We start from the raw sequence: 57671 nt of genomic DNA on the forward strand, positions 1-57671 counted from the left end.
CGCCTGGACCTGACCGACGCGCCGGCCATGGCCTTCGTCGACGGCCAGATCATCCAGGGCATCGCCGAGCTGCTGTTCGCCGTGGTGCGCGACCTGGCCTGGACTGCGATCGAGCGCGGCGACGACGACTGCGCGCAGCCGCCCACCACTTCGCCCGGCATCACCGACGAGGTCTTCGGCCTGCTGCGCAACGCCCGCGTGCTGCAGCCCGGCGACCCCAACCTCATCGTCTGCTGGGGCGGCCACTCCATCAGCCGCAACGAGTACGACTACTCCAAGCTGGTGGGCTACGAGCTGGGCCTGCGCGGCTTCGACATCTGCACCGGCTGCGGCCCCGGCGCCATGAAGGGTCCGATGAAGGGTGCCAACGTGGCCCATGCCAAACAGCGGCGCTACAAATCGCGATACATCGGGATCACGGAGCCTGGAATCATCGCCGCCGAATCGCCCAATCCGATCGTCAACCACCTGGTGATCATGCCGGACATCGAGAAGCGCCTGGAGGCCTTCCTGCGCACCGGCCACGGCATCATCGTGTTCCCGGGTGGCGTCGGTACCGCCGAGGAGATCCTGTACCTGCTGGGCCTGCTGCTGCAGGAGAGCAACAAGGGTCTTGCGATGCCGGTCATCTTCACCGGACCGACTTCCGCGGCGCCGTACTTCCAGCAGATCGACCAGTTCATCCGCCTGACCCTGGGCGACGAGGCCGCCGGGCTGTACGAGATCATCATCGATGACCCGGAGCAGGTCGCCCGCAGCATGTACCAGGGCGTGCGCCAGGTGCGCCAGCGCCGCATCGAGCGCAAGGACTCGTTCTTCTTCAACTGGTCGCTGGACATCCCGCTGGAGTTCCAGCAGCCCTTCATTCCCACCCACGAAGCCATGGCCGGCCTGGATCTGCACCACGGCCGCAAGCCCTACGCTCTGGCCGCGGACCTGCGCCGGGCGTTCTCCGGCATCGTGGCGGGCAACGTCAAGGAAGACGGCATGCGGCGGGTGGAGGAGCATGGCCCCTTCAAGATCCATGGCGACAAGGACATGATGGAGGCTCTGGACGCACTGCTGCGGGCGTTTGTCGCCCAGCGGCGGATGAAGATCTCGGGGCAGTACCAGCCTTGCTATGAGGTTGTGACCTGACCTGGCCGGCCAGCAAGCGCCGCCCGGCTCAACCGGGCGGCGTGATCGGAAGGCTGATGGCCGCTACATAGCGGCCATTTTCCATTGTCGTCGTCAGGGAGCCATGGCCGCCGGTCATCGCCTCGATCCGGCTCGCGACAGAGGGCAGCCCCACCCCATGGCCGTTTGCCGGTTTCTGCGCGGGATCGCGGGGAAGGTCATTGTGCACTGAAATCCTGACCTCCTCCGCAGACTGCTCGATGTGGATGACGATCAGGCCGCCTTCCACGCGCGCCTCGACGCCATGGCGCACCGCGTTCTCCACCAGGGGCTGGATGGACAGGGCAGGTACGTCAATTACGGGGAGCTGCCGCGGAAGCTCCCGCTGCACCTGCAATCGCTCACCCAGTCGCAGGCGCTCGATTTCGAGATAGCGCTCAACAAGATCCAGTTCCTCCTGCAGGGGGATGAACCTGGGGCCGGCGAGTGCACTCCGGAACAGGTCGGAAAGATCGAGGAGGACCCGTTCCGCATCATCCGGACGCTGATGCACCAACGCGATTGCGGTGTTGAGGCTGTTGAACAGAAAGTGGGGATGCGTCCGGGCTTGCAATGCTTCGAGCTCCGCCTGCTTTGCCCTGACTGCAGCCTGGCGGGCCCGCCAATGGTTGTGGAACGCGGCGAGGCCAAGTACGCCGACCGCAATGACAATGCCGGTCACACGCAGCAGTGGATCAGGCCCGCCTGCTCCATCACCCAGTAGGGCGGGAGCGATGAAGCCCTGTGCGGTGCCGATGACCGCCCAGGTCCATATGAGCATGAGCAGCAGGGAAATCGAGGCCACGCCGTGGGGAGGCAGGCGGGCGATGGATCCGCGCAGCACGAACAGGGTGCCCAAGGTGAGCAGGATGACCCACTGGATGACGAAGATGGCGAGCCCAAAGAGCACCAGACGGTTGCCTTCCACCCCCGGAGACAGGGCCAGTACCAGCGCCAGGCAGGCGCCAGCCAGCAGCGACCACACGATGGCCGGGGCCTGCCACAGAACATCCAGGGGGCCGGTGGTAGGGCGGTGATCCATTGGGGAATGATAGGTCTGGTTGACCGCTTAGGGGCGATTCATGGCCACCCGTCGGTACATGCTGGATTTTGCCCTCCACGATCCTTAGCTTGCAGCATGGACTTATGCCGGGGAGGGCACATGTCGATCGCAGGTTGCAGAGTGAAGGGGCCGTGCCCATCCGCCCGACGGTCGCGCGGCTTCACCCTGATCGAACTCATGGTCACTCTTGCCGTGCTGGCGATTCTTGCGGCGCTGGCCGCACCCAGTTTCAGCAATCTCATCAACTCCAATCGCCTGATCGGAGCGGCCAATGACGTTGTCGCGGGCCTCCAGCTGGCGCGGCTGGAAGCCGTGCGCCGCGGGCAGAGCGTGGTCGTCTGCCCTTCAACAGACGGCAGCAGCTGCGCTGGCAGCGACTGGTCGCGGATGATCGTGTTTTCCGATCGGAATGGAAACCGGCAGGTCGACGCTCCGGCCGATGTGGTGATCCGCGACATTGTGTTGGCTGGCTCGGGTCTTGTGATCAAGGCTAGCCCGAACGTGACCGCACAGAACTGGATCCGCTTTTCTCCGGACGGTTTCGCATGGGTGGGCAATCAGCGCCAGGGTGGCCTGGGCGTGTGCAGCAGCAAACTGCCGCCGGAACGCAACACCCGCGACGTGCATGTGGCCGTCAGCCGGGTGTCCGTCAGCGAACGAGCCGGCACCTCCGACTGTGCGGCACCTGCCAACAGCGCCTCGTGACCAATTGATATGCATAAGACCTTTTCCCCGGTTCCCGTTTCTGCGCCCCTGAGGCGCCAGCGCGGCAGCTCACTGCTGGAAGTCATGATCGCGGTCCTGGTGCTCGCGATTGGCATGCTGGGCCTTGCCGCCATGTCGGCAATGACCATCAAGAACAGCAACAGCTCGGCGGCGCGCTCCCAGGCAGTCGTCCAGATGTACTCGCTGTTCGATACCTTGCGGCTCCACCGCGATCAGGCGAATTCAGGCGTGTTCGACGTGACCGACTGGGCGTGCGAGACCCAGGATGACGATGACGGCGTCGGAGACCTGTCGGTATTCAACAACTGGCTGAGCCAGGTCCAGACCAGCCTCGGTGATGGTGAGGCGTGCGGGTTTCTGGATTGCGATGGCACCTCCTGCACGGCAGGGATCAGGTGGGATGACAGCCGCGGTACCGGCGGTGACTCCGAACTTGAGATACAGACGACGAGCAGGCTTTGAACATGCGTATCCCGTCACACAGTCAACATTCCTTCCGTGGACGCCAGCGGGGCGCCACCCTCATCGAGCTCATGATCGCCCTGCTGTTGGGATTGCTGGTCGTTGCTGCGGCCAGTGGACTGTTCCTCACCAACAAGCGGGTCTACGCGTCTACGGAAACGATCAACCGTATCCAGGAAAACAGCCGCGTTGCGTTCGAGGTCATGGCCCGGGACATTCGGGAGGCAGGACGCAACCCCTGTGGCAACAAGTCGGTGCCGGTGAGCCAGCTGAAAAGTGGCTCGTCCGGCTGGTGGGACAACTATTTCGTGGGGTTGAAGGGATACGAGCAGGACACCAACGTCCCCGGTACGACACCAGCGGCGGGCACGGACGTTCTGGACGTCTACTCGGCGGGGGGCGCTGAAATCTACGTCACGGAGCACAGCAATCCCGGGGCTGACCTTGATGTCACGAGCGTCGAGGGGATCAACCCGCCTGAAGTATTGATGGTGTGCAACCGCGAACTGTCCCTGATCTTCGAGGCAACCGGTGCCAACGCCAACTCAAAGAAAATCATCCATCCCGGAGGCAATAGCCAGAATTGCACCCAGCGGTTCAGGAGCGAATACGACTGTACGAACGGTAACAGCGTGCACGATTTCTGCATGTATGTGCCGCCAGGCGCGAACCCCGCGGCATGCAACGGCAATTTCAGCGAGAGTCCTGCGCAAGTGGCCCGGTTCCAGTCGCATCGCTGGTACGTGGCGGAAAACGGCCGGGGAGGCCGATCCCTGTACCGGGCCACGCTGTCAGGAGACCCGGCCGCACCGACGTCCAGCACCGTGGTGGAAGTGGCAGAAGGCATTGTCGGCATGCAGCTGCAGTACCGGTCGGGTGGGGCCACTGCCTGGCAATCAGCGGCGGCGGTCGCGGATTGGGCGGCTGTGAACGCGGTGCAGGTATCGCTGTCCGCAGTCGGAACGGAAGGCGCCCTGTCGGGCGGCTACCTGGAAGGTACCGACGGGAATGTGCTGACCCGTAACGTCACCCACGTGGTGGCCATCCGGAACCGGGAGGGGGTGCTGTGATCTCCAAGGCAAAACAGCGTGGCGCGTCCCTGGTGGTGGTTCTGTTGCTGCTGCTGGTGGTGACCCTGCTCGGCTTGGCGTCGATTCGCAGCACCCTGTTACAGGAAAGGATGTCTGGAAACCTGGCCGCAAGAAGCAATGCTTTCCAGGTGGCCGAAGCGGTACTGCGTGAAGCCGAGGGCAGGGCTGCGTCAAAACCCACAGCGCCCGGGGCCGGGTGTGTGAACGGGGTATGTGCCCGTTTTGCCCCCAATGTGAACCAGACCATTGCACCCTGGCAGGTAGATGGGTTCTGGGAAAACGGGAACAACGGCTTCAGCCTGTCAGCCGATACGATCAACGGCATACGGGCGCAATACGTCATTGAGGACTTCGGCCTGGGTGTTGATGCCAGTTGCACTGCCTCGATCGACATGTCCGCTCCGCCATGCAACCCGGAAACCCAGGTGTATCGCATTGTCGTCCGCAGCCAGGCGCCGGATGGTGCCGTGGTCGTGCTGCAGTCCCTGTTCGAAGTGCCATGAGGATCCATTCGATGAAACGTTCCCAGCCTTCCAGGACCCACCGCCTGTTGGCGCCCGTGCTTGGGGTGATGGCGGTCCTGCTGGGTGGTGCCGGCCATGCCGCCGCACCATTCCCCGAATATCCCTTGCAGACCGGGACGGGATCGATTCCGCCGAATATTCTGTTCGTCATGGACGACTCCGGATCAATGGGGTCCACATACATGGGCGCGGACGGGGATTACATCCGGCGGAATCTGAGCGATGACCCGTCGCAGCGAAGCTATGTCAACAACTTTCTGTATTACAACCCGGCGATCGATTACCAGCCCTGGATGAACTGGGATGGCACCCGGGTGAATGGTGGGACAACCTATAACGCCGCGTACGCGCATTTCGACCTTGCCACCGGGCCCATAGACCTTGGGGACGACGACAGTTGCCATTGGTCGCCAAGCAATCAGACTTCTTCGACCACTAAAGTTTGTGGCGGGGTGCAAACGTACTGGGTCCCAAAGGACGTGAATAACGCCTCCGGGACGGATACGAGGGATTATTTCCGATACCGGATCAAGACCAATGGTGTGATTGAACGCTGCGAGCACAATGGTTCGAACTTCCATTCATGCTCGGACGGGGTCACTCCTACGGACCGGACGCAGCAGGCCGAGCGTGACAACTTTGCCACCTGGTTCTCATATCATCGCACTCGGATGAAGGCGGCCAAGGCCGGCGCCAGTGAAGCCTTTGGTCAGCTTGGCGTCAATTTTCGGGTCGGGTATGACTCGATTTGGCGGCTGATAAAAGGGGAGCGTAGTACGGCTTTCGGCTCGGGCCCGGTATTCCCAATCCCTGTAGGCAACAACAGTGGGCTTTTTGATGGAGCCAACCGGAAGGAGTGGTACGAGTGGCTGCATGGTGCCCGGAACTACAGCACAACGCCTCTGAGGAATACCTTGGCACGCGCCGGCAGCTATTACGAGGGCGATTATTCCTCTCTTCCGAGCCCGTGGGGGCCGGGCAGCGTGGACGAACAGCTGAGCTGCCGGCAGAGTTACACAATTCTGACGACGGACGGATATTGGAACGGCGACGGTCCCAGTGTCAGAAATGCGGACAATGCAGCGGGTGAGAGCATCACACTTCCCGACGGCACCACCCGCAACACCTACCAGGCAGCTGCGCCGTTCAAGGACGACCACAGCAACACGCTCGCTGACGTCGCCATGCATTACTGGAAGCGCGACCTCCAGCCGGGGCTGGCGAACAACGTGCCGGGATCTTCCCGCAATCCGGCTGTCTGGCAGCATATGTCGACATTCGGAATCTCCATCGGTCTGGGTGGCACTTTGGACCAGACATCTGTAGGGGAGGTGATGACCTTGGGCGGGGTGACGCGCAACGGTTCCGTCGTAGGCTGGCCGGACCCCCACTCAGGAAATTCCGCCCGCCGCATCGATGACCTGCTGCACGCTGCGGTCAATGGGCGTGGCGAATTTGTGGCGGCGTCGAATCCGCAGGAATTCGCCGATGCAGTTCGGAGGAGTCTTGCCGCCATCGCTGCAGTGCAGGCTTCCGGTTCCAACGTTGCGTCCAACGGCCCGTCGTTGAACAACGGCTCGCAGCTTTTCCAGGCCACCTATACGTCGGGCGAATGGTCCGGAGATGTGAAGGCTTTCAGCATCGCTGGCGGAGCAATTGCTGCGGACCCCGTCTGGAGCATGACGGCGCAGGCGCTGGCAGATCCCGATGGGTTCGCCGACCGGCCGGTGTACACCACCAACTCCAGCAACAATGGTGCGGATTTCCCGACTTCCGCCCAGCGGGACGCCTTGGCCCGGCCCAAGGCGCCCGGATCGGCAGAGACCCTTTCCGGCACCTTGAATGCAAACTACATCAAGGGCGACCGTACGGGTGAAGGATCTGGTCCTTTGGCACTGCGCACCCGTACTTCTCCTGTCGGGGACATCGTGAACTCCTCGCCGTTCTATGTGCAGGAGAACGAGAGCCTCTTCATCGGCGCCAACGATGGCATGTTGCATGGGATCGATGCGCTAACCGGGGAAACGCTGTTTTCATACGTGCCCAGGGGCCTTGATTTCAGCAAGCTGGCGATGTTGAGCAGTCAGGATTACCAGCATCACTTTTTCGTCGATGGCGGGATTGACGTCACCAGCCGTGACCAAGGCAATGGCAAGAACATCCTGGTAGCCAGCCTCGGACGGGGTGGCAAGGGCGTGTTTGGGCTCAACGTGACCGAACCCAGTACGTCGAGTACCAGCATGGTCATGTGGGACCACACCTTCCAGACCGGCGGCAGCGCAGACATGGGCTACGTGCTGGGGGCGCCCTTGGTGCGCAAGGGAAACAACGGGACACCGGTGGCGTTCGTTGGTAACGGAATCGGCAGTGTCAATGGCAGCGCCACGCTGTTCGTCTATAACGCGGAAACGGGCGCTCTGCTCAAATCCATCAAGGCAGAGGCGGGGCCGAACAACGGCCTGGCAGAGGTGCGGGCCGCTGACGTGGACGGCGACGGCATTGCCGACTATGTGTACGCAGGAGATCTGAAGGGCAACGTCTGGAAGTTTGATGTCACCGGGAACAACGCCAACCAATGGGATGTGGCCTACAAGCAGGGCAGCAACAACAAGCCTCTGTTTGTGGCGACTGATCCTTCAGGTGCCGCCCAGCCCATCACCGGTGCGGTTGCGTTGGCGATGGAGCCCGTGACGCGCAAGATCTTTGTCCTGTTCGGGACCGGCTCCTACATCACCAATGGCGACCTGACCAATACCCAGGTGCAGTCGCTTTATGCGGTGATTGACGAGGGCACGAGCGCGAACTTCCCGGTGACCAAGAGTGAGCTCCATAAGCGGGAAATTCCGCTGACCGGGACCGACTCGCAGGGGCGGGCCGCGCGGTCGTGGGAGTCCTACTCCGAGCTTCCCGCCAATAAGAGGGGGTGGTACGTGAACCTCGGAGTGCCTTCTCCTGCAGCCGATGGTGAGCGGGTGGTGACGGCGCCGTTCGTGCGAGGGCGGGCCCTGTGGTTCTCCAGCATCATCCCGTCTCCTGGTGACGGCTGTGAGGCGGGCGGAACGGGCTACCTCAACGCGGTGGACGTCTTCACGGGAACGAACCCGGTGGCGTCCGGGGGCGGAACCTACTCGTTCATCGACGTGGATGGGGACGGCACTGGCAACGACAAACTGACGGGGCAGGATCCCGGCACTGAGAGCGGTTTCATTACCTCAGTCGACCTCGGGATCGGAATGCCGTCGCAGGGGTTGAGTGTCGGCAACCAGATCTATGCGTGCGGTTCTGATGCCGAGTGCGGATGGGTGGCGACGCCGCCCGGTGGCAGTGGGCCCGCGCGATTGCAATGGCGTGAACTGGTAGACACGGAGTGAGCCAAATGTATCCGATGTTGCAACGGACCCGCGGGTTCACGCTGATCGAGCTGATGGTGGTGGTGGCGATCATCGCCATCCTCGCGGCGATCGCCTACCCGAGCTACACCAACCATGTGGTCAAGACGAGGCGCGCGGCGGCCACCGCCTGTGTCATGGAGGCGGCGCATTTCATGGAGCGCTACTACACGACCAACCTCACGTACGAGGGGGCGGCGCTTCCGTCCACCGGATGCATGGCGGAGTTGGAAAACTTCTATACGATCCGGTTGGCGGCTGATCCCGCCCTGACGGCATCGACGTTCCAGGTGGAGGGTGTGCCGCTGGGCGCACAGGCTGCCCGCGACACGCTGTGTGGCACGCTCACGCTCAACCAGGCGGGCACCAAGGGAGAGGACGGCACCGCCACCAGCGCCGAGCAATGCTGGTAAGCGGAGCTTGTCCGCAATCAGTTTTGGCACCACAGCTCATGGGCGCCCCGTTCAACACGGGCGCGCCCGGCATTGTTGACGATTACCCTTGCGCCTGGGGTGCCCTCCCGCGCGCATAGCGTCAAGGTCAGGTTGCTGCCGGCCGACCAGCCGGTGGGCTGGTACCTGATGCGTGTCCGCCCCGTATTGCTGGTGAGCGAGAACCGATCGGGGACGCCCGTTGATACCTCCAGGATATCGGCCATGGAAGCGGGTTGCGTGGTCCGTTGGCGGTCGAGATAAACGATCCAGCCCGAGCTCCAATCGTTGCTTCCGCTGCACAGACTGCCATCTGCGCTCGGGCACATGGTGACGGGATGCCCCCGGTGGATGGCGGCCATGCGAGTGACGGCCAAGCCGCTGGCGACAGTGTGGATCGTGGACTGTAGCTGCGAGTTGCGCAGAAGCGAGGACATCATGGGGCTGGCAACAGCCAGGAGAAGGGTGAGGATCGTCGTTGTGACCAGCAGTTCCACGAGGCTGTAACCCGCGCTCCTCTGGTTGGTCTCCGGTTTCCGGCTGACAGGCTTGACCCGCACGACGCCCTCCATGGCTGTTGCGTGCGACAAGGCTATCTTGGGCAATACTGCTGCGCTCATCAGCGGCAGTGCAGAAATGAGGTAGGGGAAAGACTGGTTACCGGGTAGGGGTTCCGTGGGACCGCGCCTGGTCCAAGCCAGCGTCAAGACTGCTATGGGGTGAGCGCACAGATCAGGGGGGCTGTCCCGAGACCATAAAAAAAGGTCCGCGACTTGCGTCGCAGACCTTGGTGAATCCTGGCGCCCGAAGCTGGACTCGAACCAGCGACCCCCTGATTAACAGTCAAGTGCTCTAACCAGCTGAGCTATTCGGGCGGGGACGGCCATTTTAAGGAGTTGTGGGCCGCGGTCAAGCTGTCTGCGGGTCCCGGGCGGCCCCATCCGGTGATTCCTCCTCTTCCAGGTCGAGCCCGGACGGTTCACCCTTGCGGACAGGTCGTGGGCATGGCCGGCCGCGCACTGCGTACCCGCCCCAGGTTGTTGACCACCACTGTCCCCATCAGCCGCTCCCCGCTGCACACGCGCACGGTCTGGTTGTTGTGCGCGCTGCGGCCGTCGCGCTGGTAGCGCAGGAAGCGGCGGGTGGAGTCGATGGCGAGGCTGCGGTGGCTGGGTGGGTCGGTGACGCGGATGACATGGCGAGGGTGGCGAGCAGTTCGATCAGGGTCAGACCGGCGTCCTTGCGGGTCATGGGGTGGCCTCCGGGTGCGGAGGGATCAGTGTCGTGGAGGCGTCCGGGCGGGTGGATCGGTGGAGACGCGTGCGCGGGGTAGGGGAAGGCCGGTGGCGAAGGTCAGAACTTGTGATCGATCGGTGGCGGCGCGGGGCGTCGGGCGCGTAGGCCCGACCTACGGGGGGTGTCGATTCCGGTGGTTGGGTGGGGTCAATCTCCGCCCCGCGGGGAGGGTCTACACTGGTTGATTCCTCCGCCGAGCCCGCTTTCCGCCGATGAGTGACGCTTCCGAATCCCGCCCGTTCAAGCTGGTCTCGCCCTTCGCGCCGGCCGGCGACCAGCCGCAGGCGATCGAGAAGCTGACCGGGGGCTTCGAGGCGGGGCTGGCGAAGCAGACGCTGCTGGGGGTGACTGGGTCGGGCAAGACCTACACGATCGCCAACGTGGTCGAGCGGATCCAGAAGCCGACCCTGGTGATGGCGCCGAACAAGACCCTGGCGGCGCAGCTGTACGGCGAGTTCAAGGCGTTCTTCCCGAATAACGCGGTCGAGTATTTCGTCAGCTACTACGACTATTACCAGCCCGAGGCGTACGTGGCGGCGTCGGATACGTACATCGAGAAGGACAGCTCGATCAACGACCACATCGAGCAGATGCGGCTGGCGGCGACCAAGGCGCTGCTGTCGCGGCGGGATGCGTTGATCGTTGCGACGGTGTCGGCGATCTACGGGCTGGGCGATCCAGAGGATTACCTCAAGCTGCGGCTGATCCTGTCGGTGGGCGAGCGGATCGAGCAGCGGGCGTTGATCCGGCAGCTGACCGAGCTGCAGTACACCCGCAACGATACCGAGCTGCGCCGCGGCACCTACCGGGTGCGCGGCGAGGTGATCGACGTGCATCCGGCCGAGTCTGAGGTTGAGGCACTGCGGATCGAGCTGTTCGACGGCGAGATCGAGGCGCTGAGCCTGTTCGACCCGCTCACCGGCGCGGTACAGCGCAAGGTGCCGCGCTACACCGTGTACCCCAAGACCCATTACGCCAGCACCCGCGACAGCGTGCTGAACGCGATCGAGACGATCAAGGTGGAGCTGAAGGAGCACCTGGAGTTCCTGTACGCGCAGAACAAGCTGGTGGAGGCGCAGCGGCTGGCGCAGCGCACCCAGTTCGACCTGGAGATGCTGGCCGAGGTGGGCTACTGCAACGGCATCGAGAACTACTCGCGGCACATGACCCGCAGCCTGCCGGGCGAGCCGCCGCCGACGTTGTTCGACTACCTGCCGCCGGACGCGCTGCTCGTGGTGGACGAGTCTCACGTGACGGTTCCGCAGATCGGCGCGATGTACAAGGGCGACCGTTCGCGCAAGGAGACGCTGGTGGAGTTCGGGTTCCGGCTGCCGTCGGCGCTGGACAACCGGCCGCTGCGGTTCGAGGAGTGGGAGGAGCGCTCGCCGCGCACGATCTTCGTCTCGGCAACGCCGGGCCGCTACGAGCTGGAGCATGCCGAGAACGAGATCACCGAGCTGGTGGTGCGGCCGACCGGGCTGATCGATCCGGAGGTGGAGATCCGCCCGGTGGCGACCCAGGTGGACGACGTGCTTTCGGAGATCAACGAACGCGTGGCGCTGGGCGACCGGGTGCTGATCACCACCCTGACCAAGCGCATGGCCGAGAACCTCACCGAGTACCTGGCCGAGCACGGGGTGCGGGTGCGTTACCTGCACTCGGACATCGACACGGTGGAGCGGGTGGAGATCATCCGCGACCTGCGGCTCGGGCAGTTCGACGTGCTGGTGGGCATCAACCTGCTGCGCGAGGGCCTGGACATGCCGGAGGTGTCGCTGGTGGCCATCCTGGACGCGGACAAGGAGGGCTTCCTGCGTTCGACCGGCTCGCTGATCCAGACCATCGGTCGCGCCGCCCGCAACCTGCGCGGCAAGGCGATCCTGTATGCGGACAAGGTGACCCGCTCCATGCAGGCCGCGCTGGACGAGACCGACAGGCGCCGGCAGAAGCAGATCGAGTACAACGCCGAGCACGGGATCACGCCAAAGTCGGTGGCCCGCGCGGTGATGGACATCATGGAAGGCGCCCGGGCGGAGCCGGCGCTGGAGAAGCGCGGCCGGGGCCGGGCGAAACAGGTGGCCGAGGAGGCCGAGGACTACTCCGCGCTTCCGCCGGCCAGGCTGGCTGGCAAGCTGGCGGAGCTGGAACAGCAGATGTACCAGCACGCCCGCGACCTGGAGTTCGAGGAAGCCGCCCAGGTCCGCGACCGGATCCGCCGGCTCAAGGAATCCACCCTGAAATAGGCCGGAGCGGGCGGCTCCGGCCCCGATCGGCCGCATCAGGGCTGTTGTCCCCGGCCGCCGGCCGGGATAGAATTGCGGGCTTGATGGGCGGTTAGCTCAGCGGTAGAGCACTACCTTGACATGGTAGGGGTCACTGGTTCGATCCCAGTACCGCCCACCACGCGCGACGGCGTGGAACCCGAAACGGCGCGGCCACGGTCGCGCCGTTGCTGTTTCTGGATTCCGTACCATGGTTCACGCGGCTTCGCGCGCATGGCGCGCTCCTACAGCAGATCGAAGAATTCCATGATCACGATTACCCTCCCTGACGGCAGCAAGCGCGAGTTCGACGGCCCCGTCACCGTCATGCAGGTGGCCGAGTCGATCGGGCCGGGCCTGGCCAAGGCCACGGTGGCCGGCAAGGTCGACGGCCGCCAGGTCGATGCTTCCGACCTGATCGAGCAGGACGCCGAACTACAGATCCTCACCCCGAAGGACCCGGAGGGGGTGGAGATCATCCGCCACTCCTGCGCGCACCTGGTCGGCCACGCGGTGAAGCAGCTCTACCCGGACGCGAAGATGGTGATCGGGCCGGTGATCGAAGACGGCTTCTACTACGACATCTGGCACGAGCGCCCGTTCACGCCGGAGGACATGGCGGCGATCGAGAAGCGCATGGGCGAGCTGATCGACACCGAGTACGACGTGATCAAGCGCATGACCCCGCGCGATGAGGTCATCGAGACCTTCAGGTCGCGCGGCGAGGACTACAAGCTGCGGCTGGTCGAGGACATGGGCCCGGAGGTCACCGCCATGGGCCTGTACCACCACCAGGAATACGTGGACATGTGCCGCGGCCCGCACGTGCCCAACACCCGGTTCCTCAAGTCCTTCAAGCTGCTGCGTATCTCCGGCGCCTACTGGCGCGGCGACTCGCAGAACGAGCAGCTGCAGCGCATCTACGGCACCGCCTGGGCCGACAAGAAGCAGCTCAAGGCGTACGTGCAGCGCATCGAGGAGGCCGAGAAGCGCGACCACCGCCGCATCGGCAGGCAGCAGGAGCTGTTCCACCTGCAGGAGGAGGCCCCGGGCCTGGTGTTCTGGCACCCGAAGGGCTGGGCGGTATGGCAGGCGGTGGAGCAGTACATGCGCCGGGTCTACCGCGACAGCGGCTACGGCGAGGTGCGCTGCCCGCAGATCCTGGACGTGGAGCTGTGGAAGAAGTCCGGCCACTGGGACAACTACAAGGAGAACATGTTCTTCACCGAGTCCGAGAAGCGGACGTATGCGGTGAAGCCCATGAACTGCCCGGGCCACGTGCAGATCTTCAACCAGGGCCTGCACAGCTACCGCGACCTGCCGATCCGCTACGGCGAGTTCGGCAGCTGCCACCGCGACGAGCCTTCCGGCGCGCTGCACGGCATCCTGCGCGTGCGCGGCTTCACCCAGGACGACGGCCACGTGTTCTGCACCGAGGCCCAGATCGAGCAGGAGGTCACCGACTTCCACGCCCAGGCGATGAAGGTCTACGCCGATTTCGGCTTCGACGACGTGCTGGTGAAGCTGGCCTTGCGCCCGGAGCCGCGGATGGGCGACGACGCGGTCTGGGACAAGGCCGAGGCCGCGCTGCGCTCGGCGCTGTCGGCGGCCGGGGTGGAGTGGGAAGAGCTGCCGGGCGAGGGCGCCTTCTACGGGCCCAAGGTGGAATACCACCTGCGCGACGCGATCGGCCGCACCTGGCAGCTGGGCACGGTGCAGGTGGACTTCATGATGCCGGGCCGGCTGGGCGCCGAGTACGTGGACGAGCACAGCCAGAAGCGCACGCCGGTGATGCTGCACCGCGCCATCGTGGGTTCGATGGAGCGCTTCATCGGCATCCTGATCGAGCACCACGCCGGCGCGTTCCCGGCCTGGCTGGCGCCGGTGCAGGCGGTGGTCATGAACATCACCGACGCCCAGGCCGACTACGTGGAAGAGGTGCGCAAAAGCCTTGCGGATCAAGGATTCCGGGTGGAATCGGATTTGCGCAACGAGAAAATCGGCTATAAGATCCGCGAGCACACGCTGCAGCGGGTGCCGTACCTGATCGTGGTGGGGGATCGCGAGAAGGAGAATGGCGCAGTGGCCGTGCGCACCCGCTCGGGGGAGGATCTGGGGAGCATGCCGGTTTCCGGCTTCGTCTCACGTCTTCGCGACGAGCTTGCGCTAGCATGAACGTGTTGTACCCGGCGCGGACGCGCGCCGGCAGTCCCGGACGCTGACGAGCGGCCGGTTTCATCGATTTTGGAGATTGCAATATCAGTACCCCGGACAAGCAGAACCGCAGGAACCTGGACATCCGCGTACCGCGCGTGCGCGTGATCGGTTCGGATGGCGAAATGATCGGCGTCCTTTCGCGGGACGAGGCCCTTGAAAAGGCCCAGGAAGAAGGGCTCGACCTGGTCGAGATCCAGCCGAACGCCGATCCTCCGGTCTGCCGGATCATGGACTACGGCAAATTCAAGTTCGACGCGCAGAAGAAGGCCAACGCGGCCAAGAAGAAGCAGAAGCAGGTCGAGATCAAGGAAGTGAAGTTCCGCCCGGTCACCGACTCGGGCGACTACGCGATCAAGATGCGCAAGATGCGCGAGTTCCTGGAAGTCGGGGACAAGATCAAGGTCAACATCCGGTTCCGTGGCCGCGAAATGAGCCACCAGGAGCTCGGCCGGGCCATGCTGGAGCGGATCGAGGCCGACCTGGGCGACGACATTGTGATCGAGTCCCGGCCGCGCCTTGAAGGCCGCCAGATGGTCATGATGATCGCCCCCAAGAAGAAATAAAGCCGCGCTCCTACGGGGTTGCTTGCGAAGGGGGGCGGGTTCGCGGCATAATGGCCGGCTCCGGTTCGCCGGGGAATTCACGATCCTGTGAGCCGCCTCTGGTTCCGCTTGTGGAATCAGGGGCTTATGCAGGCCAGGGCATCAAGCGCGGCACCGCCGCCGCCCTGGCCGGAAGAGACCAAAGGACACCGAAATGCCCAAGATCAAGACCCATCGGGGCGCGGCCAAGCGCTTCCGGAAGACCGCTTCCGGCAAGTACAAGGCTGGCCACGCCAACCGCAGCCACATCCTCACCAAGATGTCGACCAAGCGGAAGCGCAACCTCCGCCAGACGAACCACATCCCGGCGTGCGACTCCGGTCGTCTCGACCGCATGCTGCCGTATCTCTGAGGAGGGCTGAACCATGGCACGAGTCAAGCGTGGCGTGCAGGCGCGCCGCCGTCACAAGAAGGTCCTGAGCCAGGCCAAGGGCTACTACAACGCCCGCCGCAAGGTGTTCCGCGTTGCCAACCAGGCCGTCATCAAGGCCCAGCAGTACGCCTACATCCACCGCAAGCAGAAGAAGCGCAATTTCCGCTCGCTGTGGATCACCCGCATCAACGCCGCGGCCCGCATCAACGGCCTGAGCTACAGCCGCTTCATGAACGGCCTGTCCAAGGCCGGCATCACCCTTGACCGCAAGGTGCTGGCGGACATCGCCGTGCACGACGCGGCCGGTTTTGCCGCGCTGGCCGAGAAGGCGAAGGGCGCGCTCGCAGCGTAAGGTGTGTCCCGGCACCGGGCGCGCCCGCGGGTGCGAACGGTACGGACATCGACGTACACGCATGGGGAAGGGCGCAAGTCCTTCCCCATTGTTTTTCTGCGGTTGGGGAAAGGCCCGATGGCTGATATCGAACAGATCAACCGGCAGGCGCTGGCGGACATCGCCGCCGCGTCCACGCCCGAGGCGCTGGAGGCGCTGCGGGTGTCGCTGCTGGGCAAGCAGGGCAGCGTGACCGCGCTGCTCAAGGGCCTGGGCGCGCTGCCGCCGGCCGAGCGCAAGGAAGCCGGTGCCGGCATCAACCGGGTGCGCGACGCGCTGGGCAAGGCGCTGTCCGAACGCCGCCAGGTGCTGGAGGACGCGGCGCTGGATGCGCGACTGTCCTCGGAAACCATCGACGTCACCCTGCCGGGGCGCGACCCCGGCCGCGGCGGCCTGCATCCGGTCAGCCGCACCATCGAGCGCATCGCCGACATCTTCGGCCGGCTCGGCTACGAGCGCGCCGACGGCCCGGAGATCGAGGACGACTGGCACAACTTCGAAGCGCTCAACTTTCCGCCGCACCATCCCGCGCGGGCGATGCATGACACCTTCTATTTTGGCGACGGCCGCCTGCTGCGCACCCACACCTCCGGGGTGCAGGTGCGCTACATGGGCGAGCACAGGCCGCCGCTGCGGATGATCGCGCTGGGCAAGGTGTACCGCTCCGATTCCGACCAGACCCATTCGCCGATGTTCCACCAGTGCGAGGGCCTGCTGGTGGACGAGCGGGCCAACTTCGCCGACCTCAAGGGCACCCTGGCCGAGTTCGTGCGCGCGTTCTTCGAGCGTGATTTCGACATGCGCTTCCGGCCCAGCTACTTCCCCTTCACCGAGCCCTCGGCCGAGGTCGACATCGCCTGGCAGCAGGCGGACGGCTCGACCCGCTGGCTGGAGGTGCTGGGCTGCGGGATGGTGCACCCGAACGTGCTGCGCAACGTGGGCATCGACCCGGAGAAATACACCGGCTTCGCCTTCGGCATGGGCGTGGAGCGGCTGGCGATGCTGCGCTACGGGGTCACCGACCTGCGCGCGTTCTTCGACAACGATGTGCGTTTCCTGGGGCAGTTCGCATGAAGTTCTCCGAAAACTGGCTGCGCGAGCACGTCGCCATCGACGCCACCAGCGAGGAGCTGGAGCGGCGGCTGACGATGATCGGCCTGGAGGTCGAAGGGGTCGAGCGCCTCGGCGGCGGCCTGGACGGCGTGGTGGTGGCGAAGATCGTGTCCTGCGAGAAGCACCCCGAGGCCGACCGCCTGCAGGTGTGCCGGGTGGATGCGGGGCAGGGCGAGCCGCTGCAGATCGTGTGCGGCGCGCCCAACGCGCGCGCGGGCCTGGTGGCGCCGCTGGCGATGGTCGGCGCGAAGCTGGGCGACATCAAGATCAAGACGGCGAAGCTGCGCGGGGTGGAGTCCAGCGGCATGCTGTGCTCGGCCAAAGAGCTGGGCGTGGACGCCGACGCGTCCGGGCTGATGGAGCTGCCGGATGATGCGCCGGTGGGTACGCCGCTGGCACAGTACCTCGGCCTGCCGGACAACGTGATCGAGCTGGGCCTGACCCCGAACCGCGCCGACTGCCTGGGCATGCGCGGGCTGGCCTGGGACGTGGCCGCGGCCTTTGGTGGAGAAGTGGCCGGGTTCGATCCGGAACCGGTGCCGGCGCAGACCGACGCCGCGCTGCCGGTGGAACTGGACGCCGGCGCCGACGCGCCGCGCTACCTCGGCCGGGTGATCGAGGGCGTGGATGCCAGCGCGCCCACCCCGGTGTGGATGGCCGAGCGCCTGCGCCGCGCGGGCATCCGCCCGGTGAGCTTCCTGGTCGATGTGACCCAGTACGTGATGCTGGAGCTGGGCCAGCCGATGCACGCCTTTGACCGCGACCTGCTGAAGGGCCCGGTCGGCGTGCGCCGCGCCCGCGCCGGCGAGCAGCTGGTGCTGCTGGACGGCCGCCAGGTGGATCTGGACGGGGAGTTCCTGGCCATCACCGACGCCGGCCGCGTGGTTGCGCTGGGCGGAGTCATGGGCGGCGACGACACCCGGGTCTCCGATGCCACCCGCAACGTGTTCCTGGAGGCCGCGCACTTCGCGCCGGCCGCCATCATCGGCCGCGGCCGGCGGCTGGGGCTGCATACCGATGCCGGCCACCGCTTCGAGCGCGGCGTGGATCCCGAGCTCCCGCGCGCCGCCATCGAGGCCGCCACCCGCCTGGTCATGCAGGTGGCCGGCGGCAGCCCCGGCCCGGTCACCGAGGCCGTGCTGGCCGAACACCTGCCGCAGCCCCGGCCGATCGTCCTGCGCCGCGAGCGCCTGGCGCGGGTGCTGGGCGTGGCCGTGGAGGATGCCGAGGTCGGCCGCATCCTGCGCGCGCTGGGCATGCAGGTGGAAGACACCGCCGACGGCTGGCAGGCCACGCCGCCCAGCCGCCGCTTCGACCTGGCGATCGAGGAAGACCTGATCGAAGAGGTCGCCCGTATCCACGGCTACGACCGCGTGCCGACCACGCTGCCGGGCGGGGCGACCCGGATCGCGGCACCGTCCGAGGGCCGCGTCGAGGAGGCCGACCTGCGCCGCCAGATGGTCGCGCGCGACTACCTGGAAGCGGTGAACTTCGCCTTCGTCGACGCCGGGCTGCTGGCGCACTGGCAGCTGCAGGACGGCGGCGTGCCGCTGGCCAACCCGCTCAGCGCCGAGCTGGGCGTGATGCGCACCGCGCTGCTGCCGGGCCTGGTCGACGCGCTCGGCCGCAACGCCGCGCGTCAGCAGCCGCGGGTGCGGCTGTTCGAGGTCGGGCGCACGTTCATGGCCGCGGGTGAGGGCAAAGCCCCGCTTGAAACCGCCCGCGTCGCCGCCGTCGCCACCGGCCAGGCGCACGCCGAGCAGTGGGGCGCGCCGGAGCGCGAAGTCGGTTTCCACGATCTCAAGGGAGACCTGGAGAGCCTTGCGGCCTGCGCCGGCGCCGAGCTGGAGTACCGGCCTTCGAAGGCCGCGCACGGCCATCCCGGTCGCTCGGCGGATGTCTACCGCGACGGCGAGCGCATCGGCTGGATCGGCGAGCTGCACCCGCGCCTGCTGCGCGCGCTGGATCTCGACCACGCGGTGACCGGCTTCGAAGTCGACCTGGAGCCGCTGCGCCTGCGCGCGCTGCCGCGGGTGGGGCTGCCGGGCAGGTTCCCCTCGGTGCGCCGCGACCTGGCGTTCGTCGTGGCCGAGGAGGTTTCCTGGGCCGCGCTGGAGGCGTCCATCCGCGCCAGCGCCGGCCCGCTGCTGGTCGGACTGGGCCTGTTTGACGTGTACCAGGGCAAGGGGGTCGAAAGCGGTTTCAAGAGCCTTGCTATGGGCTTGATTCTGCAGGACAAATCGCGCACTCTGACAGATCGCGACGTGGAAGAGGTGGTGGAGCGGGTCACCGCTGCGCTGCAGCAGAGCCACGACGCACGCATCCGCAGCTGAGGAACAAGGGGAGCATGGCACTTACGAAGGCCCAGATGGCCGAACGGCTTTACGAGGAAGTCGGCCTGAACAAGCGCGAGGCGAAGGAGTTCGTCGACGCGTTCTTCGAAGTGCTGCGCGACGCGCTGCAGCAGGGGCGCCAGGTGAAGCTGTCGGGCTTCGGCAACTTCGACCTGCGGCGCAAGAACGAGCGCCCGGGCCGCAATCCCAAGACCGGCGAGGAGATCCCGATCTCCGCGCGCACCGTGGTCACGTTCCGCCCGGGCCAGAAGCTCAAGGAGCGGGTGGAAGCCCATACGCCGGAGGCCGGCCATGCTTGATCCGGGCAGCAACCGCGAGCTTCCGCCGATCCCGGCCAAGCGCTACTTCACCATCGGCGAGGTCAGCGAGCTGTGCGACGTGAAGCCGCACGTGTTGCGCTACTGGGAAACCGAGTTCCCCGGCCTGAAGCCGGTCAAGCGCCGCGGCAACCGCCGCTACTACCAGCGCCACGACGTGCTGATGGTGCGCCAGATCCGCGCGCTGCTGTACGAGCAGGGCTACACCATCGGCGGCGCGCGCCTGCGCCTGGAGGGCGACGACGCCCGCCAGGAGTCGGTGATGAGCACCCAGATCGTGCGCCAGGTGCGCAGCGAGCTGGAAGAGATCCTGGTGCTGCTGCGGCGCTGATCGCCCCTACTAGCCAGGCCCGAATCGGGATACAATTGCCGGCCGCGTCCGCGCGGGCCACCTGATCGGGGTGTAGCGCAGCCTGGTAGCGCACTTGTCTGGGGGACAAGTGGTCGTCGGTTCGAATCCGGCCACCCCGACCAAACCGGTTCCGGAGTCTCCGGACTCACGAAAAGCCCTGCAGCCGCGGGGTTTTTTTGTTTACTCCGCCGCCATGCCCGCAACCGTGTTGCGGCCCGCGCGCTTTGCCTGGTACAGCGACTCGTCGGCGTCTTCCAGCCAGCGCTCCAGGGTGGTGTGCGCCGCCTCGGCGATGCCGATGCTGACCGTGCAGCGCGCCTTGGGCGCGCCGACCAGGCGGGCGGATTCCACGTCGGCCCGGATCTGTTCGGCGATGAAGCGCGCTTCGCTGCCGCCGATGCCGGCCAGCACCACCGCGAACTCGTCGCCGCCGTAGCGGCCGGCGCGGCCGTGCGCGCCGATGCGCCGCTGGATGGCGCCAGCCACCGTGCGCAGCGCCTCGTCGCCGGTGGCGTGGCCGTGCTGGTCGTTGGCGCGCTTGAAGTTGTCGATGTCGAGCATCATCAGCGTTGCCGGCGTGTCGTGTTCGCGATGGGCCGCAAGCGCGTATTCGGCCTGCTGCTGCCAGTGGCGGCGGGTGCCCAGGCCGGTCAGGGCATCGATGCGGGTGAGCTCGTCCAGCTGGCGGTTCTTGTGCCTGACCTTTGCGATCAGCGCGTTGCCGGCCATGCTCACGGCAATGGTGTGGATGAGCAGTGCCGGCAGGCTGGCCAGGATCACCGGCATGCTGGTGTCCGGCTGGAACGCAAAGCCGGTGAATGCCCCGCCCACCACGACCCCCGCCAGCATCCCGGGCAGCGACCGCAGCCACAGGCGCGGCACGCCGGTGCTGATCTTGTCCACCGTGGCCAGGGTGAGGAGCAGCACGCTGGGCAGCAGGTTGAACTGCATCAGCGGAACCAGCAGCCCGGCCAGGGCGGAGTCGACGAGCAGGTTGCGGATCTCGGCAGGCTCGGGCGCCGCGCTGCGCCGGGCCAGCTGGAACGCCAGGTGCGGCCAGAGCAGGCCGATGAAGATGGTCGCCGCCCATGCCGCCGGCGGTGCCGATGTTTCATGCAGGACGGCAAGCACCGGCAGCATGCCCAGGCCCATGCCCAGGATGCGGAAGCGGTAGACCCGTCGCGGAAAGCGCATGCGCGCGCGGGCCGGATCCGTTGGCCGCGCGGGTTCTTGCGAAGGCGCCCGGGTCGCGGGCGGATGTGGTTTCAGCACGCGCTCCCCCGATGGCGTGTGACCCCTGATCCTCCAATGATAAGCCGATGGCGGATCCGGATGTGAACTCCGGATCCCCCCGGCATCAGCCGCCGGCGGCGGCCCGGGTAGGCGTGCTGGCCAGATCCGGCCAGCGGGCCAGGATGGCGGCGCGGATCCCGGCCTCGTCCAGCCCGGCTTCGGCAAGCAGGTCTTCGCGGCTGGCGTGGCGCTGGAAGGCGTCCGGCAGGCCCAGCTGCAGCACCGGCAGGGTGATGCCCTCGGCGTGCAGAAGCTCGGTCACCGCCGAGCCGGCGCCGCCCATGACCACGTTGTCTTCCAGGGTCACGAAGCCCTCGTGATCGCGCGCCAGCTCCAGCAGCAGCGCGCGGTCGATCGGCTTGATGAAACGCATGTTGACCACGGTCAGGCCCAGCGCGGCGGCGGCCTTCTCCGCTGCCGGGACAATGGCGCCGAAGGCAAGCAGGGCGATGCGCGCGCCGCGGCTGCGCAGCTGCGCCTTGCCGATCGGCAGGGTGTCCAGGCCGGCCTCGACCGCCACGCCCGGGCCGCTGCCGCGCGGGTAGCGCACCGCGGCCGGGCCCCGGTGGCGGAAGCCGGTGGACAGCATCTTCCGGCACTCGTCCTCGTCGGCCGGCGCCATCACCACCATGTTGGGCACGCAGCGCAGGTAGCTCAGGTCCAGGTTGCCGGCGTGGGTGGCGCCATCCGGGCCGACCACGCCGCCGCGGTCGATCGCGAACAGCACGTCCAGGTCCTGGATGGCGACGTCGTGCACCAGCTGGTCGTAGCCGCGCTGCAGGAAGGTGGAGTAGATCGCCACCACCGGCTTGGCGCCCTCGGTGGCCATGCCGGCGGCCAGGGTCACCGCGTGCTGCTCGGCGATGGCGACGTCGAAGTAGCGCTCCGGGTACTCCTTGCTGAAGCGCACCAGGCCCGAGCCCTCGCGCATCGCGGGGGTGATGCCCAGCAGCGTGTCGTCGGCGGCGGCCATGTCGCACAGCCAGTCGCCGAACACGTCGGTGTAGGTCGGCTTCTTCGGCCCGCCCTTGGGCACCACGCCCTTGGCCGGGTCGAACGGCGACACCGCGTGGTAGCCGATCTGGTCGCCTTCGGCCAGCTCGAAGCCCTTGCCCTTGGTGGTGATCACGTGCAGCAGCTGCGGGCCTTTGAGCCCCTTGAGCGTGCGCAGCGCGCCCACCAGCGCCTTCATGTCGTGGCCGTCGATCGGGCCGGTGTAGTGGAAGCCCATTTCCTCGAACAGGGTGGAGGGTACGAACATGCCCTTCCACTGGCCTTCCCAGCGCTTGACGAAGCGCGCCGGCGGGCTGTTCTTGTCGCCCAGCAGCTTCTTGCCGCCCTCGCGCAGCGCGTTGAGGGTGCTGCTGCCGCTCATCCGCCCGAGCATGCGGGTCAGGCCGCCCACGGCCTCGGAAATCGACATGCGGTTGTCGTTGAGCACCACCAGGATGTCCGGGTCGGTGTCCATGCCGCCGGCGTGGTTGAGCGCTTCGTAGGCCATGCCCGCGGTCATCGCGCCGTCACCGATCACCGCCACCACCTTGCGGTCATTGCCGGCGCGGGCGTTGGCGATGGCCATGCCCAGTGCGGCCGAGATCGAGGTGCTGGAGTGGCCGACGCCGAAGGTGTCGAATTCGCTTTCCTCGCGCTTGGGGAAGGGCGCGACGCCGTCCTTCTGCTTGACGGTCTGGATCGAGTCGCGCCGCCCGGTGAGGATCTTGTGCGGGTAGCACTGGTGGCCGACGTCCCAGACGATGCGGTCGTCGGGGGTGTCGTAGAGCCAGTGCAGGGCGGTGGTCAGTTCGATCACCCCCAGGCCGGCGCCGAAGTGGCCGCCGCTGCGGCCAACCGATTCGATGAGGTAATCGCGCAGCTCGTTCGCGATCTGCGGCAGTTCGGCTTCCTCGAAGCCGCGCAGGTCGGCCGGGGAGTCGATCCGCGACAGGCGCGGATAGCGTTTGGGGTCGATCATCGCTGCATTTTCGCCCCCGCCGTCGCGGGGGGCAAGGCGAGGCCCGGGCAGGGGCCTGGCGGGCTGTTCAGGATCTGCCGCGCAGGCGGCCGAAAAAGCCGGTGGGTTTGGGTGGGGCCTCGGGTTCGGGCTCGGGTTCGGGCACGAATTCGGCGAAGCCGGTGGCGAGGTTGGCGTTGGTGAAATCGGCCACTTCCGCCAGCGGGCTGCCGCTGGCCTCGGCGATTTCCGCCAGCGTGGCCGGCCCCTTCATCATCGCGGTGGCGATGCGGAAGTGGCGCGGGTACTCGCGTTCGGTCTGCGGCCACTTGGTCAGGCGGTAGCGGCCGTCCGGGTCGTTGCCGGGCACCAGTTCACCGTTGCCGGCCAGCAGGCCGCCCAGCCACTGCAGGCGCGAGAGCGGCTGCGCATCGCCCGCGGCGGCGATGCCGGTGGCCCAGGCGTCCGCCTCCACCGTTTCAAAGTCGGACTGTTCGACGGTGCCGTCGAAATAGCCTGCCAGCGGCTTGAGCTGCTGCGGGCCGTGGTACTGGCGCGTGTCAGCGTCGATCCACAGCTCCGGGCCGCTGCCGCGGCGGAAGCGGAACCTCCCCTTGAGCGCGCCGGGCTGCATCCAGTCGGCGAAGACGGGGTCGCGGGGCGGCGGGGGAGGTTCGGGCTCCGGTTCGGGCTCGGGTTCGGCAGCGGCTTCGGCGATGGCATCGTCCGCCGGTTCGTCCGCGGGCGGTGGGGCGGCTTCCGGCTCCGGCTCTGCCTGCGCAGGCGCTTCGGCGGCGGGAGGCTCCGCTGCCGGCGCATCGGCCTCCGCCACGGCCTGCTTCACAGGCGTTGGCGCGGGTGCCGGAGGAGCGGCGCCAAGGTCGACGCCCGCGCCGGCCGCGATCTGCCGCAGCAGCTCGACCATCGCCTCCGTGTCGAACGGCCGGCCGATGCGGAAGTCGGCCTGGGTGCGCTCGGCGCTGGTCAGCCCGATCACCTGCTTGCCGGCGGCGTGCAGGCGCAGCCAGCCCATCGGGCCGTACATGCTGTCCATGTCGATGACGACGTAGTCCGCAGCGTCGCTGGGCTCCAGCGTGAAGTGCTCGCGCAGCTGCGCGTTCGCGGCGGCAAACGCCGCGCGCAGCGCGGTTTCCGTCGCCTGATCCATGCTGGTGAAGCCGAGAGTCAATGCCATGCTGCAGTGATCGCCCGTGGCCGAAAACCCAAGTCTAGCCGGAACGCCGGTGACTCAGGAGGTTTGGCGGGCGTTGCGCGGCAGCTGCGACTTCAGGAACGCCATCTGGTCGGCGAGGATGTTGCGGTTGGACAGGATCAGGTGCTCGATCCAGCTGGGCCGGTAGGGGACGGCCAGCAGCGGCATCACGGCCTGGGCCGGGGTGCGGCCGCCCTTGCGCGAATTGCAGCTGTAGCAGGCGCTGACCACGTTCTCCCACAGGTCGCGCCCGCCCTGGGACAGCGGCATGACGTGGTCGCGGGTGAGCTGCTGGCGCGGGACGTTGTTGCCGCAGTACAGGCACAGGTGCTGGTCGCGGGCGAACAGCGCGGCGTTGGTGAGCGCGGGCGTGGGATTGAGCGCCTTGGCCCGGGCGTGGCCGCGGGAGGCGATGATCGGGTGCAGATCCAGCACGCTCTGCTCGCCGGTGATCCGGTTGATGCCGCCATGCACGGCCAGGCAGGGCTCGCCCAGGGTCCAGGTCACGGCGTCGCGGGCGTAGAGGCAGGCGGCGTCCTGCCAGCTGATCCAGTCCAGCACCCGGCCGTGGGCGTCCAGGGACAGCAGGCGCACGCTGTCCAGCCTGACCTGACGCGAAAGGGTGTGCTCGTGGAGCGGGAGCCGGCCGATGACCGCGCCGCCCGGAGCCGGCGGCAACTCTCCGGAGGGGAGCAGGCGAAGCTTCGCTCTGTCGTCCTTCATCGGGAGAACAGCATATACCCGATTTGTGACTGCGTGTGTACGCCCGCCGTCCCGACGCCCTGCCCGTGTAGGAGCGCGGATGGCGCGCTCCTACGGGGGGCGGGGGTGGGGCGGGTCAGTCGAAGTGTTCGGCGTCCAGGGCCATCAGCGGGGCGGTGCCGGATTCGATCGCGGCCTTGTGCGCCCGGGTGCGCGGCAGGATGCGGGCGAAGTAGAAGCGGGCGGTTTCCAGCTTGGCCTGCTTGAACTGCTCCGTCTGCGACCCGGCGCGGGCCGCGGCGACGCTGCGCGCCCACCAGTAGGCCAGGGTCACGTAGCCGGAGTAGAACAGGTAGTCCCAGGAGGCGGCGCCGACCTCTTCCGGATCCGACGAGGCGCGTGCGGCGATGTCGCGGGTGAGCTGCTCCCACTCGGCGGCCTTCTCGCGCAGCGGGCCGATGAACTCGGCCATCGCGTCGTCATCGGCGTGCTCGGCGCACAGCGACTGGATCATGGCCAGGAACGCCTTCAGCCCGGCGGCCTTGAGCTGCATGGTCTTGCGGCCCATCAGATCCAGCGCCTGGATGCCGGTGGTGCCCTCGTAGAGGGTGGTGATGCGGGCATCGCGCGCCAGCTGCTCCATGCCGTGTTCGGCGATGTAGCCGTGGCCGCCGAAGCACTGCAGGGCGTTGTAGGTGCACTCCACGCCCCACTCGGTGAGGCAGCCCTTGACGATCGGGGTCAGGAAGCCGAGCAGGGCGTCGGCCTGCTCGCGCCCGGCCGCATCCGGGGCGTGGCTGACCGCGTCCACCAGGGTGCCGGCGAAGCAGGCGAGCACGCGCCCGCCTTCGGTCAGCGCCTTGCAGGTGAGCAGCATCCGGCGCACGTCGGGGTGGACGATGATCGGGTCGGCGGCCTTGTCGGGGAACTTGGGCCCGGACAGCGCGCGCATCTGCAGGCGCTCGCGCGAGTAGGCCAGCGCGTTCTGGTAGGCGCGGTCGGCCAGGCCCAGGCCCTGGATGCCGACCGCCACGCGCGCCGAGTTCATCATGGTGAACATGGCCATCAGGCCGCGGTGCGGCTCGCCCACCAGCCAGCCGTGGGCGTCGTCGAGGTTGAGCACGCAGGTGGCCGAGCCGTGGATGCCCATCTTGTGTTCGATGGCGCCGCAGCGCACGCCGTTCGGCTCGCCGGTGCTGCCGTCTTCGGCGACCTGCAGCTTGGGCACCACGAACAGCGAGATGCCGCGGCTGCCCTCGGGCGCGTCCGGCAGCCGCGCCAGCACCAGGTGCACGATGTTGTCGGTGAGGTCGTGCTCGCCGGCGGTGATGAAGATCTTGGTGCCGTTGATGGCGTAGCTGTCATCGCCGTTCGGCGTGGCGCGGGTCTTGAGCAGGCCCAGGTCGGTGCCGCAGTGCGGCTCGGTCAGGCACATGGTGCCTGTCCAGCGGCCGTCCACCAGCGGCTTGAGGAACACCTCGCGCTGCCAGTCGTTGCCATGGTGCAGCAGCGCCTCCACCGCGCCGTGCGAGAGCAGGGGGAAGTTGCCCCAGGCCAGGTTGGCGGCGTCGATCATTTCCTTGAGCGGCATGCCGATGGTGTGCGGCAGGCCCTGGCCGCCGAACTCCTCCGGCGCGTTGAGCGCCGGCCAGCCGCCTTCCACGTACTGCTCGTAGGCCTGGCGGAAGCCGGGCGGGGTGGTGACCGCGCCGGTGGCCTTGTCGAAGCTGCAGCCGATCTCGTCGCCGACGCTGTTGAGCGGGGCGAGCACGGTCTCGTTGAAGCGCGCGCCTTCCTCGAGGATCGCGTCGATGACGTCGCGGCTGGCATCGTCCATGCCCAGTTGCTGGAACAGGGCCTCCACGCCGAGGACGTCGTGGAGCGCGAAGCGGATGTCGGTCAGGGGGGCTTTATAGCTGGACATGGCAATCCGTTTGCAAGGGGAAAAGAGGGTGCGTGCGCGGGATCAGCGCAGCACGCCGGGCAGGCCGGGCATCGGGCTGAGCACGCCTTCGCGGGTGATGCGGTAGTCGCGCGAGCCGCCGCGGTCGGCTGGCGCCGCGGTGATGGTGCCTTCGAGCCGGTAGCTGGTGCCGCGCCCGGCGGCCAGCGCATCGGCCAGCAGCAGCCGGGCCTGCGCCGACGGCGCCAGGCGGATCTCCAGCACGTCCGGGGATTCGCGCGAGATCTGCAGCCCCGGGGTGGCGTGCAGGGTGCCCGCGGCGGTGCCGCCGACCGAGAGCTCCAGGGCGACGGTGTCAAAGCGCATCGCGATGCTGCTGTAGTTCTGTACCCGCAGTTCCACCGACCAGTTGCCCTGTGCGTCGACCGTCAGCTGCTGGATGCTCGCCGCGGGCTCGGAGACGCGCCGCACCGGGCCGGTGGAGCAGGCCGCGAGCAGCGCAGCGGCGACCAGGGCAAGAAGGCGGAATTGCTTCATGCGGGATCCTCGGATGTGGGCGTGCGGGATGGGGATGAGAATACTACGGCCGCCAGTCAGCTGAAGTCGCCACATCGGTGGCAATGGCGGAAGCCGCGGCTTCGTGCATCTAATGAGGGAGAGAGGGGAAGAGACAGGTACAAAATGGGTGGATGGTTGAACCCGCGCTGCAGCGGCGCAGGAGCATGGCTGGCCGGAGTGTTGCTTGCGCTGTCCGTGGCGCTGGCGCCGGCGGCACATGCGGATGTGCCTGCGCGAGGCCAGCAGGAGGCGGTTGCCCTGCAGCTGCGCGGCGAGTGGCGGTTCGACGCGGATGGCATTGCGTTCGACAACGTGCTCGAAGGCGCGCGCCTGACCGGGGTGGTGAGGACGGGCCCGGGCCAGTACCGGGTGGTGGTGAATCCGGAGACGGTTCCAATCAATCCCAGCCCCTGGTATGCGTTCCGCATCGTTGCTTCGCGCGTCGGCAGCGCTGCGATGGTGTTCGATCATGGCGACTTCAAGCACCGTTACCGGCCCTGGCTGCGCCGCAGCAGTGACGGCCAGGCCGGGAGCTGGGTGGCGGCGGACGACGGTGAGTTCTCCGTCGGCGAGGACGGCGTTGCCCGCCTGTCCCTGAGGCTGCAGGCGGACGAGGTGGTGGAGGTGTCCGCACAGGTGCCGGTTCGCGTTGCGGAAGTGGAGCGCTGGGCCGATGCGCTTGCACAGCGGGTGGACGGGGATGTCGAGGTGATCGGGCACTCGGTGCGGGGGCGGCCGCTGCGGCTGCTGGCGTTCGGAAATCCGGATGCGCGCGAAGCGGTACTGATCCTGGGCCGCCAGCATCCGCCCGAGGTGACCGGCCTGCGCGCGCTGTTGGCGTTCGTGGATGCGCTGGCCGCGGATACGCCACAGGCGCGCGCCTTCCGCAAGCGCTACAGGATCCTGGTGGCGCCACAGCTCAACCCGGACGGAGTGGTGGAAGGACACTGGCGCACCAACGCCCACGGCGTCGACCTCAACCGCGACTGGGGCATCTTCGCCCAGCCCGAAACGCGGGCAGTGGCCGGCGCGCTGCAGCGCCACGTGGCGGAACGCGGGCGCACGCTGGCATTCGCGCTGGACTTCCATTCCACCTGGTACGACATCTTCTACACCGTGACCGAGGATCCGGCCCGCCGCCCCGGCGGCGTGCTGCGGCGCTGGATGGATGCGCTGGACGCCCGGTTCCCCGGGCGCATCCAGGAACGGCCGAGCGCTGCCACCAGCAACGTGTTCAAGAACTGGGCGTTCCGCGAGTACGGGGCGCCGAGCGTGACCTACGAGGTGGGTGACGAAACGGATGTGGCGACGCTGTCGGAACTGGCGGCCTTCGCCGCCGGGAGCCTGATGGCGGAGCTTCCGGTGGATGCCGCGGAGGACGCACTGTGAGTGGCGGGCGGCTTTCCGCGGCCCGCGCGCGCTGGCTGGCCGATGAAATCCTGCCGCACGAGCCTGCGCTGCGTTCCTGGCTGCAGGGCCGCGCGCCGGCCTCGATGGAGGTGGATGACGTCGTACAGGAAGCCTACGCGGTGCTCGCGGGCCTGGACGACGTGGCGCACATCCTCGAGCCGCGCGCGTATCTGTTCACCGTTGTGCGCTCGGTGATGCTGCAGCAGCTCAGGCGCGCGCGGATCGTGCCGATGGTGGCAGTGGCCGAGGTCGAACGCCTGGGCATCCTGACCGACGAGGTCACGCCCGAGGAAAGCGCGGTGGCGGGACAGGATCTGCGCAGAACCGGCGAGCTGATCGCGTCGCTGCCGCACAAGTGTCGCGAAGCATTCGTGCTCAGGCGGGTGGAGGGACTGCCACAGCGCGAGATTGCCGCGCGGATGGGCATCAGTGAGAACACCGTGGAAAAGCACATCGGCAAGGCCCTGAGGCTGCTGATGGAGGCGATGGGGCGCGGTGCCGTGCATTCCCGTGGCGGGCGCGGTGGAGCTATTCAAGGACAGCAGGACGATGACAACGACGCGACCAGCCAACGCCATTGACGAGCAGGCCGCAGCCTGGGTGGCGCGCGAGGACCGCGGCCCGCTGGATGCGGGCGAGGCGGCTGCGCTCGATGCCTGGCTGCAGGCGGATGGCCGGCACCTGGGAGCCTATGCCCGGGCGCGGGCGGTATTCGTACGCCTGGAGCGCTCACAGGCGCTGGGGCCGGGCTTTGCGCCGCTTCGGGACGCCGCGGCGCCGCGGCGATCGAGGAGACGGCTGCCGTGGATGGCATCCCTGGCGGCGGGGCTGGGCGCGCTGGTGCTGGCAGCGGTGCTGCTGTTCGAAGCGCCCGAACACCACGCCACGGGGTTGGGCGAGGTGCTGCGCGTACCCCTCCCGGACGGCTCCTCGCTGGTGCTCAATTCCAATTCGATGGTCGCTATCGACTTCGACGGGGACAAGCGCGAGGTGCGCCTGGTGCGGGGCGAAGTGCTGTTCGAGGTGGCCAGCGACCCGCGGCGGCCATTCTCGGTCATCGCCGGCGAAACCCGCGTCACAGCGGTGGGGACCGCTTTCAGCGTGCAGCGCGGACGGAGCGGGGATCTTGAGGTGATCGTCCGCGAGGGGATCGTGGATGTCGACGGTGGTGATCCCCAACCGGTGCGTGTCACCGCCAACTTCAAGGCCTCGGCACGATCCGGCCTGAACGTGCAGATCGAGCCGCTGCAGCTGGAGGAAACCGGGCGCAGGCTGGCCTGGAGCGATGGCATGCTGGCCTTCGAGGGGGACACCCTGGCACAGGCCGCCGCCCAGTTCGCGCGCTACAGCCATGTCCGCATCCTCATCGATGACCCGGAGGTCGCGCAGAAGCGGGTCGCCGGGCTGTACTCCGCGACCGACCCCGATGGCTTCGCGACGGCGGTCGCGGCCAGCCTGGGGCTGCGCGTCGAGCGCAGCGAACGGGGTATCCATCTGCACAAACCACAGATACCGGTGCCCGTGACACCGGAGGCAGGCGCCGTAGAGCGCCATTGACCCGTTGCCGTCCCTACGGACGGCGGCACACACAACTCGAACGACCGGGAGAGGACATCGATGAACATCGCCAACACGCCCCTGAGCCGCGCCATCCATGCGGCCCTGGCCATGACGGCTGCCATGGCGCTTGCGGCCGCCGCGCCCGCGGATGCCCAGCACCGCGACTTCGACCTGCCGGCCAGCGACGCGGCGGCGGTGCTGCCTGACTTTGCCCGCCAGGCGCAGATCCAGATCGTGGCCCCGGCCGACCAGCTGGACGGAGTGCGCACCAGCGCCCTGCGCGGATCGATGGACGTGCGTGCCGCGCTCGACGTGCTGCTCGCAGGCACCGGCCTGCGCGTGGCCAGTGACGATGGCAGGACCATCGCACTTGGCCTGGAGGCGGGCGAGACAACCCTGCTGGCCTCGGTCGGCGCGGTCGGCGTGGATCAGCAGGCGCCGCCGGCCGCTACGCCGGTGGAGGAGACACAGGTGGAGCCCGGGCAGGTGGAGCGCGAACAGGTGCAGGCGGACGGCCAGCCGCAGCAGGCACGCGACCTGGAAACGGTGACCGTGACCGGCAGCTTCATCCGCCGGATCGATGCCGAGACGGCGCTGCCGGTGACGACGCTTTCGCGCGAGCAGCTGGACATGACCGGCGGAAGCACGCTCTCCGATGCGCTTGCCTACCTGCCGCAGTCGGCGGGCTTCGACAACGCCGAGACGTCAACCGGCCCCAACGCGGCTCGCGGCGACGCGGCCTCGATCAACCTGCGCGGGATCGGTTCGGGGAACACCCTGGTCCTGCTCAATGGCCGGCGTATCGCGCCCCATCCGATTTCCGAAGGCGTGGTGCCGCGGCTGTCGGCGAACATCAACCAGATCCCGCTGGGCGCGATCGAGCGCGTCGAGGTGCTGCGCGACGGTGCTTCCGCGCTGTACGGGTCAGACGCGGTGGCCGGGGTGGTCAATACCATCCTGCGCCGCGACTACGAGGGTGCCGAGGCGAACCTGCGCTACGGCTGGGTCGACGAAGGCAGCATGTCGGAAACCTCGGTCAACCTGCTCGGTGGCCGCAACTTCAATGACGGCCGCACCAACGTGATGGGCTTCGTGGGTTACTACGATCGCGAGGCGCTGCCTACCCGCGACAAGTGGTACAGCCGCACCGGCGACCTGCGCGAGCGCGCCGGCAGTACCAGCACGCTGTGGGACAACCGCTCCATCAGCGGGCCGTACGGCAATTTCCTGGCCGGTACGGCGAATGCCGACGGCAGCTTCACCTCCGCTCCGGCACCGGGCATGGACGGTGCCGCCTTCCACGCCGCGCCCGACGGCAGCGGCGGCGTCACCCTGGGCAGCGGTTCGCTGCCGCGCGACCTGCGCTACGACTACACGCCCGAATACGTCCTGCTGCCGGAGACCACCCGCTACCAGGTGTTCGGGGCGCTCAACCACCGCTTTGACAGCGGCATGGAAGCGTTCGCGGAAGGCTTCTACTACCGCGCCGACTCCTGGACTTCCAACGCCACTTCGCCGATGTCGGGGAACTCGGACAACGGCATCTACGTGCCGGCCAGCAACTACTACAATCCGTTTGGCTCGCGATTCTACGGGCCCGGGACCGACAACCCCGACATCGCGCCGATGGATGTGCGGATCAACAATTACCGGCCGCTGGAGCTGGGGCCGCGCACCGCCGACGTTACCTCGCGTGCCTACCAGGTGCGCGGCGGCCTGCGGGGCTACCTGGGTGAATGGGACTGGGAGGCCGGCGCCAGTTACGGCAGCGGCAAGACCCGGGATGAGGCCGGCAACATGATGCGCGAGAGCGCGCTGCGCGAGCGGCTGGCGCTCGATACCCCCGATGCCTTCAATCCGTTCGGCGGGCCGGATGCCAACAGCCAGGCGGTGATGGATGCGATCCGCCTGGGAACATGGCGCGAAGGCGAGGCCTCGCTCGGGATCCTGGATTTCAAGATGACCGGATCGCTGATGGAGCTGCCCGCGGGGTACCTGCAGATGGCGACGGGCGTGGAGTACCGGCGTGAAACCTTCGATGACCGTCGCGATGCGGTGTCAAACGCCGACGACGTGATTGCGCTCAGCCAGACCAGTGATTCGAGCGGCAGCCGCAACGTGAAGTCGGGCTTCGTGGAGTTCTCGCTGCCGATCTTCAGTGATCTCAACGCGCGTCCGGGCTTCCAGCGCATGGAGCTGTCGCTGGCCGGCCGCGCCGAGCACTACAGCGACTTCGGCACCGCGGCCAAGCCCAAGGTCGGGTTCAGCTGGGGGCCGACCGACTGGTTGCTGCTGCGCAGCTCCTACAGCGAAGGCTTCCGGGCGCCGACCCTGGCCCAGGTGTTCGTGGGCGAGATCATCCGCCGCAACGCCGGTACGCCCGATCCCTACCGCGTCGACGTGGTCGGCAACCCGGCCGATCTTGGCGACGAGTCGCGGCAGGTGGTGCGCGGCGGCAATGAGGATCTGGGGCCGGAGGAAGCGAAGCAGCACTCGATCGGCATCGTACTGCAGCCGACCTTTGCCGAAGGGCTTTCATTGAGCCTGGACTACTTCAAGATCCGCCAGAGCGACGTGATCGACACCTATGGCGAGACCCAGCAGCTTGCGCTGGATGCCGCGCTGCGGCGCGCCGGCGACGGCTCCAATCCGTCGGTGATCCGCCTGCCGGTGACCGACGCCGACCGCGCTGCGTTCGATGCCTGGAACGCCGCCAACCCCGGTGACCAGCGCGCTCCGGCAGGGCAGGTTGATTACGTGATGGACACCTTCATCAACATCGCCTCGCGGGAGATCTCCGGTTACGACGCCAGCCTCGTCTACCGCATCCCGGATACCCGGCTGGGTTCGTTCAACCTGCGCCTGGATGCGTCCTACATGGAGTCCTTCGACGAGAAGGTGGACGACGAGGCGCCCGCAACGTCGCCACTGCGGATCAACGGCATGCCGCGCATCCGCGGCGTGGCCGGAGTGCAGTGGCGGTTGAACGCAGTGGATGCCTCGCTGATGGCGAGCCACGTGGGCTCGTTCTTCGACACCAGTGCTCCCTGGAACGATGACGGCAGCAATTACAGGGTCGGGACGTGGACCACGGTCAATGCACACGTCGGATTCAGGCTGGGCAACCTGATCGGAAATTCCGAGAGCTACCTGCGCGTGGGCGCCACCAACCTGTTCGACCGTGCGCCGCCGCTGGCGGACGAGGACCGGGCATTCTTCGAGAACGTCCACGATGGCCGCGGGCGGCTGCTGTATGTGGAATGGCGTACCACGCTGTGACCACGCGCCGCCATTCGGGCTGGGCGCTGGCGGCCTGCCTGCTGCTTGCCACGCCAATGTTGCCGGCCAGCGAAGGGCCGGCCCCGCCGGCATTGCAGGCGGAGCTGGATGCGTATGCCCAGCGCATGGGTACCGTCGCGGACGAGCTGTGGAACTGGGCCGAGCTCGGCTATCTGGAAACCCGCAGCTCCGCGCTGCTGCAGGATGAGCTGCGCGAAGCGGGTTTCCAGGTGGAAAGCGGCGTGGCCGGGATGCCGACCGCCTTCGTGGCGCGTGCGGGCGAAGGAGGGCCGGTGATCGCCCTGCTGGCCGAGATGGACGCGCTGCCGGGCATGTCGCAGGTAGCGGAGCCGGTTCGGCAAGCCCTCGCGGGCGGGGCCGGCGGCCATGCCTGCGGGCACAACCTGTTCGGAGCAGGGGCCGTGGCGGCGGCCCGGGCGATCCGTGCCTGGCTGCGGACAACCGGAACGCCCGGCCAGGTTCGCGTCTACGGCACGCCGGCCGAGGAGGGTGGTTCGGGCAAGGTCTACATGGTTCGGGCCGGCCTGTTTGACGATGTCGATGCGGTGCTCCACTGGCATCCGTCGGATCGCAACAGCGCCGCCCAGCAGGGCTCGATGGCCAACGTCAGCGGGCGCTTCCGCTTCACCGGCGTTGCCGCCCACGCATCGATCTCGCCTGAGCGCGGCCGCTCCGCGCTTGACGGTGTGGAAGCCCTGAACCACATGGCCAACCTGATGCGCGAACACGTGCCGCAGCAGACCCGGATCCACTACACGATCAGTGATGGCGGTGGGGCCCCGAACGTGGTGCCGGCCAGTGCGTCGGTCTACTACTACGTCCGCCATCCGGATCCGGCGGTGGTGCAGGAAGTATTCGGCCGGCTGGAGAAGGCCGCGCAGGGCGCCGCGCTCGGCACCGGTACGCAGGTGGACTACGAGCCGCTGGGTGGCGTGTACAGCCTGCTTCCCAACGACACCCTGGGCCGTGTGCTTGATGCGGCCCTGCGCGAGGGCGGCGGCGTGCGGTACTCGCCGGCCGAGCGTGTATTCGCCGAGGCCATGCAGCGGGATCTTGAACGGGCGCCACCGCTGGATCAGGCGCTGCAGGTCGGCGAGTACTCCGATGAGGGATTCTCGCAGGCTTCAACGGACGTGGGTGACGTGAGCTGGGCCGTGCCCACCGCCGGCGTCGCGACCGCCACCTGGGTGCCCGGTACCGCGGCGCACTCCTGGCAGGCCGTTGCAGCCTCCGGCCATTCAATCGGCCATGGCGGAACGCTGCTGGCTGCGCGCACCCTGGCCCTGGCGGCCACGCGGCTGTATGCGCAGCCGGAGTTGCTGCGCGATGCGCGGGTGGAGCTGGGCGAGCGCAGGGGAGAGGGCTTCGCCTATCGCCCGTTGCTGCAGCGGGAAGCCCCGCCGCTGGATTACCGGCTGCCTGGCGACGACTGAATCGGGTCAGTCGATCCGCAGCTCGATCCCCAGCCCGCCGATGTCCCCGGGCTCGCCCTCCAGATCCGCGCGCAGCAGCGGGTGGGCGTCGAGCCATTCGCGATCCATGCGCAGGCGCAGCACCTTGCCGCGGGCGGCAAGCGTGGGCAGCGGCATCGGGCGGTCTTCGCCCGAGTGGTGGAGCAGCGCCGCCAGGCGCAGCAGCGCGCTCAGGCGCTTGGCGGACTGCAGCAGCCGCTCGGGCAGGGCGTCGAAGGCATCGCCGGGCACCTTGCGCCGGTGGGTGCGCACCAGCGCGGCGAGGAAGCGCTGCTCCTGCACCGAGAAGCCGGGGATGTCGGAGTGGGCCAGGATGTACGCGCCGTGGACGTGGTGCTGGCTGTGGGCGATGGTCAGGCCGATCTCGTGCAGGCGCGCGGCCCAGCCGAGCATCAGCCTGTCGTCGTCGTCCAGCGACCAGTCCCCGGCGACCTGGTCGAACAGCTCCAGCGCCGTGGCGTGCACGCGACCGGCCTGGGCCTCGTCGATGCCGTAGCGCTGGGTCAGCGCCTGGATCGCGGCCTCGCGCGGATCATGCTCGCTGCCGCGGCCCAGCATGTCGTACAGCACGCCCTCGCGCATGGCGGCCTTGCTGATCGCCATGCGTTCGATGCCGAGCACGGCGAACGCCGCCTCCAGCGCCAGCAGGCCGCCGGCGATGACCGGGCGGCGGTCGTCCGAGAGCCCGGGCAGGTCGATGTCCTCGATGCGGCCGGCGGCGATCATGCGCTCACGCACCTGCGGCAGCGCCTCGGCGGTCACCGCGCCCTTGGTCAGCCCCATCGCCGCACAGATGGCGCCGATGGCCTTGTTGGTGCCCGACGAACCCAGCGTTTCCTGCCAGCCCAGGCTGCGGTAGCCGCTGGCGAACTGCTGGTATTCGGCGGCGACCTCGTTGAACGCGTTCTCCCACTTGCGGCGCGACAGCTTGCCGTTGGGAAAGAAGCGGCGGGTGCTGGAGATGCAGCCCACCTGCAGGCTCTCGCGCTGCAGTGTGTCCAGGCCGGTGCCGATGATGCACTCGGTCGAGCCGCCGCCGATGTCGATCACCAGCCGCCGCTGGCCGGGCTTGGGCGGCTGCACGTGGGCCACGCCCTGGTAGACCAGGCGCGCCTCCTCGCGGCCGGCGATGACGCCAATCGGATGCCCCAGCGCCTGCTCGGCGGCGATCAGGAACTCGCGCGGCGACGACATCTGCCGCACGGCGTTGGTGGCCAGCGCCCGCACGTGCCGCGCCGGCAGGCCGCGGATGCGCTGGCCGAAGCGCGACAGGCAGGCCAGCGCGCGGTCGCGCACCTTGGCATCCAGCCGGCCCTTGCCGTAGATGCCTTCGCCCAGCCGCACCGTCTCGCGCAGGCGGTCGACGATGCGCAGCTGGCCCAGGGTCACCCGCGCCACGATCATGTGGAAGCTGTTGGAACCCAGGTCGATCGCGGCCAGGGTGTCGCCCTCCTGGATCGAGCCGGCGATCGTGCCGGGCAGGGTGAGGGACTTGGGCGAGGGCTTCATCCGCACAGCCTCGTCAGCAGCCACAGCTGCGCCGAGTGCGGCTCCTCGCCTTCGCCCGGAACCTGCTGGATGTAGCTGCCGTCGGCCTGCAGTTCCCAGGCGTCGACGTTGTCGGCGAGGTAGGTGTCCAGGGTCTCTTCGCCCACGCGCTGGGCCACTGCGGGATCGAGGATGGGGAACGCGGTCTCGACCCGGCGCAGCAGGTTGCGCTCGAGCCAGTCGGCGCTGGCGCAGAACAGTTCCGGCCGGCCGTCGTTCTCGAACCGGTACACGCGATGGTGCTCCAGGAACCGGCCGACGATGGAGCGCACGCGGATGTTGTCCGACACCCCCGGCACCTGCGGGCGCAGCGTGCACGCGCTGCGCACGATCAGGTCGATCTGGACCCCGGCCTGCGAGGCCGCGTACAGGGCGCGGATCACCTGCGGCTCGTTGAGCGCGTTCATCTTGGCCACGATGCGCGCCGGCTTGCCCGCGCGCGCGTGCCCGGCCTCGCGCGCGATGCGCTCCATCAGGCCTGGGTGCAGGGTGAACGGCGACTGCAGCAGGTGGTTGAGCTCGATCGCCGGCGCCAGCCCCGACAGCTGCATGAACACCTGGTGCACGTCGCTGCCGATGCCCGGATGCGCGGTGATGAGCCCGACGTCGGTATAGGCGCGGGCGTTGCCGGGGTGGTAGTTGCCGGTGCCCATGTGCACGTAGCGGCGCAGGCGCCGGCCCTCGCGGCGCACCACCAGCAGCATCTTGGCGTGGGTCTTGAAGCCGACCACGCCGTATACCACCTGCACGCCGGCCTCCTGCAGGCGCCCGGCCAGGCCCAGGTTGGCCTCCTCGTCGAAACGCGCCAGCAGCTCCACCACCACGGTGACGTCCTTGCCGTTGCGCGCGGCCTGCATCAGGTGCTCGACCAGCGGCGAGTCCTTGCCGGTGCGGTACAGGGTCTGCTTGATCGCCAGGACGTTCGGATCCTCGGCCGCCTGCCTGACCAGCTCCAGCACCGGGGTGAAGGCGTCAAAGGGGTGGTGCAGCAGCACGTCGCCGTGCGAGACCAGGTCGAACATGGCGTCGCTGCCGGACAGCTGCCTGGGCTGGAACGCCGGGTACTTCAGATCCGGGCGCTGGACGAAGTCGTAGACCTGCACCACCCGGCTCAGGTTCACCGGCCCGTCGATCCGGTACACGGCGTTGTCGGGCAGGCCGAAGTTCTGCAGCAGCGTGCGCACGATCGGGCGCGGGCAGTCCGCGGCGATCTCCAGCCGGATCGGACGCTGGTAGCCGCGTCCGGCCAGCTCGTCCTTCAGGGCCGTGGCGAGGTTCTCGACCTCGTCCTCGTCCATCACCAGCTCGGAGTTGCGGGTCACCCGGAACTGGTAGGCGCCCTTGACCGTCATCCCCGGGAACAGCTCGTGCACGAACTCCGACAGCACCGCGGACAGGAACACGAAGTCGTGCTCGCCGCCGGACACGTGCGGCGGCACCTGGATGATCCTGGGCAGCGAGCGTGGCGCGCGCACGATCGCCAGGTTGCCCACCCGGCCGAAGGCGTCCCGGCCCCTGAGCACCACCACCACGTTGAGCGACTTGTTGAGGATGCGCGGGAACGGGTGCGCGGGGTCGAGCCCGACCGGCGAGAGCACCGGCATGATCTCGTTGTGGAAGTAGGCCCGGAGCCAGCGCTTCTGGCGCGCGTTCCAGCTGCTGCGGCCGATGATCCGCACCCCGGCCTCGGCCAGCGCGGGGCGCAGCTCGCGGTTCCAGCACTCGTACTGGCCTTCGACCAGCTCGGAGGCGCGCTTGTGGATCGCGGGCAGCGCGGTGGCCGGCGCCATCCCGTCCGGCGATGCCGGCAGGCCGTATTCGACCGCATGGCGCACCGTCGCCACCCGGATCTCGAAGAACTCGTCCAGGTTGGTGCAGGAGATGCACAGGAACCGCAGCCGCTCCAGCAGCGGCACGGTGCGATCCTGGGCCTGGGCCAGGACGCGGAAATTGAATTCGAGCTGGGACAGCTCGCGGTTGAGGTACAGCGACGGGTCGCCCAGCGGGTCGAGCGGGAGGCTTTCCGTCATCGGAGGTTCGGCGGCCTTGGCGGTGCGCCGGGTGCGCGTGGTCGTCTTGCGGGCCGGGCCGCTCATGCCGGGGCCTCCTGCTGGGCCACCCGTGCGACGCTGCGCCCGGCCGGGAAGCGGCAGCTGAAGGTGCTGCCTTCTCCCACCGCGCTGGTCACCTCCAGCCGTCCCTGGTGCAGCTGCAGCACGTGCTTGACGATGGCCAGGCCCAGCCCGGTGCCGCCCAGCTCGCGCGAGCGGCTGGTGGACACGCGGTAGAAGCGTTCGGTCAGGCGCGGCAGATGTGATTCGGGGATGCCATAGCCCGAATCGCGCACCGACAGCACGGCCCCGCCGTCCGCGTCGCGGTCGAACACGATGGCGATGCTGCCGCCCTCGGGGGTGTAGCGCACGGCGTTGGACACCAGGTTGGAAAACGCGCTGTGCAACTCGCGCGGCGAGCCCACCAGGTCGATGTCCGTCCGGTCTTCCACCGTTACCACGTGCCGCCCCTTGCTCAGCGCCTCGGCCTCTCGCCGCAGCGTGGCCAGGCTCGAATCCATGGCCACGACTTCGTCGTTGATCGAGTCCTGTGACTCCAGCCGCGACAGGGTCAGCAGGTCTTCCACCAGCTGGGTCATGCGCTGGGACTGGCGGCGCATCTCGACCAGGATCGGCGCCCAGTCGGGCTGCTCCTCCGGATCGAGCATTTCCAGGTAGCCGTGGATCACGGTCAGCGGCGTGCGCAGCTCGTGGGAGACGTTGGCCACGAAATCGCGGCGGATGTGCTCCAGGTGCATCAGCTTGGTCACGTCGCGTGCCACCAGCAGCCAGAGCCGGTCGGAATAAGGTATCAGGCGCAGGCTGAGGCGGATGCCCGGGTCGACCGGGGAGGGCGCGTCCAGCAGCGGCTCGGCGTTGCGCCCGCCGGCCAGCCAGTGCGCGATCGGCAGCGGCCGCAGGCGGTCGCCCAGGGGGGCCTGGTTGTCTTCCGGGTAGTGCAGCCCCAGCAGGTCGCTGGCGGCCTCGTTGAACCACTGGATCCGCTGGGTGTCGCGCTCCAGCACCACCACCGCGTCGGGCAGGGCGGCGGCGGCGGCGCGATAGGCGCGCAGCATTTCAACCAGTCGCTGGGCGCGGTGGCGGGTCTCCTCCTGGCTGCGGTGCAGCAGCTGGCCCAGGTCGGCCCAGGCGTCGTGGCCGCCGTCCAGGGCGATGCGCTGGCGTGATGCCACGCGCTGGACCAGGCGCCGCAGCCGCAGCTGCTGCCATACCAGCAGCCCGATGGCCGCGATCGCCAGCGCCGGCCACGGGTGGCCGACGAGCAGGCCGACCAGCAGCGCGGCGGCCAGCACGACGGCGGGCCGCGCGAGGAGCCTGTTCCAGTGGGTGTTGGCGGGGACGGACATCGCCACCAGTCTAGCCCCCGGGCCGGGTCAAACGGCCATGGAGAAGCGGTAGCCCGCGCCGCGCACGGTCTGGACCATGCCGTCCATGCCGGTCGGCTCCAGGGTCTTGCGCAGGCGGCGGATGTGCACGTCCACGGTGCGTTCCTCCACGTACACGCTGCCGCCCCAGACCTGGTCGAGCAGCTGCGAGCGTGAGTACACCCGCTCGGGATGGGTCATGAAGAAGTGCAGCAGGCGGAACTCGGTGGGCCCGATGTTGATCGGCTCTTCGTTGGCGTACACGCGGTGCGCGGCGCCGTCGATGCGCAGCCCGCCCAGGGCGACGCTGCCGTCCTCGTCGTCCTCGCGCGAGCGCCGCATCACCGCGCGGATGCGGGCCAGCAGCTCGCGCGCGGAGAACGGCTTGACCACGTAGTCGTCGACCCCGGCCTCCAGGCCGCCGACCCGGTCGTCCTCCTCGCCGCGCGCGGTGAGCATGATGATCGGGACTTCGCGGGTGAGGTCTTCGCGGCGCCAGCGCCGGGCCAACTCCAGGCCGCTGGTGCCGGGCAGCATCCAGTCCAGCAGGATCAGGTCGGGAACCTTGTCGGCGATTGCCGATTGCGCCTCGCGGGCATCGCCTGCATGCACGGGCTCGTAGTCGCCCTTGCGCAGCGCGAACGCCACCATTTCCCGGATGGCGGGCTCGTCATCCACGATCAGGATCCGCTTTTGCATTGGGTTCGAAACCTGCCTGTTCAGCCGTTGACGGCATTAGACGACAGATTTGTGACCATACCGTGACATGGCCCCGGACGCTCAGTTCCGGCGCAGATCCTCGTCGCGGATGCCCTGGCGGCGCAGTTCCAGGACGGTTGGAGTGATGGCCGCGATCCGGGCGTCGATCCGGGCCCGCGCGTAATAGTCGACGTCGTCGCGCTGGCGCAGGGTGTTGAGCTGGATCAGGGCCTGCTCGGGACGGCCGCCCAGGTACGCGGCCTCCGCCCATGCTTCGCCGGCACGCACCGGGTCGCCGGCGATCTCATGGGCCCGTGCGATTGTGCGCTGGAACACCGGGTCGTCGGCCGCCGCGCGCTGCAGCGGCCGCAGCAGCGCCTGGGCGCGGCGGCCGGACTCGGGCGTGTTGCGCTCGGCCAGCACGCTGGCATAGGTCAGCACCACGGCGCGGTCATTGGGCAGGCGCCTGACCAGCGCCTCGAAGCGTTCGTCGGCCTCGGCCGTCCGGCCCGCGCGTGACTGCGCCTCGGCCAGGCCCAGCTCCAGCCAGCGGTCGCGCGGGTATTCCTGCAGCAGCGCGGCAAAGCCGGTCGCCGCGCGTGCGGCGTCGCCGGCGCGCATGCGGGCCACGGCCAGGCCGTACTGCTGGGCGTCGTCCAGCGGGCCGGTGCGCGCCATGCCCTCGTACTCGGCAATCGCTTCGCGGGTGGTGTTGGCGCTCAGCACCCGCATGCGCTCGCGGGCCCAGCCGAAGCTGTCCAGGCTGGCGTGGCGCTGGCCGAGGGCCGGCATCTCCAGGGTGCCGGGCAGCAGCGGGTTGTTCAGGCGGCCGGGCAGGGTGATGGCGGAGGAACTGCCCGGGATCGCGACCCGCTCGCTGAGCACGGCGTCGGGGGTGGAGGTGGTGGCGACCACGCTGTCGCTGCCGGTGATCTGTTCGGCGCGGGTGCGCGCTTCGGCGATGCGGGTGGTGGTGACCGGGTGGGTGCGCAGGTAGTCGGGCAGGCGTTCGCGTTCGGTGCCCTGGTTGACCCGCGACACCGCCTGCATGCGCTCGAACATCAGGGCCATGGCGTGCACGTCGTAGCCGCTGCGCGCCAGGGTCCGCATGCCGATCCGGTCGGCCTCGGATTCGTTGGAGCGGGTGTAGTCGATCTGCCGCTGCAGCGCCAGGCCCTGGATCGAGGCGATCGCGGCCATGCCCGCGTCGGTGGAGGAACTGCTGTCGGAGGCCGAAGCCAGCGCGATCGCGCCCAGCATCGCCAGGAACATCGGGACGCTGTCGCGCTGCGCCCGCTCAACGCTGCGCAGCACGTGGTTCTGGGTGACGTGGACGATTTCGTGTGCCAGCACCCCGGCCACTTCGTCTTCTGCCTCGGCGGTGAGCACCAGCCCCACGTTGACGCCGATGTAGCCGCCCAGGGTGGCGAAGGCGTTGATGGAGCGGTCGCGCATCATGAAGAAGGTGAACGACTGCTCCGGCTGGTCGCTGGCCGATGCCAGCCGGTTGCCGGTGCTGCGCAGCCAGCTGTCGACGAGCGGGTCCTCGAGCACCAGGTCATAGTGGCGCAGCTGGGCCAGCAGCATCTCGCCGTATTCGCGCTGCTGGGAGGGGCTGAGCACGCTGCCGGCGGAGGAGCCGATGTCGGGCAGCCGGTTTTCCTGCGCGGCGGCGTGGGGGCCGGCGAACAGCAGGGTGAGGACGGCGGCTAGCAGGAAGGATCGCATCGGGTCTGGTCTGGGACGGCTGCGTTATCGGGTCGAGCATGACGCCGGCCGGGCCGGGAGGCGTGAATCCGGGGTTAATCCGGCGGTTTCGGGCAGTGTAGCGGCCGGGGTGGAAAAACCGGTTCGGCATACCCACACTTTGGACACCGCCCTGCGCGCCAAGTTTCCGGAGCCCGCCTTGAACGACCCCCAGACCCCCGCACAGCCGCCGATCACCCTGTACACCAGCGCGGTGTGCGCCTACTGCGTGGCGGCCAAGAACTTCCTCAAGGGCCGCGGGCTGGAGTGGACGGAGGTGCGCATCGACCTGGATCCGGACGAACGCGCGCGGATGGTCGAGCGCACCGGCCGCACCAGCGTGCCGCAGATCTTCATCGGCGAGCGCCACGTGGGCGGCTATGACGACATGATCGCGCTGCACCGGGCCGGCTCGCTGGATCCGCTGCTCGCGGGCGACTGACCCGGCGCAGGGGGGCGGGCCCAAAGTCGAAGCCCGCGAGCCTGCAGGGGGACGGGCCTTCCGGCATAATTGCGGGCTGATTCGAGCCCCTGCGCCGCGGCACCGTGCGGCGCACCCGTACGGAACCCCCCACATGTCCCAGACGATCACCGTGATCCGCGGCGACGGCATCGGCCCGGAAATCATGGATGCCACCCTCCACGTGCTCGACGCCATGGATCTTGGCCTGAGCTACGAATACGCCGACGCCGGCCTGGTCGCGCTTGAAAAGCACGGCGAGCTGCTGCCCGCGGCCACGCTTGACTCCATCAGCCGCAACAAGGTCGCGCTCAAGAGCCCGCTGACCACCCCGGTCGGCGAAGGCTTCAGCTCCATCAACGTCGCCCTGCGCCGCCACTTCGACCTGTACGCCAACGTGCGCCCGGCCCGTTCCTACCCGAACACCCTGGCCCGCTTTCCCGGCGAGGTCGACCTGATCACGGTGCGCGAAAACACCGAGGGCGCCTACATCGGCGAGGGCCAGGCGATCACCGAGGACGGCGAGACCGCCACCCTGATGCAGAAGGTGACCCGCAAGGGCTCCGAGCGCATCGTCCGCTACGCCTTCGAACTGGCCCGCAGCACCGGCCGCAAGAAGGTCACCGTGGTGCACAAGGCCAACATCCTCAAGACCACCTCGGGCCTGTTCCTGAAGGTGGCGCGCGACGTCGCCGCCGAGTACCCGGACATCGAGTGCAACGAGATGATCGTCGACAACACCTGCATGCAGCTGGTGATGCGGCCGGAGCAGTTCGACGTGATCGTCACCACCAACCTCTTCGGCGACATCATCTCCGACCTGTGCGCCGGCCTGATCGGTGGCCTGGGGCTGACCCCGGGCGCCAACATCGGCCACGAGGTGGCAATCTTCGAGGCCGTGCACGGCACCGCGCCGGACATCGCAGGGCAGGGCAAGGCCAACCCCGGCGCGCTGCTGCTGGGCGCGGCGCAGATGCTCGACCACATCGGCATGCCCGACCAGGCCGAGCGCCTGCGCAAGGCGATCGTGGCAACGCTGGATGCCAAGGATTCGCTCACCGCCGACCTGGGCGGCACCGGCAGCACGATGGACTACGCCAAGGCAATCGTCAGCCGGCTCTGATCCACCGCCATCGGCACGGTCAGGGAAAACGGGACGCTCCGGCGTCCCGTTTTTCGTATCCGGTCGTCCTGCCACGGGCAGTGACGCGCGGGGCGAACCCGGACACAATCGGTGCTTTCGCCCCGGGGAACCACCGCCCATGACCACCCGCGCAAGCGCGCTGGCGCTCACGCCGCTGCTGCTGTTCCTGGCCCTGTTCTTCGGCGCCGGCATCTATTTCACCTTCCAGGGCGAGCCGATGGGCTTCTACCAGCTGCGCGCGCCGGTGGCGATCCTGCCGGCGCTGGCGCTGGCGTGCTGGCTCGCGCACCGCAAGGGGATCAAGGCGGTGGAGGTGATGCTGCAGGGCATGGGCGACCCGAACATCGTGATGATGTGCCTGATCTACCTGCTGGCCGGCGCGTTCGCCTATGTGTCCAGCGCGGTCGGGGCGGTGGACGCGGTGGTCGCGCTGGGCCTGGGCGCGCTGCCGCCGGCGCTGATCCTGCCGGGGCTGTTCCTGCTGGCCTGCTTCATCTCCCTGGCCATCGGCACCTCGATGGGCACGATCGCCGCGGTGGTGCCGATCGCGCTGGGAGTGGCCGATGCGGCGGGCCTGGATCGCGCGCTGGTGATCGGCGCGGTGATCGGCGGGGCGATGTTCGGCGACAACCTGTCGATCATTTCCGATACCACCATCGCCGCCACCCGCACCCAGGGCGCGCAGATGCGCGACAAGTTCCGCGAGAACTTCAAGATCGCGGTGCCGGCCGCGCTGGTGACGCTGGCGGTGCTGCTGTACCTGGGGGATTCGGCGCCGGTGGAGAGCGCGTCGGCGGCCTCGCCGTGGCTGGCGCTGCCCTACCTGGTGGTGCTGGTGCTGGCGCTGGCGGGGATGGAGGTGCTGCTGGTGCTGGCCATCGGTCTGGTGCTGGCCGGGGGGTTCGGGCTGGCGTTCGGCGATGGCTATGACGGGGTCAGCTACGTGGGCGACATCTGGATGGGCTTCGAGTCCATGGTCGAGATCCTGCTGCTGTCACTGCTGATCGGCGGCCTGGCGGCGCTGATGAAGGCCGCCGGCGGGCTGGAGTGGCTGGCGCAGGCGATCTCGCGCTTTGCCCGCGGCCACCGCGGGCGGCGCACGGGCGAGTTCAGCATCGCCGCGCTGTCGGCCACCAGCGACGCGTTCACCGCTAACAACACCGTGGCCATCCTGATCAGCGGCAGCGTGGCGAAGGACATCGCCGAAAAGCACGACATCAGTCCGCGCCGCTCGGCCAGCCTGCTGGATATCTTCGCCTGCGTGATCCAGGGCGTGCTGCCGTACGGGGCGCAGATCCTGCTGGCCTCGTCGCTGGCGGCGGTGTCGCCGCTGGCCCTGGCCGGCAGCATCCACTACTGCTGGATCCTGGCGGTCGTGGCGGTCGGCTTCATCCTCTGGCCGCGGAAGGATGCGGAGGTGGCGCGGCCGTAGCGTCGTGCCTGCGGGATGAAAAAAGGGCGCCGCGGGGGCGCCCTTTTCCGTTCGAGTCTGGCGTTGCCGCTCAGCGCGACTGCAGCTTGGACAGCAGGCGCAGGAACTCGATGTACAGCCACACCAGGGTGACCATCAGCGCGAACGCGCCGTACCACTCCATGTAGCGGGGCGCGCCCTGTTCCACGCCGGTCTCGATCAGGTCGAAGTCCAGCACCAGGTTCAGCGCCGCGATCACCACCACGAACAGGCTGAAGCCGATCCCGATCAGCCCCGACTCGTGGATCATCGGGATGTTGATGCCGAACAGCCCCAGCACGATCGTGGCCAGGTACACCAGCATGATCCCGCCGGTGGCCGCCACCACGCCCATCTTGAAGTTCTCGGTGGCCTTGATCAGGCCCGAGCGGTAGGCGAACAGCATGGCGAACAGGGTGCCGAAGGTCAGCATCACCGCCTGCAGCACGATGCCCTCGAACATGAAGTTGTACATGGCCGAGATCGCGCCCAGGGCGAAGCCCTTGACCAGCGCGTACATCGGCGCGGTGACCGGGGCCCATTCCTTCTTGAACACGGTCACCAGCGCCAGCACCAGGCCGCCGATGATGCCGCCCCACATGTACAGGCCGAAGCCGGGCGCGGGCTCGCCGGTCGGGGTCAGGGCCTGGCTCCAGGCCCAGGCGCCGGTGAGGGTGGCCAGCAGCAACAGCAGGCCGGTCTTGTTGGCGGTGCCGTTGAGCGTCATGACCTGGTCGGGGCGGGAGACGACCGTGCCGCTGCCCAGGTCCAGGAAGGTCGATTCCTTGAGGGCGGGATTTCCGCTGCGCATGGATTCCTCGTTGTCTTGGTGAACTGCCGCCGAGGATACACGGTGGAGTGGACGGCTGAACGGCCCCCCCGCCCGGCGGGGGTGGCCGTCGCGCATTCGTTGACAGCCACCGCGGCGCTGCGGACAATATGCGGTCCCCCGCGCCGACGGCATCATCTGTCAGCGGCGCGGAAGGGAGGCGGACCGTACGGCATCGGCGGGGTATAGCGCAGTCTGGTAGCGCGCCTGCTTTGGGAGCAGGATGTCGGGGGTTCGAATCCCTCTACCCCGACCACCGGCCCCACAGCCGGCGATCGATGCGACAATCCGGCCCGGGCGCCCGTAGCTCAACCGGATAGAGCACCGGCCTTCTAAGCCGGTGGTTGCAGGTTCGAGTCCTGCCGGGCGCGCCATCCGCGGCGTGCAGGCCGGAGCAAGTGCGACACAGTGGTGGCTGTAGCTCAGTTGGTTAGAGTACTGGATTGTGATTCCGGGGGTCGGGGGTTCGAATCCCCTCAGCCACCCCACCTTTGTGCAACGGCGGGCTGATTCGCCGTTGCCACCGGGGCCAAGCGCAGGTACACTGCGCGCCCCGATTTTCCCGGGCCGTTAGCTCAGTTGGTAGAGCAGCTGACTCTTAATCAGTAGGTCCAAGGTTCGAATCCTTGACGGCCCACCAGTTCGCGAAGACGCCCGGCACTGCCGGGCGTTCTTCGTTGTGGCGGGGGTAGAATCGCCGGCATCGCGAGAGTGGCGGAATTGGTAGACGCACTGGATTTAGGTTCCAGCGGGTAGTCCCCGTGGGGGTTCGAGTCCCCCCTCTCGCACCAGCCCGGAGGGCGCGGGCGCGTTGATGATGTGTGGCGCTGGCCCCCCGATTCCGCCACAATATCCCGTTCCGCCGGCGCCGGGCCCCGTGTCCGCTGCCCGCGCCCCGACATCCCAGACAAGACGAAATCCCCGGCCGAGGGCCGTGGTGCAGGAGTGGTTATGCAAGTTTCCGTCGAATCCACCGGCGACCTCGAGCGCCGGATGACCTTCCAGGTTCCCGCCGAGCAGCTTGAAAGCAGCGTTGGCGGCCGGCTGCGCGAAATGGCGCGCACCGCCCGCATCAAGGGCTTCCGCCCCGGGAAGGTGCCGCCGAAGGTGATCGAGCAGCGCTTCGGCGAGCAGGTGCGCGCCGAGATCCTGGATCAGCTGCTGCGCCGGGAATTCGACAACGCCGTGCGCGAAAACGAGCTGCGCCTGGCCGGCTCGCCGCGCATCGAGCCCGCCGGTGACGACCAGCTGGCCTACGTGGCCACCTTCGAAGTGGTGCCGGACTTCGGTGACGTCGACGTGTCCAGGCTGGAGGTGACCCGCCACACCGCCGAGGTGGCCGACGAGGACATCGACCGCATGATCGACAACCTGCGCCAGCAGCGCCGCAGCTGGAGCGCGGTGACCCGCCCGGCGCAGCAGGGCGACGCGCTGGACATCGAGACCTGGTCGCAGTCGGGCGACGAGCGGCTGCCGGCCGAAGGCGCGGAGAAGGGCACCGTGGTGCTCGGCTCCGGCGCCATGCTGCCGGCGCTGGAAGAAGCGCTGGTGGGCATGTCCGAGGGCGGGGAGAAGGACGTGGAGGTCGAGTTCCCGGCCGACTGGCGGGTTCCGCAGCTGGCCGGCAGGAAGGCCCAGGCCCACCTGAAGGTGGAGCGGGTGTCCGAGGAAGTGCTGCCCGAGGTCGACGCCGATTTCATCAGGAGCTTCGGCGTCAAGAAGGGCGAGATGGAGCAGTTCCGCACCGAGATCCGCACCAACCTGGAGCGCGAGCTCAAGGGCGCGCTGATGAACCGCCTGCGCCGCGAGGTCGGCGAGCAGCTGGTGGCGACCTGGTCGCACGTCGAGCTGCCGCCGCGCCTGGTCGAGGACGAGGCGCGCGCGCTGGCCGCCAACGCGGTCGAGCAGGCCCGCCGCCAGGGCCGCAAGGTTCCCGACCCGGGCCCCGAAGACCACAAGCAGTTCATGGATCCGGCCAGGCGCCGGGTGCTGATGGGCCTGCTGGTCGGCGAGGTCGCGCGCACCAACGAGCTGATGCTCGACCCCAAGCGGCTGAACGAAACGCTGCGCCTGATCGCCTCCACCTACGAGGAGCCCGACCAGGTCATTGAGTTGTACCGCAACGACCCCCAGCTCATGTCTGGACTGCAGAACCGGGTGATGGAGGAGCAGGTGATCGACTGGATCGCCGAGCGCGCCCAGCACACCGACAAGCAGCTGAGCTTCCAGGAAGCGATCGGCCAGTAACCTGGCCGGCGCCGTGGCCTACCCGCAGGAACCGGAGTGCACATGAGCAGCAACGAAACAAAGGCCCTCAACCTCGTCCCGATGGTGGTCGAACAGACTAGCCGCGGCGAGCGCGCCTACGACATCTATTCGCGCCTGCTCAAGGAGCGCCTGATCTTCCTGGTCGGGCCGATCGACGACCACATGGCCAACGTCATCGTGGCCCAGCTGCTGTTCCTGGAAGCGGAGAATCCGGAAAAGGACATCAGCATCTACATCAACTCGCCCGGCGGCATCGTCACCGCCGGCATGGCGATCTACGACACCATGCAGTTCATCAAGCCCGACGTGAGCACCATCTGCGTCGGCCAGGCGGCCAGCATGGGCGCGCTGCTGCTGGCGGCCGGTGCCAAGGGCAAGCGCTATGCGCTGCCCAATTCGCGGGTCATGATCCACCAGCCGCTGGGCGGCTTCCAGGGCCAGGCCACCGACATCGAGATCCACGCCCGCGAGATCCTTGCGCTCAAGCAGCGCCTGAACGAGATCCTCTCGCGCCACACCGGCCAGGGCCTGGACACGATCGCCGAAGACACCGAACGCGACAACTTCAAGAGCGCCGAGGCCGCGCGTGACTACGGCCTGGTCGACGAGGTTCTCGAGCGCCGTCCCGAAGAGTCGATCCAGCCGGCGTGACCATCGCCTTCCCGGTTCCGACCGCCTGCGGCGGAACCGGCTTAACCCATTGGCAAACGGCGGATTTCCGCGCCCCGGCCACGGGCTGGCGCGGTGCCGCCGCTATGCTATTCTCAAATCGATCCAGCGCCGTGTGGCGCCGCTCCATCGGGTAAGCAACGCATGAGCAAAGACTCCCAGGGCCGTTCCGGCGACAGCAGCAAGATCCTGTACTGCTCCTTCTGCGGAAAGAGCCAGCACGAGGTTCGCAAGCTGATCGCGGGCCCCAGCGTGTTCATCTGCGATGAGTGCGTTGAACTGTGCAACGACATCATCCGCGAGGAGCTGGAGGAAAAGGCCCAGAGCGCGCGCAGCTCGCTGCCCAAGCCCAAGGAGATCCTCGAGGTCCTGGACGAGTACGTGATCGGCCAGCACCGCGCCAAGCGCACCCTGGCGGTGGCCGTCTACAACCATTACAAGCGGATCGAGAGCCGGCAGAAGAACGAGGACGTCGAGCTCGCCAAGTCCAACATCCTGCTGGTCGGCCCGACCGGCTCGGGCAAGACCCTGCTCGCCGAGACCCTGGCGCGCATGCTCAACGTGCCGTTCACCATGGCCGACGCCACCACGCTGACCGAGGCCGGCTACGTGGGCGAGGACGTGGAGAACATCATCCAGAAGCTGCTGCAGAAGTGCGACTACGACGTCGACAAGGCGCAGCAGGGCATCGTCTACATCGACGAGATCGACAAGATCTCGCGCAAGTCCGAGAACCCGTCGATCACCCGCGACGTGTCCGGCGAGGGCGTGCAGCAGGCGCTGCTCAAGCTGATCGAAGGCACCATGGCCAGCGTGCCGCCGCAGGGCGGGCGCAAGCACCCGCAGCAGGAGTTCCTGCAGGTCGACACCAGCAACATCCTGTTCATCGTCGGCGGCGCGTTCGCCGGCCTGGACAAGATCATCCAGCAGCGTAGCTCGGATGCCGGCGGCATCGGCTTCTCGGCCAAGGTCAAGAGCAGCGAGCGCAAGGCCGACACCGGCAAGGTGCTGGCCGAGGTGGAGCCGGAGGACCTGATCAAGTTCGGCCTGATCCCCGAATTCGTCGGCCGCCTGCCGGTGGTCGCCACCCTGGAGGAGCTGGACGAGGCCGCGCTGGTGAAGATCCTCACCGAGCCCAAGAACGCGATCACCAAGCAGTTCCGCAAGCTGTTCGAGATGGAGGGCGCGGAGCTGGAGTTCCGCGACGACGCGCTTGCCGCGATCGCGCGCAAGGCGATCAAGCGCAAGACCGGCGCGCGCGGACTGCGCACCATCGTCGAATCGGTGCTGCTCGACACCATGTACGAGCTGCCCTCGCTGGAGAACGTGAGCAAGGTGGTGGTGGACGAGTCGGTGATCGAGCACAAGTCCGAGCCGTACCTCATCTACCAGAACCAGCCTGCCCAGAAGGTGGCATCGGCCGAATAGGGCAGCAACAACCCGCGGCGGGCAGCGCCCGCCGATCGTGCATGGAGGCATGATGGCAAGGAACTGGATCGTGATCGGCGACCCGACCAGCAGCGGCGGCTCGGTCGTCAGCGGCTCGCCCTTCACCGACATCGACGGCACCCCCGTCGCCCGAGTCACCGACCAGGCCACCTGCCCGCGCCACAAGGGCGCCTACCCGATCGTCGACGGCGACAGCACACTCATCGTGGACGGCCAGCCGGTCGCCCTGCACGGCAGCTCGCTGGCATGCGGCTGCAAGGTGCTGTCGGCGCAGCAGGTGCGGGTGTTCGTGGATGCCGGGGGTGGGGCAGGCGGCGGTACCGGTGGAGCACAGGTTGCCGCAGCAGTCGCGGCGGGAACGGCGCTTGCCTCGGCCATTGCCACGGCTACCGGGAAAGACGCGGCTGGGGACGCCCCCGTCGAGTACGACGAAGCCCTGCGCTTCTGCAGTGAGTCGGGTGAGCCGCTGGCCGGCATGCACTACACCCTGGATCTGGCCGATGGTGAAACGTGCAGCGGTGTCACCGACGAGAATGGCGTTACCGGGCGGGTACGTTCGCAGGCGCCTGTGGCCATCGTCCGCGCAACTATCGCTCCTTCCCTACTGGAAGTTTCCTGTTGTGCGGTGCATCCCGAGACCGATTTTGAAGAGGCGGTTTTCGAGCTGGATGCTGTTCTTACGCACAGCGCCGACATCGGCGTATCAGTGGTTGAGGTCAAGACTTCAGGGCATGAGCGCGAACTGACGTCCGGCGAGATTCACTTGGCGCGGATGGTGTTTGGGGATGCGGTCGCCTACGAACAGGTAAAAGTTCATGACCACGCGTACTGGATGACCTTGGGCTTGCAACCCAAGAACACAGCGATGGCTCCCAACGGCGAGATCTATTTCGGGCGGGAGCTCTACCGGGATGACTATTCCGTCGAGCCTTTGCACATGCAGCACCTGTTCGTCCATGAGATGACGCATGTCTGGCAATACCAGCTCGGGTATCCGGTGAAGCGCGTGCGGATTCCGCGCCCACGCATGCGGTATGACTACGAACTGGATGGATCAAAAGAGTTGCGCGACTTCAACATGGAGGCACAAGGAAACATCCTTGCAGACTATTTCCTGACTGCTTTCCGCGGTAGTCAAAGGCAGGTCAGCCAGCGAGAGTACCGAACCGACGCTGCCTATGATGCGCTGCTTCAGAAGGCCATTCGCGGGTTCCTGCAGGATCCTGGGGACACCAGGAACCTTCCGATCACAACCCGGTGAGCCAGTACCATGAAGACGATTCTTCTTTGGGTTTCCATCGCGTCGCTACTCGTTTCCGCGTGTGGAACGGCTGGAGAGCGATATCAACAGGCCAGTGTCACGACCATCGACGGCCAGCCCTGCTTTTCGCTCGGCTACTCGTCGGGGGGCGGTGACGCATCCGCGGTACTGTCTAGCGTCCGGGTCGACGAGCGTGTCGCCGGAGTTGCCCGGAACATCTGGGAAGCCGACTTCCTTGACCAGGGGGACTTCGTGTTGTCCCCGGGTGACTGCGTCCCCTATGCGAAGGGCGAGCCTGACCCGACGCCCGAACTCGTGCCCGGTCGGGCGTACAGCGTGACAATCCTTGCCGATGTGAAAGTTGGCGGGCGATTCACCGCCCGCTGGTACAGCGCGCACTTTTGCATGCTGGAAACAGGACAGGGCTTGCTGTCTCACCAGATCGAGGCAGGTGGTCGAAGTGATGCTTCTGGCTGGGCGGCATGCGGTACAGGGGTTCGCTGGTAAATCTGTTCAGGTTCCCCTCTGGCGCTGCCGGAGAGATGTTCCCAAGCCCTTGATTCAACGGGTTTTCTGGCAGCCGCCTGCGGTGCCCGGCCGTTTGGCCGCTTGCATCCCCCTCCGGTCAGCCCCATAAGGGAGGCATGCCGGATTGCCGGCCCCGTACCTGAGTTCCCGGAGCCTTGATGACCACTCCCAACACCGAAATCCTCGACCTGCCGGTGCTGCCGCTGCGCGACGTCGTGGTGTTCCCGCACATGGTGATCCCGCTGTTCGTCGGCCGGGACAAGTCGATCCGCGCGCTGGACCAGGCGATGGAGGGCGGCAAGCGGATCCTGCTGGTGGCGCAGAAGTCGGCCGAGACCGATGACCCCGGCGCCGGCGACCTGTACGAAACCGGCACGCTTGCCCAGATCCTGCAGCTGCTCAAGCTCCCCGACGGCACCATCAAGGTGCTGGTGGAGGGCGTGGAGCGCGCCGCCGTCACCGGCATCGCCGAGCGCGACGGCGCCCTGGTGGGCCAGGGCCGGGTGATCGAGTCGGTCGAGGGCCGCGAGGAGCGCGAGATCGAGGCCGTGGCGCGTTCGCTGATGAGCCTGTTCGAGCAGTACGTGAAGACCAGCCGCAAGCTGCCGCCGGAGCTGCTGCAGACCCTGGCCGGCATCGACGAGCCCAGCCGCCTGGCCGACACCATCGCCGCGCACCTGGGCGTGCGCCTGGCGGACAAGCAGAAGCTGCTGGAGACGGTGGATACCGGTGAGCGGCTGGAGGCCCTGGTGGGCCTGGTCGACGGCGAGATCGACGTGCAGCAGATGGAGAAGCGCATCCGCGGCCGCGTGAAGTCGCAGATGGAGAAGTCGCAGCGCGAGTACTACCTCAACGAGCAGATGAAGGCGATCCAGAAGGAACTGGGCGACATGGACGACGCGCCCAACGACATGGAGGAGATCGCGCGCAAGATCGCCGAGGCCGGCATGCCCAAGGAGGTCGAGGCCAAGGCGAAGAACGAGTTCAACAAGCTCAAGCAGATGTCGCCGATGTCGGCCGAGGCCGCGGTGGTGCGCAACTACCTGGAGTGGCTGCTGGGGGTGCCGTGGAGCAAGCGCAGCCGCGTGCGCCGCGACCTCGCCGTCGCCGAGGAGGTGCTGGACGCCGACCACTACGGGCTGGAGAAGGTCAAGGAACGGATCCTGGAATACCTGGCCGTGCAGACCCGCGTGCGCAACATGAAGGGCGCGATCCTGTGCCTGGTCGGCCCGCCGGGCGTGGGCAAGACCTCGCTCGGCCAGTCGATCGCCAAGGCCACCAACCGCAAGTTCGTGCGCATGTCGCTGGGCGGCGTTCGCGACGAGGCCGAGATCCGCGGCCACCGCCGCACCTACGTCGGCTCGATGCCGGGCCGGATCGTGCAGAACCTCAACAAGGCCGGCACGAAGAACCCGCTGTTCGTGCTCGACGAGATCGACAAGATGTCGATGGACTTCCGCGGCGACCCGTCCTCGGCATTGCTGGAAGTGCTCGATCCGGAGCAGAACGATGCCTTCAACGACCACTACCTTGAGGTCGACCTGGATCTGAGCGAGGTGATGTTCATCGCCACCGCGAACTCGCTCAACATCCCCGGCCCGCTGCTGGATCGCATGGAGGTCATCCGCATCCCCGGCTACACCGAGGACGAGAAGATCAACATCGCCATGCGCTACCTGGTGCCCAAGCAGTTCAAGGCCAACGGGCTGAAGGACGACGAGCTGAAGATCGCCGAGGGCGCGATCCGCGACATCGTGCGCTACTACACGCGCGAGTCCGGCGTGCGCAACCTGGAGCGCGAGATCGCCAAGATCTGCCGCAAGGTGGTGAAGGAGCTCGCCCTGTCGGGGCCGGCGCCGGTGAAGAAGGGTGCCAAGGCAGCAAAGACCGCCAAGGCTACAAAGGCCACCAAGGCTACAAAGACCAGGGCGGTGAGCGTCACTTCGCGCAATCTCGACAAGTACCTGGGCGTGCGCCGCCACGACTTTGGCCGCGCCGAACAGGACAACGAGATCGGCATGGTCACCGGCCTGGCCTGGACGGAGGTCGGCGGCGACCTGCTGCAGATCGAGGCCACCCACATGCCGGGCAAGGGCAACCTGATCCTGACCGGCCAGCTGGGCGACGTGATGAAGGAGTCGGCGTCGGCAGCGCACTCGATCGTGCGCGCCCGGGGCGGCCAGATCGGCCTGGACATGGACTGGCTGCAGAAGCGCGACATCCACGTGCACGTGCCCGACGGCGCCACCCCCAAGGACGGCCCCAGCGCCGGCATCGCCATGACCACCGCGCTGGTGTCCATGCTCAGCCGGATCCCGGTACGCTCGGACGTGGCCATGACCGGCGAGATCACCCTGCGCGGCAAGGTCACCGAGATCGGCGGCCTGAAGGAGAAGCTGCTGGCCGCGCTGCGCGGTGGCATCAGCACCGTGATCATCCCCGAGGACAACCGCAAGGATCTGGCCGACATTCCCGGCAACGTGACCGAGGGACTCAAGATCATCCCGGTCAAGTGGATCGAGGAAGTGCTGGACGTGGCGCTTGAGCACCCGCTGCCCGAACGCTCGGCCGAAGAGGTCGAAGAGGTGATCGGCAAGGGTGGGGGAACCGGCGACCGGGCCGCTGCCAACAAGCATTGACGAACATGGCGGCGCCGTGGCAGGCAGGCGAAAAATGGCGCGGTTGTGCGATTTTTCGGTTGCGTCCCGGCGCCGCCCGCTGGTATAACTTGAGCCATTCGCGGCGCCCCGAGAGGGCTTGCCGCTCCGCGTCGACCGGCTCGCCGTTCGACACCAAACGCGACCGGGGTCGCACAGGAGTAAAAAAGAACATGACGAAGAAGAGTGACATCATCGAAGCCGTGGCCGGCAAGGCCGGTCTGTCCCGCGCCGACGCGACCAGCGCCGTGGATGCCGTTTTCGACACCATCAGCGGTTCGCTCGGCCGTGGCGACAGCGTCGCGATCGCCGGCTTCGGCACCTTCGAAGTGCGCGAGCGCGCTGCCCGCACCGGCCGCAATCCGCGCACCGGCGAAGAGATCCAGATCCCGGCCGCAAAAAATCCTGCGTTCAAGGCTGGCAAAGCACTGAAGGACGCTGTAAACTAAGCGGCTCGCATACGGGTGCTTAGCTCAGCGGTAGAGCGTCGCCCTTACAAGGCGAGGGTCGGGGGTTCGAAACCCTCAGCACCCACCACGCCAAGGTTTCAAGGTTCAAGTGCGGAGCGGTAGTTCAGTTGGTTAGAATGCTGGCCTGTCACGCCGGAGGTCGCGGGTTCGAGTCCCGTCCGCTCCGCCACTAGACAAGAAGACCCCCGCCTCGGCGGGGGTTTTTCTTTTGCGCCCTCGGCAGGAAGTGCGCGCCGCCTTCGGCCGCTGGCCGGGCCAATCCGGTTAGAATGGCCGGCTACGTCCACGGCCAGTCCAACACGATGCTGCAAGCACTCCGAGAAAAGATGACCGGCTGGATCGCGATCGGCATCGTGATCCTGCTGGCGATCCCGTTCGCCTTCTTCGGGATGGAACAGTACCTGTTCCAGGGCGGCGCCAACTATGCCGCCAGGGTGGAGGCCCCGCCGTCGTGGTGGCGCGGCGCCCCCGATCTGTGGCCGGTGCGCAAGCTGGTCTGGAAGACCGAGACGATCTCGGTCGAGGATTTCCGCGGCGCGTTCGAACAGGAACGGCAGCAGACCCGCATCCAGATGGGCGATGACTACGATCCGCGCGCGTTCGAAGCGATCGAGAACCGGCGCCGCGTGCTCGAAGGCCTGGTTGACCAGGCCGTGCTGCGGCTGGCGGCGGGCAATCGCGGCATCGCGGTGGGCGATGCCGAGGTTGCCGGGCAGATCCAGCAGTTCCCGGCGTTCCAGGTGGACGGGCAGTTCAACCTGGAGCGCTACCAGCTGGCGCTGCAGACCCAGGTGCCGCCGCAGTCGCCGCGCCAGTTCGAAGCGGCCATCCGCGAGAGCCTGGAGCAGTCGCTGATCCCGGTGCAGGTCGCCGAGTCGGCGTTCGTGACGCCGTCCCAGCTCGACCGGGTGATGGTGCTGCTGGGCGAGCGCCGCGACGTGCAGTTCGTGATGATGCCGGCGCCCGGGCCCGACGAAGGCGAGGTCGGCGAAGACGAGATCAAGGCCTGGTACGACGCCAACCAGGCCGACTTCCGCGCCCCGGAGACGGTGTCCATCGAGTACCTGGAGATGGACGACTCGATGGTGGAAGTGGACGACATGCCGACCGAAGAGGAGCTGCGCGCGCACTACGCCAGCGAGCGCGCCCGCTTCGGCGGTGACGAGCAGCGCCTGGCTTCGCACATCCTGATCGAGGTGCCGGCCGACGCGGGCGCGGCTGCCGCGCAGGAGGCCCGGGCCCGCGCCGCCGACGTGGCCCGGCAGGCCCAGGCCGAGGGCGCGGACTTCGCCGAGCTCGCGCGCGAGCATTCCGACGACTTCGGCTCCGCCGACGCCGGCGGCGACCTGGACTGGGTCGAGCCGGGGACGATGGTGCCCGAGTTCGAGCAGGCGCTGTTCGCGATGCAGCCGGGCGAGGTGAGCGACCCGGTCAGGACGGACTTCGGCTGGCACGTGCTGCAGCTGCGCGAGGTGCGCGGTGGCGAGGACGCGGTGCCGTTCGAGGACGTGCGTGAGGAGCTTGCGCGCGAGCTGTCCGGAAGCACCCGCGAGCGTGCCTACAGCGAGCTGGTCGGGC

General features: G+C 67.8%; 46 protein-coding genes and 10 tRNA genes (2 of these 56 running past the window's edge). 41 read left to right on the plus strand and 15 right to left on the minus strand.

Features of this window, described 5'->3' with window-relative positions; translation table 11 throughout:
* Nucleotides 1–1137, plus strand: the 3' portion of a protein-coding gene (ppnN, locus tag ACOZ90_RS12645; protein WP_422894007.1) for a nucleotide 5'-monophosphate nucleosidase PpnN. 255 nt of this gene lie to the left of the window's left edge; only the last 1137 of its 1392 coding nucleotides appear in the window; its start codon lies beyond the left edge, outside the window; the stop codon is at nt 1135–1137.
* A 28-nt stretch (nt 1138–1165) separates the two neighbouring features.
* Here ppnN and ACOZ90_RS12650 read toward each other — a convergent pair whose 3' ends face one another.
* Nucleotides 1166–2197, minus strand: coding sequence for a sensor histidine kinase (locus ACOZ90_RS12650; protein ID WP_422894008.1), 1032 nt, complete (start codon nt 2195–2197; stop codon nt 1166–1168).
* 120 nt (nt 2198–2317) lie between these two features.
* Here ACOZ90_RS12650 and ACOZ90_RS12655 point away from each other — a divergent pair, with 120 nt between their 5' ends.
* The 6 genes from ACOZ90_RS12655 to ACOZ90_RS12680 are packed head-to-tail and all read left to right on the plus strand — an operon-like array spanning nt 2318 to nt 8823.
* The gene (locus ACOZ90_RS12655) at nt 2318–2923 is read left to right on the plus strand and encodes a GspH/FimT family pseudopilin (RefSeq protein WP_422894009.1); all 606 of its coding nucleotides are present in this window, start codon (nt 2318–2320) and stop codon (nt 2921–2923) included.
* Between the two features lie 9 nt (nt 2924–2932).
* Nucleotides 2933–3406, plus strand: a complete 474-nt coding sequence (locus ACOZ90_RS12660; RefSeq protein ID WP_422894010.1) for a prepilin-type N-terminal cleavage/methylation domain-containing protein — start codon at nt 2933–2935, stop codon at nt 3404–3406.
* A gap of 2 nt (nt 3407–3408) precedes the next feature.
* Nucleotides 3409–4476 (plus strand): PilW family protein, encoded by a 1068-nt coding sequence (locus ACOZ90_RS12665; protein WP_422894011.1) that lies wholly within the window; start codon nt 3409–3411, stop codon nt 4474–4476.
* Nucleotides 4473–5000 carry a pilus assembly PilX family protein gene (locus ACOZ90_RS12670; RefSeq protein ID WP_422894012.1) on the plus strand — a complete coding sequence of 176 codons (528 nt, stop codon included), beginning with the start codon at nt 4473–4475 and terminating at the stop codon, nt 4998–5000. Before ACOZ90_RS12665 ends, ACOZ90_RS12670 begins: the two co-directional genes overlap by 4 nt.
* An 11-nt stretch (nt 5001–5011) precedes the next feature.
* Nucleotides 5012–8392, plus strand: coding sequence for a pilus assembly protein (locus ACOZ90_RS12675; protein ID WP_422894013.1), 3381 nt, complete (start codon nt 5012–5014; stop codon nt 8390–8392).
* Nucleotides 8393–8397: 5 nt separating this feature from the next.
* Entirely contained in the window at nt 8398–8823 is a 426-nt protein-coding gene (locus ACOZ90_RS12680; protein WP_422894014.1) for a type IV pilin protein, read from the plus strand.
* 17 nt (nt 8824–8840) lie between these two features.
* Here the strand turns inward: ACOZ90_RS12680 and ACOZ90_RS12685 are convergent, their stop codons facing one another.
* Nucleotides 8841–9461, minus strand: a complete 621-nt coding sequence (locus ACOZ90_RS12685; protein ID WP_422894015.1) for a GspH/FimT family pseudopilin — start codon at nt 9459–9461, stop codon at nt 8841–8843.
* A gap of 178 nt (nt 9462–9639) precedes the next feature.
* A tRNA-Asn gene (locus ACOZ90_RS12690) sits at nt 9640–9716 on the minus strand.
* A 633-nt stretch (nt 9717–10349) separates the two neighbouring features.
* Between ACOZ90_RS12690 and uvrB the strand changes: the two genes are divergently transcribed.
* From uvrB to ACOZ90_RS12745, 11 genes are all read left to right on the plus strand, one after another.
* Entirely contained in the window at nt 10350–12380 is a 2031-nt protein-coding gene (uvrB, locus tag ACOZ90_RS12695) for an excinuclease ABC subunit UvrB (RefSeq protein ID WP_422894016.1), read from the plus strand.
* An 85-nt stretch (nt 12381–12465) separates the two neighbouring features.
* Nucleotides 12466–12540, plus strand: a tRNA-Val gene (locus tag ACOZ90_RS12700).
* A gap of 125 nt (nt 12541–12665) precedes the next feature.
* Entirely contained in the window at nt 12666–14573 is a 1908-nt protein-coding gene (thrS, locus tag ACOZ90_RS12705; RefSeq protein WP_422894017.1) for a threonine--tRNA ligase, read from the plus strand.
* A gap of 83 nt (nt 14574–14656) precedes the next feature.
* Complete coding sequence (infC, locus tag ACOZ90_RS12710; RefSeq protein WP_422894118.1) at nt 14657–15178, plus strand: translation initiation factor IF-3; 522 nt, start codon at nt 14657–14659, stop codon at nt 15176–15178.
* A gap of 193 nt (nt 15179–15371) precedes the next feature.
* Nucleotides 15372–15569, plus strand: a complete 198-nt coding sequence (gene rpmI, locus ACOZ90_RS12715) for a 50S ribosomal protein L35 (RefSeq protein WP_422894018.1) — start codon at nt 15372–15374, stop codon at nt 15567–15569.
* 13 nt (nt 15570–15582) lie between these two features.
* The gene (gene rplT, locus ACOZ90_RS12720) at nt 15583–15942 is read left to right on the plus strand and encodes a 50S ribosomal protein L20 (RefSeq protein WP_422894019.1); all 360 of its coding nucleotides are present in this window, start codon (nt 15583–15585) and stop codon (nt 15940–15942) included.
* A 117-nt stretch (nt 15943–16059) separates the two neighbouring features.
* Nucleotides 16060–17055, plus strand: a complete 996-nt coding sequence (pheS, locus tag ACOZ90_RS12725) for a phenylalanine--tRNA ligase subunit alpha (RefSeq protein ID WP_422894020.1) — start codon at nt 16060–16062, stop codon at nt 17053–17055.
* Nucleotides 17052–19427 carry a phenylalanine--tRNA ligase subunit beta gene (gene pheT, locus ACOZ90_RS12730; protein ID WP_422894021.1) on the plus strand — a complete coding sequence of 792 codons (2376 nt, stop codon included), beginning with the start codon at nt 17052–17054 and terminating at the stop codon, nt 19425–19427. Before pheS ends, pheT begins: the two co-directional genes overlap by 4 nt.
* Nucleotides 19428–19441: 14 nt before the next feature.
* Nucleotides 19442–19747, plus strand: a complete 306-nt coding sequence (locus tag ACOZ90_RS12735; protein ID WP_422894022.1) for an integration host factor subunit alpha — start codon at nt 19442–19444, stop codon at nt 19745–19747.
* A complete protein-coding gene (locus ACOZ90_RS12740; RefSeq protein WP_422894023.1) occupies nt 19740–20096 on the plus strand; it encodes a MerR family transcriptional regulator in 357 nt (118 codons plus the stop codon). The genes ACOZ90_RS12735 and ACOZ90_RS12740 overlap by 8 nt, the downstream gene beginning before the upstream one ends.
* Before the next feature lie 66 nt (nt 20097–20162).
* Nucleotides 20163–20239 (plus strand) — tRNA-Pro (locus ACOZ90_RS12745).
* Between the two features lie 58 nt (nt 20240–20297).
* Here the strand turns inward: ACOZ90_RS12745 and ACOZ90_RS12750 are convergent.
* From ACOZ90_RS12750 to ACOZ90_RS12775, 6 genes are all read right to left on the minus strand, one after another.
* Complete coding sequence (locus tag ACOZ90_RS12750; RefSeq protein ID WP_422894024.1) at nt 20298–21311, minus strand: sensor domain-containing diguanylate cyclase; 1014 nt, start codon at nt 21309–21311, stop codon at nt 20298–20300.
* A gap of 163 nt (nt 21312–21474) precedes the next feature.
* Nucleotides 21475–23382 (minus strand): 1-deoxy-D-xylulose-5-phosphate synthase, encoded by a 1908-nt coding sequence (gene dxs / locus ACOZ90_RS12755; RefSeq protein WP_422894025.1) that lies wholly within the window; start codon nt 23380–23382, stop codon nt 21475–21477.
* A 67-nt stretch (nt 23383–23449) separates the two neighbouring features.
* Complete coding sequence (locus ACOZ90_RS12760; RefSeq protein WP_422894026.1) at nt 23450–24556, minus strand: hypothetical protein; 1107 nt, start codon at nt 24554–24556, stop codon at nt 23450–23452.
* A 54-nt stretch (nt 24557–24610) separates the two neighbouring features.
* Entirely contained in the window at nt 24611–25297 is a 687-nt protein-coding gene (locus tag ACOZ90_RS12765) for an HNH endonuclease (protein WP_422894027.1), read from the minus strand.
* A 115-nt stretch (nt 25298–25412) separates the two neighbouring features.
* Complete coding sequence (locus tag ACOZ90_RS12770) at nt 25413–27200, minus strand: acyl-CoA dehydrogenase C-terminal domain-containing protein (protein WP_422894028.1); 1788 nt, start codon at nt 27198–27200, stop codon at nt 25413–25415.
* Between the two features lie 42 nt (nt 27201–27242).
* On the minus strand, nt 27243–27716 hold the full coding sequence (locus ACOZ90_RS12775; protein WP_422894029.1) for an LEA/WHy family protein: 474 nt from the start codon (nt 27714–27716) through the stop codon (nt 27243–27245).
* Between the two features lie 156 nt (nt 27717–27872).
* Here ACOZ90_RS12775 and ACOZ90_RS12780 point away from each other — a divergent pair, with 156 nt between their 5' ends.
* From ACOZ90_RS12780 to ACOZ90_RS12800, 5 genes are read left to right on the plus strand one after another with little or no spacing between them, the layout of a single operon-like run.
* Entirely contained in the window at nt 27873–29126 is a 1254-nt protein-coding gene (locus tag ACOZ90_RS12780; protein WP_422894030.1) for a M14 family metallopeptidase, read from the plus strand.
* On the plus strand, nt 29123–29728 hold the full coding sequence (locus tag ACOZ90_RS12785; RefSeq protein WP_422894031.1) for an RNA polymerase sigma factor: 606 nt from the start codon (nt 29123–29125) through the stop codon (nt 29726–29728). Before ACOZ90_RS12780 ends, ACOZ90_RS12785 begins: the two co-directional genes overlap by 4 nt.
* Nucleotides 29697–30704, plus strand: a complete 1008-nt coding sequence (locus ACOZ90_RS12790) for a FecR family protein (RefSeq protein ID WP_422894032.1) — start codon at nt 29697–29699, stop codon at nt 30702–30704. Before ACOZ90_RS12785 ends, ACOZ90_RS12790 begins: the two co-directional genes overlap by 32 nt.
* A 60-nt stretch (nt 30705–30764) precedes the next feature.
* Nucleotides 30765–33986 (plus strand): TonB-dependent receptor domain-containing protein, encoded by a 3222-nt coding sequence (locus ACOZ90_RS12795; protein WP_422894033.1) that lies wholly within the window; start codon nt 30765–30767, stop codon nt 33984–33986.
* The gene (locus tag ACOZ90_RS12800; protein ID WP_422894034.1) at nt 33983–35440 is read left to right on the plus strand and encodes an amidohydrolase; all 1458 of its coding nucleotides are present in this window, start codon (nt 33983–33985) and stop codon (nt 35438–35440) included. The genes ACOZ90_RS12795 and ACOZ90_RS12800 overlap by 4 nt, the downstream gene beginning before the upstream one ends.
* A gap of 6 nt (nt 35441–35446) precedes the next feature.
* Here the strand turns inward: ACOZ90_RS12800 and ACOZ90_RS12805 are convergent, their stop codons facing one another.
* The 5 genes from ACOZ90_RS12805 to ACOZ90_RS12825 form a co-directional block, all read right to left on the minus strand.
* On the minus strand, nt 35447–36988 hold the full coding sequence (locus ACOZ90_RS12805) for a Ppx/GppA phosphatase family protein (RefSeq protein WP_422894035.1): 1542 nt from the start codon (nt 36986–36988) through the stop codon (nt 35447–35449).
* Nucleotides 36985–39057: a polyphosphate kinase 1 gene (gene ppk1, locus ACOZ90_RS12810; RefSeq protein ID WP_422894119.1), complete on the minus strand. Its 2073-nt coding sequence runs from the start codon at nt 39055–39057 to the stop codon at nt 36985–36987. The genes ACOZ90_RS12805 and ppk1 overlap by 4 nt, the downstream gene beginning before the upstream one ends.
* 62 nt (nt 39058–39119) lie before the next feature.
* On the minus strand, nt 39120–40445 hold the full coding sequence (phoR, locus tag ACOZ90_RS12815) for a phosphate regulon sensor histidine kinase PhoR (protein WP_422894036.1): 1326 nt from the start codon (nt 40443–40445) through the stop codon (nt 39120–39122).
* 27 nt (nt 40446–40472) lie between these two features.
* On the minus strand, nt 40473–41162 hold the full coding sequence (gene phoB / locus ACOZ90_RS12820) for a phosphate regulon transcriptional regulator PhoB (protein ID WP_422894037.1): 690 nt from the start codon (nt 41160–41162) through the stop codon (nt 40473–40475).
* An 81-nt stretch (nt 41163–41243) separates the two neighbouring features.
* On the minus strand, nt 41244–42890 hold the full coding sequence (locus ACOZ90_RS12825) for a M48 family metalloprotease (protein WP_422894038.1): 1647 nt from the start codon (nt 42888–42890) through the stop codon (nt 41244–41246).
* Between the two features lie 178 nt (nt 42891–43068).
* Between ACOZ90_RS12825 and grxC the strand changes: the two genes are divergently transcribed.
* The 3 genes from grxC to ACOZ90_RS12840 all read left to right on the plus strand — a co-directional run bounded on the left by grxC (nt 43069) and on the right by ACOZ90_RS12840 (nt 45944).
* Nucleotides 43069–43350: a glutaredoxin 3 gene (grxC, locus tag ACOZ90_RS12830; RefSeq protein WP_422894039.1), complete on the plus strand. Its 282-nt coding sequence runs from the start codon at nt 43069–43071 to the stop codon at nt 43348–43350.
* 133 nt (nt 43351–43483) lie between these two features.
* Complete coding sequence (locus ACOZ90_RS12835) at nt 43484–44491, plus strand: isocitrate dehydrogenase (RefSeq protein WP_422894040.1); 1008 nt, start codon at nt 43484–43486, stop codon at nt 44489–44491.
* Nucleotides 44492–44630: 139 nt separating this feature from the next.
* Entirely contained in the window at nt 44631–45944 is a 1314-nt protein-coding gene (locus ACOZ90_RS12840; protein WP_422894041.1) for a Na+/H+ antiporter NhaC family protein, read from the plus strand.
* Nucleotides 45945–46014: 70 nt separating this feature from the next.
* Here the strand turns inward: ACOZ90_RS12840 and ACOZ90_RS12845 are convergent, their stop codons facing one another.
* Nucleotides 46015–46773, minus strand: a complete 759-nt coding sequence (locus ACOZ90_RS12845) for a Bax inhibitor-1/YccA family protein (protein ID WP_422894042.1) — start codon at nt 46771–46773, stop codon at nt 46015–46017.
* A gap of 197 nt (nt 46774–46970) precedes the next feature.
* On the opposite strand from ACOZ90_RS12845, the gene ACOZ90_RS12850 reads away from it, so the two are divergent.
* From ACOZ90_RS12850 to ACOZ90_RS12920, 15 genes are all read left to right on the plus strand, one after another.
* Nucleotides 46971–47047: transfer RNA gene (locus tag ACOZ90_RS12850), tRNA-Pro, on the plus strand.
* 41 nt (nt 47048–47088) lie between these two features.
* Nucleotides 47089–47165 (plus strand) — tRNA-Arg (locus ACOZ90_RS12855).
* A 37-nt stretch (nt 47166–47202) separates the two neighbouring features.
* Nucleotides 47203–47279 (plus strand) — tRNA-His (locus tag ACOZ90_RS12860).
* A 76-nt stretch (nt 47280–47355) separates the two neighbouring features.
* Nucleotides 47356–47431 (plus strand) — tRNA-Lys (locus ACOZ90_RS12865).
* 65 nt (nt 47432–47496) lie between these two features.
* Nucleotides 47497–47582, plus strand: a tRNA-Leu gene (locus ACOZ90_RS12870).
* A gap of 160 nt (nt 47583–47742) precedes the next feature.
* A complete protein-coding gene (gene tig / locus ACOZ90_RS12875; protein ID WP_422894043.1) occupies nt 47743–49038 on the plus strand; it encodes a trigger factor in 1296 nt (431 codons plus the stop codon).
* Nucleotides 49039–49080: 42 nt separating this feature from the next.
* Entirely contained in the window at nt 49081–49710 is a 630-nt protein-coding gene (gene clpP / locus ACOZ90_RS12880) for an ATP-dependent Clp endopeptidase proteolytic subunit ClpP (protein WP_422894044.1), read from the plus strand.
* 162 nt (nt 49711–49872) lie between these two features.
* Nucleotides 49873–51156 carry an ATP-dependent Clp protease ATP-binding subunit ClpX gene (gene clpX / locus ACOZ90_RS12885; protein ID WP_422894045.1) on the plus strand — a complete coding sequence of 428 codons (1284 nt, stop codon included), beginning with the start codon at nt 49873–49875 and terminating at the stop codon, nt 51154–51156.
* A 52-nt stretch (nt 51157–51208) separates the two neighbouring features.
* Nucleotides 51209–52438: a PAAR domain-containing protein gene (locus ACOZ90_RS12890; protein ID WP_422894046.1), complete on the plus strand. Its 1230-nt coding sequence runs from the start codon at nt 51209–51211 to the stop codon at nt 52436–52438.
* 9 nt (nt 52439–52447) lie between these two features.
* Nucleotides 52448–52945, plus strand: coding sequence for a hypothetical protein (locus ACOZ90_RS12895; protein ID WP_422894047.1), 498 nt, complete (start codon nt 52448–52450; stop codon nt 52943–52945).
* 179 nt (nt 52946–53124) lie between these two features.
* Nucleotides 53125–55605 carry an endopeptidase La gene (lon, locus tag ACOZ90_RS12900; protein ID WP_422894048.1) on the plus strand — a complete coding sequence of 827 codons (2481 nt, stop codon included), beginning with the start codon at nt 53125–53127 and terminating at the stop codon, nt 55603–55605.
* Between the two features lie 191 nt (nt 55606–55796).
* A complete protein-coding gene (locus ACOZ90_RS12905) occupies nt 55797–56072 on the plus strand; it encodes an HU family DNA-binding protein (RefSeq protein ID WP_422894049.1) in 276 nt (91 codons plus the stop codon).
* A gap of 13 nt (nt 56073–56085) precedes the next feature.
* Nucleotides 56086–56160: transfer RNA gene (locus ACOZ90_RS12910), tRNA-Val, on the plus strand.
* Nucleotides 56161–56185: 25 nt separating this feature from the next.
* Nucleotides 56186–56262: transfer RNA gene (locus ACOZ90_RS12915), tRNA-Asp, on the plus strand.
* Nucleotides 56263–56362: 100 nt separating this feature from the next.
* Nucleotides 56363–57671, plus strand: the 5' portion of a protein-coding gene (locus ACOZ90_RS12920) for a peptidyl-prolyl cis-trans isomerase (RefSeq protein WP_422894050.1). Its footprint extends 707 nt past the window's final position; 1309 of the gene's 2016 nt are visible here — the first part of the coding sequence; it begins with the start codon at nt 56363–56365; its stop codon lies beyond the right edge, outside the window.

It is taken from the genome of Luteimonas dalianensis (assembly GCF_049339425.1).
Lineage (GTDB): Bacteria > Pseudomonadota > Gammaproteobacteria > Xanthomonadales > Xanthomonadaceae > Luteimonas > Luteimonas dalianensis.

Bases quoted from the DNA above. Each gene is read 5' to 3' on its own strand.
- lon (WP_422894048.1), top strand. From the start codon at position 53,125: ATGACCACTCCCAACACCGAAATCCTCGACCTGCCGGTGCTGCCGCTG.
- ACOZ90_RS12655 (WP_422894009.1), top strand. From the start codon at position 2,318: ATGTCGATCGCAGGTTGCAGAGTGAAGGGGCCGTGCCCATCCGCCCGA.
- phoR (WP_422894036.1), bottom strand. From the start codon at position 40,445: ATGTCCGTCCCCGCCAACACCCACTGGAACAGGCTCCTCGCGCGGCCC.
- ACOZ90_RS12825 (WP_422894038.1), bottom strand. From the start codon at position 42,890: ATGCGATCCTTCCTGCTAGCCGCCGTCCTCACCCTGCTGTTCGCCGGC.
- ACOZ90_RS12765 (WP_422894027.1), bottom strand. From the start codon at position 25,297: ATGAAGGACGACAGAGCGAAGCTTCGCCTGCTCCCCTCCGGAGAGTTG.
- ACOZ90_RS12770 (WP_422894028.1), bottom strand. From the start codon at position 27,200: ATGTCCAGCTATAAAGCCCCCCTGACCGACATCCGCTTCGCGCTCCAC.
- ACOZ90_RS12795 (WP_422894033.1), top strand. From the start codon at position 30,765: ATGAACATCGCCAACACGCCCCTGAGCCGCGCCATCCATGCGGCCCTG.
- dxs (WP_422894025.1), bottom strand. From the start codon at position 23,382: ATGATCGACCCCAAACGCTATCCGCGCCTGTCGCGGATCGACTCCCCG.
- ACOZ90_RS12775 (WP_422894029.1), bottom strand. From the start codon at position 27,716: ATGAAGCAATTCCGCCTTCTTGCCCTGGTCGCCGCTGCGCTGCTCGCG.
- phoB (WP_422894037.1), bottom strand. From the start codon at position 41,162: ATGCAAAAGCGGATCCTGATCGTGGATGACGAGCCCGCCATCCGGGAA.
- ACOZ90_RS12660 (WP_422894010.1), top strand. From the start codon at position 2,933: ATGCATAAGACCTTTTCCCCGGTTCCCGTTTCTGCGCCCCTGAGGCGC.
- pheS (WP_422894020.1), top strand. From the start codon at position 16,060: ATGGCTGATATCGAACAGATCAACCGGCAGGCGCTGGCGGACATCGCC.
- ppk1 (WP_422894119.1), bottom strand. From the start codon at position 39,057: ATGACGGAAAGCCTCCCGCTCGACCCGCTGGGCGACCCGTCGCTGTAC.
- uvrB (WP_422894016.1), top strand. From the start codon at position 10,350: ATGAGTGACGCTTCCGAATCCCGCCCGTTCAAGCTGGTCTCGCCCTTC.
- pheT (WP_422894021.1), top strand. From the start codon at position 17,052: ATGAAGTTCTCCGAAAACTGGCTGCGCGAGCACGTCGCCATCGACGCC.
- ACOZ90_RS12895 (WP_422894047.1), top strand. From the start codon at position 52,448: ATGAAGACGATTCTTCTTTGGGTTTCCATCGCGTCGCTACTCGTTTCC.
- ACOZ90_RS12835 (WP_422894040.1), top strand. From the start codon at position 43,484: ATGTCCCAGACGATCACCGTGATCCGCGGCGACGGCATCGGCCCGGAA.
- ACOZ90_RS12675 (WP_422894013.1), top strand. From the start codon at position 5,012: ATGAAACGTTCCCAGCCTTCCAGGACCCACCGCCTGTTGGCGCCCGTG.
- ACOZ90_RS12890 (WP_422894046.1), top strand. From the start codon at position 51,209: ATGGCAAGGAACTGGATCGTGATCGGCGACCCGACCAGCAGCGGCGGC.
- ACOZ90_RS12680 (WP_422894014.1), top strand. From the start codon at position 8,398: ATGTATCCGATGTTGCAACGGACCCGCGGGTTCACGCTGATCGAGCTG.
- rplT (WP_422894019.1), top strand. From the start codon at position 15,583: ATGGCACGAGTCAAGCGTGGCGTGCAGGCGCGCCGCCGTCACAAGAAG.
- ACOZ90_RS12840 (WP_422894041.1), top strand. From the start codon at position 44,631: ATGACCACCCGCGCAAGCGCGCTGGCGCTCACGCCGCTGCTGCTGTTC.
- ACOZ90_RS12735 (WP_422894022.1), top strand. From the start codon at position 19,442: ATGGCACTTACGAAGGCCCAGATGGCCGAACGGCTTTACGAGGAAGTC.
- ACOZ90_RS12740 (WP_422894023.1), top strand. From the start codon at position 19,740: ATGCTTGATCCGGGCAGCAACCGCGAGCTTCCGCCGATCCCGGCCAAG.
- ACOZ90_RS12650 (WP_422894008.1), bottom strand. From the start codon at position 2,197: ATGGATCACCGCCCTACCACCGGCCCCCTGGATGTTCTGTGGCAGGCC.
- ACOZ90_RS12750 (WP_422894024.1), bottom strand. From the start codon at position 21,311: ATGCGCTTTCCGCGACGGGTCTACCGCTTCCGCATCCTGGGCATGGGC.
- clpP (WP_422894044.1), top strand. From the start codon at position 49,081: ATGAGCAGCAACGAAACAAAGGCCCTCAACCTCGTCCCGATGGTGGTC.
- thrS (WP_422894017.1), top strand. From the start codon at position 12,666: ATGATCACGATTACCCTCCCTGACGGCAGCAAGCGCGAGTTCGACGGC.
- ACOZ90_RS12760 (WP_422894026.1), bottom strand. From the start codon at position 24,556: ATGGCATTGACTCTCGGCTTCACCAGCATGGATCAGGCGACGGAAACC.
- clpX (WP_422894045.1), top strand. From the start codon at position 49,873: ATGAGCAAAGACTCCCAGGGCCGTTCCGGCGACAGCAGCAAGATCCTG.
- ACOZ90_RS12790 (WP_422894032.1), top strand. From the start codon at position 29,697: ATGACAACGACGCGACCAGCCAACGCCATTGACGAGCAGGCCGCAGCC.
- rpmI (WP_422894018.1), top strand. From the start codon at position 15,372: ATGCCCAAGATCAAGACCCATCGGGGCGCGGCCAAGCGCTTCCGGAAG.
- ACOZ90_RS12805 (WP_422894035.1), bottom strand. From the start codon at position 36,988: ATGAAGCCCTCGCCCAAGTCCCTCACCCTGCCCGGCACGATCGCCGGC.
- ACOZ90_RS12845 (WP_422894042.1), bottom strand. From the start codon at position 46,773: ATGCGCAGCGGAAATCCCGCCCTCAAGGAATCGACCTTCCTGGACCTG.
- ACOZ90_RS12905 (WP_422894049.1), top strand. From the start codon at position 55,797: ATGACGAAGAAGAGTGACATCATCGAAGCCGTGGCCGGCAAGGCCGGT.
- ACOZ90_RS12665 (WP_422894011.1), top strand. From the start codon at position 3,409: ATGCGTATCCCGTCACACAGTCAACATTCCTTCCGTGGACGCCAGCGG.
- tig (WP_422894043.1), top strand. From the start codon at position 47,743: ATGCAAGTTTCCGTCGAATCCACCGGCGACCTCGAGCGCCGGATGACC.
- ACOZ90_RS12685 (WP_422894015.1), bottom strand. From the start codon at position 9,461: ATGAGCGCAGCAGTATTGCCCAAGATAGCCTTGTCGCACGCAACAGCC.